The organism is Cupriavidus sp. GW821-FHT02F09 (assembly GCF_059421605.1).
The window spans coordinates 1-56,485 of the sequence record NZ_JBWKVH010000035.1 but is presented as its reverse complement, the minus strand read 5'-3'; the positions used below and the strand labels follow the sequence as shown (position 1 = coordinate 56,485).

Sequence of the window (56,485 nt, the reverse complement as noted above, 5' to 3'; positions counted from 1 at the left end):
TGACCCGTGCGTTCTTTGGAGTGAACCAGAAATCGAGGCCAGTCCTGATCTCGTATCGGTCGCCTTGCCGCAGCGATGACCGCATTCTCTCAATATGTTGGCGACGCACATCGGATTCCATCCAAGCGTTGAGGCTCCTGAAGTCGGCGAAGCGGACAATGGTCGCATACTCGCGGCTCGTGCCGACCGGACGGATCACATCGGTGCTTAGGTAGCCGGAAAACCTGGAGCATGCGGCTCGGATGTCCGCGAGCCACGCTTCATACTGCTCGGCGGCGTCGGGCTCGACCTCGTGAACAATGATGCTCGTCACGATTTCCTGCGGATTGAAGGTAGTCGGGTTCATCGCACTCCCGGTGGCGCCTGCATCGAGGACGTTCATGTCGGTTTGATCATGTCACGCGCATAGGCGAGGCCCGTGCCATACCCGCCACCATGCTCGACCACGATCGAGCGAGCCTTCTCATAGGTGTCATGACGGGTCCAATCCCTCTGGAATTCGAGAAGGACCTGGAGCCAGGAAGTCATGACTGCGCCAGCGCAAGCCATCCGTCGCAACGCAAGATCATGGCTTGTTGGTGTCAGCCCGCCGCAAGCATCGGCCGCAACGTATACCTGATATCCCTCGGACAGCGCTGACAGCACCGGGAAGCTCACGCAAGCCTCCGTCAGCATGCCCGCGATGATCAGCGTACGCTTTCCGGTAGCCGTAATCGCGCCGCGCACTGCATCGTCTTCCCAAAGATTCATGTTGCGGCGCTCAATCGGCGTGACGTTTGGCAGCACGTCTCTAAAAGCCGGCATCAATGGGCCGCTGTACACCTTCGAGGCTGAAGTGGAGACCACAACCGGCAAGTCAAAGGCGACCGCGGTCTTCGCGAGCGCAAGGCCATTACTGCGCAGAATCTGGGGGTCTTGAGAACCCGCGGCGAACGCAAGGCCCGCCTGTTCATCAACGAGGATCAATGCGCAATCGGCGGGGTCGAGCAACGGTAGTTTGGACATGGGAGTTCTCTTGTTCATTTGAGACCGCGATCTTGTTTCATGCCGCGGTCTGCGATCAATCCGCCCACAGCTAGCGTGCCAGCGAGGATGCCGAGAGAAGATGACGTATGGGCATGCTTCAGGAATCCGCTCGCAAACGCGAATGCGGCGAACTCCCATTTTCTAGCAATCTTCCTTACGCTCTTCATCGTCAGTCGGGATTGAAGTGGGCAGTCGGCCCGGTCTCTGAAATGACTGGACGCCCCTTGGAACGTCCAGCCCGCGAATGCAGTATTAGCGCTCGATCACCTGCGCATGGACCGGCGCCAGCGACTCGTGCTTCGTGGCGGTGCGCTGCTCGGCCTTGTGGACCATCGTGTAGGCGTAGTCCACGCCCATGCCGTAAGCACCCGAGTGTTCCTTGGCCACCTTCATTACCGCGTCGTACGTGTCACGGTTCTTCCAGTCGCGCTGCCATTCCAGCAGGACCTGCTGCCAGGTCACCGGCACCACGCCGGCCTGCACCATGCGCTGCATCGCGTAGTCGTGCGCTTCCTTGGTGGTGCCGCCCGAGGCGTCGGCCACCATGTAGATCTCGTAGTTGCCTTCGAGCATCGCGCACAGCGCGAACGTGGTGTTGCAGACCTCGGTCCACAGGCCGGCGACGATCACCTTCTTGCGGCCATTGGCGGCCAGTGCGTCGCGCACCTTCTGGTCGTCCCAAGAGTTCATCGAGGTGCGCTCGAGCGTCTGCTTGCCCGGGAACACGTCGAGCAGTTCGGGGTAGGTATAGCCCGAGAACGAGTCAGACTCGACCGTGGTGATGGTGGTCGGGATGTCGAAGATCTTGGCCGCCTTGGCCAGGCCAACCACGTTGTTCTTCATGGTCTGGCGGTCCATCGACTGCACGCCGAAGGCCATCTGGGGTTGATGGTCGATGAAGATGATCTGGCTGTTGTGCGGGGTCAGGACTTCGAGCTTGGCGTTGGACATGGCGTTCTCTCCATTCGATGTGATTCAATTTGGCTGATGTTTCTTCGCGGCGTAAATTTGTTGCTGTGCTGCCATGGACGGAACTATAGCGTCGATAGCTTTGCTCAAAGTGATCGATTCACGGATATATTATTCAAATATTTTGAATACATGAGCCCACCGAACGGACACTCCGGAGTACGGTGAGGGATACGACTGCACCTCTGCGCCTCTGCCAGGCCATAAGCATTCATACAGGCCCGGTTAGCACTCCGTCAGACGAACCGTGGGATGGGTCGTCGCTGCGGCGTCTGGTCCGGGAGCGCGATCTCTTCCCGATCGATGTAGCACCACCCCCATCCCTCAGGGGGGTCATATCCCTCAATGATTGGATGCCCGGTTTTCTCGAAATGCGCGCGGGCATGCTTGAGGGGAGAGTTATCACAGCAGCCAACGTGACCGCAGGTTCGGCACAGCCGAAGATGCACCCACGGGCTGCCCACCTTGAGGCACTCTTCGCAACCCAGGGCGCTTGGCACGACATCACGGATCGCATCCGTATGGTCACAGGTCTTCATGCCACTTCCTTTGACAGTCTGCTGAGGTAAGCGTGGATTTGAGAGATGGCAGCGGCGCCATCGCCGACTGCGGCGGCAACTCGCTTGGTCGAGCCAGCGCGGACGTCGCCGATCGCATAAACGCCAGGCACGCTGGTCTCGAGCGATGCGTCCGATGCGCCAGTAAGAATGAAGCCTTTGTCATCCGTCGCAATCGAGCCATTGAGCCAGCGGGTATGCGGCGTCGCGCCGATGAACAGGAACAGGTGGCAGATCTCATAGTGTGTCGAGGTGCCGCTGGCGCGATCGCGAACAGTAGCGCTGGCGAGCCTGTCGCCGCTGGAGGCAAGTTCGGTCAGATCCGTACCGACATGAATCTCCACGTTGGACAGGGCCGAGATGCGGTCGATGAGGTAGCGGGACATGGTCACCGACAGGTCTCGCCTGACGAACACGTGAAGTCGCTTCACGTGTGGCGCGAGAAACACGATTGCCTGGCCCGCCGAGTTACCGCCGCCGACAAGAGCGATTTCCTTGCCAGCACACAAGCGGGCTTCGATGGGGGACGCCCAATAGGAAACGCCGGAGCCCTCGAAATGCGCGAGACCGGCAATGTCGGGGTGTCGGTAGGCGGCGCCCGAGGCAATCACGACAGTACGCGCTGCCACCGTCGAGTCGTCCGACAGCTTGAGCGCCAGCCGATCCTCGTTGCGATCGAGCCGCACCACGCTCACAGGAATAGCCACCTCGGCACCGAACTTGAGGGCCTGGGTGAATGCCCGCCCAGCGAGCGCCTGCCCGGAGATGCCGGTAGGAAAGCCAAGATAGTTTTCGATTCGCGCCGACGCGCCGGCCTGGCCGCCCATGGCGCGCTCGTCCAGAACGACCACCGAGAGGCCTTCCGACGCGCCATAGACCGCTGCGGCCAACCCGGCCGGTCCCGCGCCGACGATGGCAACGTCGTAGGTCTTCTGCTGCCCGAGCTTGGGGATGATGCCGAGACAGGCCGCCAGCTCCCGCTCATCGGGCCGCTTCAGCACGCTGCCGCCAGGGCAGACCACCAGCGGCAGGTCGCTGGGAAGAAGCGCCATCCGTTCGATAAAGCTGCGCCCCCCACCATCGACTTTGGGATCCATGACGTGGTTGGGATAGCCGCTGCGGGTCAGGAAGCCTTGGAGGCGCAGAAGATGCGCATCGTCTGGCGCACCAATCAGGATCGTGCCCGAGCCGCCGTGTTCGATCAGCCTGACACGACGCAAGATCAGCGCGCGCATGACGATCTCACCGACCTCCGCCGATCCGATCATCAGCGCACGCAAATACGGCGGATCGAACGGAAGCAGGGTTGCCCCGTCACGGCCGGCTCGTGCCGAGGCGAGCGACGCACGGCCGTCAATCTGGCTGACTTCTCCCGTGAACTGCCCTGCGCGATGGGTGGTGATTGGCGCCTCCTCGTCAAGGCCATCCCGGCGCAGAACGTCGATCGAGCCATCCAGCACGAGCCAGACGGGCACATTCCTGTCCGCCGTGGCGAAGACAACCTCACCCGCCGCAAAATACCGCGGTGGAGCGCTTGCGAACCGGCGCGCCGCCTCAACCTGGCTCGGCGTCAGGACGGGGAATATCTGGTGCCTGCGCTCTCCGACACCGTCTGCGTGCTGCTCGATCATATGAACGTTCTCCTCTCGAGAGCGGCGTCCGGTGGGTTTATTGCCAAGCGCCATCGGCTTCGTGCGAACCAGATCAGCGTCACGCGAGGCGAGTTTCGATCGGCAACCCGGGGCTCAACGTTTTCGTTACGGGCGTGCGCTCGGCAATTTCCGCCAGACGCGCTTTCTGGCTGTCCTCCAGGCCTTTGATCACAAGCGTCCGCTCGATGCGCCACTCGTCCGTCCCGACTAGCCGCAGGGAGACATCGAGCGACTCAAGGGCCCAACCTTTGCGTTCGGCATACATTTTGAGCGTGATGGCGGTGCACGCTCCCAGGCTTGCAAGCAATAAATCGTAAGGGGCCGGTCCGGCGCCTTGCCCGCCGCGCGCGTGGGGTTCATCGGCCGTGATTGCGTGGCCGGATACGACGATGTTCGTGCGATAGGGCGTCGATCCAATCTGGGCGGTGCCGTGTGTCATGGTTCCTGCCTCCACTGCACGATGTGGGATGTTGGATGAACTGGCTTTGCTGGAGTATCTTCGCAAAGCGTCTGATATACCAATCATCCTTTGGTATGGTCGATCGGCTCGGCGGCATTTCGGGATACCCGAAGTCAACAGGTACGCAGAGACGGCGCAGCACAAGCGGCAAATCAATCCATGCGCGCGGGCAAGGCTTCGGCCAGCGTATCCACGGCCAGCCGCACCTTGCGTGACAGGTGTGGTGCCTGCGGCCACGTGGCGTAGAGACTGCCGGCCAGAACGCGCTCGCGGATCAGCCAATGTCGCCTCCTCTCGGCTGGCGCCTTCCTCAAGGGCGGTTGGGGCGATCTCGTCGGCGCGCCGTCCACATGGCCGAAAACGGATGTCGACGCGATCTGGCTCGATAGCTCACGGGCCGGAGATCATGTTGATCGGGAGATCGAACATGACCTGAGAGAGCTGAACCGGCAGGCTAATTGGTCAGCGAAGAATCAGTGCCGGCGCATATCCGAAATGGGGTGCGGGTTCAACCGGTCGATGCAACGAATTGATGGAATCGTTCATCCATTTAGAGCCGTTCACTTGAGCTTACGTAAGACGGTTGGCGCGGGTCGGGTAACACGCGTGCGACCGTCTTGAGCAAGCCAAGTCGCCGCCCGACTTCGTCGAGCCCTGGAAAGAACTCGCCGGAATTGGCCAGGGAGGGATTGGAGGTCGTCCAGTTGCCCACCGAAAGGCCCATCGAAGCCAGGCCATCCTGGCACATCTGCGCCACGGTTTCGGCCTTGAGCACGCGGCCGTTGGGCCCGGCCCCGTCATTGAGGATCATGCGGATGAACGTCATGTACTCGCCCACGGTGGCGTACAGGCCGTGGCCGCCCATATCCATCAGCGGCGGCTCCGGCAGCACGAGGTCTGGCAGCGGGCTCAGCTTGCCGTCGGCGGCGCGTTCGTGATTCGTCACGCGGCGGGCCTTCATGGATTCGGTCAGCCCGAACTTGATTTCCCCCATGCCCAGCGGGTCGAAGATGCGTGCTTTCATCACCTCGCCCAACCGTCTTCCGCGCTTATGGTTGTCGCTTGCATGGCCTTCCGCACAGGAGGAAGCGATCCAAGCGTCGTCAATTTAGGGGAGACGGGCCACATGGCGTGTACGATTCCGGCATCTGCCTGCTCGGATCAGGCAGATATCTGCAAGCTGCAATATGCCGCCGCCCGGTCCGCGCCACACATGGCCCTCCCGCGCGGTAAGCCATGCACCGTGACCACAATCACCTTGGCTCGCGGTGGCGGATCGAACGCGGCGTGCAATGGCGGGGGCGTTGTCCGCCTTCTCTGCAATTCGCAGGCGGACTGTGGCTTGCCGCCGCCGCGCTTGCCAGGTTGGTTAGTCAGAGTTTCGGAAACGCCTTGACCACGTGCCGCAACAGGCTGGTGGCGACTGGCGAGAGCGGCCGTCCGGCTCGCGTGACGACGTGGATCCGGCTGTTGTTCAGGATCGGATTGGCAAGCGGCAGCGATATCAGGTCGGTGAACTGTGCGCCCTTCAGCGGAATCGAGCGTGGCGTCATGATGTAGCCGAGCCCCATCGCCGCAAATTCCCACAGCACCTTGAACGAGTTGGTGACGAGCATCGGCTTCAGGGTGATGTGCTCGTCCAGTTCCGCTGCCTGCACGTGCTTGCGCACGCCGAACGACTCGACCAGCGCCGCGCCCTGGTGCTGCGCCAGTTCCACCAAGGTCAGCGCGCTGCGGTGGTGCGCCAGGGGGTGGCCCTTGCTAACGTGAACGCGGATCGGGGACAGCCGCGAATAATGCGAGCGCAGGCGCGCGTCGTTGGGCGGCTGGAACACCAGGCCAATGTGTGCCATGTCTTCCACGATGCAGCGGACCGTTTCCTCGGTCCCAGCCACCCGGACGTTGTAGGTCACGTCAGGATGCCCGATCAGGAAGTCGCGCAGCACCGGCTCGAGCACCATGTCGATGAAGCCCTCGCCAAATATCAGCTCGATGTGCCCGCGCTGGGCGTTCTTCAGGCTGTTGACCTCGGCGAGGAATGTGTCGTGCAGATCCTGCTGGCGGCGGGCGAACAGGGCGAGCATGCGCCCGGCGTCGGTGACGACGACGCCCCGCCCGCGCCGCTCCAGCAGCGTCAGGCCCGTGTCCTGCTCCAGTTTGGCCACGGCGCGACTCACCATCGACGGGTCCACCGAGAGCACATCCGCCGCGCCGCGCACCGACCCCGTCTCGATGATCTGGAGCAGGCACAGCGCCCGCTTCCGATCCAGCACGTCTCCCATCCGTTCTTCCATTGCGCCGACATCTCAAATGTTGTGGTTCGAATGTTGTCATTTATACAACAATTCGTCCCCTCAGCTGTCATGGATGCGACGGACACATCTGCAGATAATGGCGTGAATCACCTTGATCGACGACAACCATGACCGAATCCGCCCGCGCCCACCTGAGACGATCCATCGAGGCCATCGCGCCAGAATTCGTCGCGATTCGCCGCCAGATCCACGCGCATCCCGAGCTGGCGTTCGAAGAGCGGCGCACCGGTGACCTCGTCGCGGAGCTGTTGGCAGCCTGGGGCTACGAGGTCCATCGCGGCCTGGGCACGACCGGCGTGGTCGGCAGGCTAAGCAAGGGCCAGGGAACGCGGACGTTGGGCATTCGCGCCGATATGGATGCGCTGCCTATCCAGGAGAAGACGGGGCTGGACTATGCCAGCACCCTGCCCGGAAAAATGCACGCCTGCGGGCACGACGGACACACGGCCATCCTCCTGTGCGCCGCGCGGCATCTGGCCGAGTCCGTCGACTTCAACGGGACGCTGAACCTGATCTTCCAGCCCGCCGAGGAAAACGAAGGCGGCGCGCTGCGCATGCTGGAGGACGGTCTGTTCGAGCGCTTCCCCTGTGATGAGATCTACGCCCTGCACAACGCCCCGGGCCTGCCGGTCGGCCAGATCGGCCTCATCGCCGGTCCGGCCATGGCCTCGTTCGACCGTGCCACGGTGACGCTGACCGGCCGCTCGGCCCATGGTGCCATGCCACACCATGGCATCGACGTGATGCAGGGCGCGGCCAGCATGGTGCTCGGGCTGCAGTCCATCGTAAGCCGCGAGATCGACGCGCTGAAGTCGGCGGTCATCACCGTGGGCTCCATCCAGGCGGGCGCAACCTACAACGTGGTGCCTGAGAGCGCGACGATCAAGATCGGGGTGAGAGCGCTCGACCCCAAGGTGCGCACCCACATCGAAACGCGCCTGCGGGACTTCGTGGCGGCTCAGGCGCGCAGCTTCCAGCTTCAGGCCAAAGTCGTCTATGAGCGCAAGTATCCGGTGCTGGTCAATCACGACCGCCAGACGGAGCGCGCGCGGGAAGTTGCGGTCCGGCTGCTGGGTGAGGACAACGTCGTGTCCCGCGGACCCGTGATGGGCAGCGAGGATTTCGCCTGCATGCTGGAGCATCGCCCCGGCGCCTACATCCGGCTCGGCAACGGCCTCGGCCAGGATGGCGGCTGCATGGTCCACAACCCCTTGTACGACTTCAACGACAGGGCCCTGCCGGTAGGCGCAGCGTTCTGGGCCAGCTTGACGCAAAGCTACCTCGCCTGACAAATTCAATAACGGGAGACAACCATGACCACACAGACGCGCCGCCGCTTCCTCCAATACGCTGGCCTGACCGCAGGCTCGACGGTACTTGCCGGCCTGCCCGCCTTTGCGGAGCAGACCTTCCCGAGCCGGCCGCTGTCGCTGGTGGTTCCCTACCCCGCTGGCGGTGCCAGCGATACGTCCGCGCGCATCTTCGGGGAATCCATCGGCAAGAGCGTGAAGCAGCAGGTAGTCGTCGAAAACTACGGAGGCGGCACCGGGCTGATCGGTGCCAATAAGGTACTGGCCGCGCCGGCTGACGGGTACACCTTCTTTCACGGCTCGATCAACGAAGTGTTCCTTTCCCCGCTGCTGAATCCAGCGGCCCGCTACAAGCCCCAGGACTTCATGCTTGCCGCCCCGATTAGCGACGCCAGCATCGTGCTCCTCATCCGCAGCGGCATCCCGGCCGACTCGCTGGACAAGTTCCTGGACGTGGCGAAACAGAACAAGAGCAAGCCGCTGACCTACGCGACCGTCGGCATCGACTCGATCTATCACCTGATGGGCGACGCACTCGGCGCCCGCATCGGCGCGCCCTTCCTGCACGTGCCCTACAAGGGGGCAGCCCCCGCGCTGCAGGGCCTTGCCGGCGGGGAGGTGGATTTTGCCATCCTGCCCTATCAATCGAGCTTCGACAGCATGCAGGAACAGGGCCGGCTCAAGGTGCTGACAAGCTTCTCCAGGTCGCTGCCCGCGCCGCTCAAGCATATTCCGCTGATCTCGCAAAGCCGGCAGGTCCCCGACTTCGAATACGCGATCAGCGGGGGCTACTTCGTCAAGCAGGGCACACCTGCCGACCGGATCGCAGTGCTGCGCAAGGCGATCGGCGAAGCGCTGGCGAAGCCGGAGATCCGGGCCAAGCTGGAAGCCGAGGGCCGCGCCGTCGCGCAGCCCATCGACAATCAGGCGCAGGCGAACCAGCTCTTCGACCAGTACATGGGTCGTGTTTCGCAGCTCATCCGCAACGTGGGGCGCAAGACTGCCGCCTGACTTCCGGCCGAGCGGCACCGGGGCTCGTGCCGCACATAGGGCAGTCCATCGAGGGCGGCAACAACCGACTGATCGACGAAATCCCAAACGCGAAACTCATCGTGCCGAAGCGGATGCGTCGTGATCCTCTCGAAGGCAACCGATTCGGCCCAACCCACTTCCCAAAGATGACAACGGTTCGGAACAATTAACGCGCCAGGACACGCGCAAGAGCGATCATCCCTGACTCAATTGCGTCGCTGCCGACAGATGCAAAACCCAACACCAGCCCCGACGGCGCCGGACGGTCAATCGCGTAGAGCGACAATGGTCGTGTCTCGATGCCCTCGCGCGCCAAGCGGCGCGCCACGTCGGCATCATCGATGCCGGGCGGCAAGAAGGCCGGCGCGTCGAGTCCCGCAACGATTCGAGGAACATGCAGCAGTCCGGAAAGACGCCGATCGGCAGTGCTTTTCAGCGCTTCGGCACGCTCGCCGTACAGCATGCGCATGCGCCGGATGTGGCGCCCGAAATGGCCGTCCGCGATGAATTCATGCAGTACCGACTGCTGATCCAGTGGGACATGCCGCGCTGTCAACGACAACGCGGCCACGAACGGATCGACAAACCGGTCAGGCAAGATCGCATACGCGGTCCGTAACCCAGGAAACAGCAATTTGCTGAATGTGCCGCAGTAGATCACGCGTCCGTCGTGGTCGAGGCTCTTCATTGCGGCCAGCGGATTGCCTTCGAAGCGGTATTCGCTGTCGTAGTCGTCTTCGATGATGACGGCGTCTCGATCCCGTGCCCATTCGAGCAGCGACAATCGCCGCTCAAGCGCGAGCGGCGGTCCGAGCGGTGCTTGCCGCCCTGCCGTGACGTAGGCTAGACGCGCGTCGGGCGCGTGCTGTCGTGCCCATTCCACGTCGATGCCCCCCGCATCGACAGGCACACCGACAACCCGGGCGCCCGCGGCCTCGAGCACGAAGCGCGCGCCCGGATATCCCGGATCTTCGATCCACGCGGCGTCGCCCGGATCGAGCAGCAGACGCGCGCCCAAATCGATAGCCTGCTGGACGCTGCCGAGCACCACGACGCTATCTGCCGTGCACGTAATACCTCGCGACATGCCCACGTACTCGGCAATCGCCGCGCGCAGCGGCCGATATCCTTGCGCCTCACCGTCGCCAAGCAGATCTCGTCGAGTCCGGCGCGTGCGTTTCGCTGCCAGCCGCGCCCACAGGTCGAACGGAAACGCATCGAGATCGGGCTGGCTGGCACGAAAAGCCCGAGCGGGACTCGTGCGGCCGCCCACCTGAAAGGCGGTTCGCGCAAGCAGACGGCCGCGGGCCGAGAGCGCAATGGCACGTGGTCGCGCGTCGTCAACGTGATCGCCATGGCGGTCATGCGCGCCTGACCATCCGTCGCGCGTCTTGATCGACGGCCGATCGCTGCTGTCGATACGTCGATCCGGCAATTCGGACGTGACGAAACTGCCTCGTCCGACAGCCCCCGTCAGATACCCTTCGGCCGTGAGTTGTGAAAACACGCCTAGTACCGTGCCGCGAGATAACGCAAAACGTGCCGCGAGATCGCGCGACGAAGGTAGACGCGCCCCTGACGACAGCCGGCCCATCAGAATGGCAGTGCGCAGTTCGTCATATAGCCAGCGTTGCAATGACATCCCGTTCGGTCGCGGCGCAAGTGCAAGTTCGATCTGTTCGGCTCGGCGCATCGTTGCCTTTCCATAATGGCTCAATCAATTTCTCGATAATGGACCTTTTTTGCGACCATTAACAACCCTATCCTGCTCTTCATCAAAAAATGCGACATACCGTTGCATCGTTCGCAATCGCAAACAGGAGAAGAGAGATGAGGCACAGGGTTTTTGTGGCCGGAGCAAGCGGCGCCATTGGCACCGCACTGGTGCCCCTGCTAATCGCGGCGGGCTATACGGTGTTCGGCAGCACCCGGCGCCCCCACCGGGCGAAGAACCTCGAAGACGCTGGTGTCACGCCGGTCGTCGTGGACGTATTCGATGTGGACGCGCTACGCGACGCGTTGGGTCGCATCGCGCCGCATAGCGTGATTCATCAATTGACCGATTTGCCGTTCGGGCTGGATCCCGCCCGCATGGCTCAGGCGGTGACCGCCAACGCCCGGATTCGCGACGAAGGAACGCGTAACCTGGTTGCAGCGGCCATTTCAGCCGGTAGCAAGCGGATGATTGCGCAAAGCATCGCGTGGGCGTATCGACCAGGCGGGACGCCCTACGATGAAAGCTGCGCACTCGATATCGATGCGCATAGCCCGCGCGGTACTAGCGTGCGGGGCGTCGCGGCACTGGAGCGCCATGTGTTGGAAACGGCGCCACTGACTGGGACCGTACTCAGGTATGGACAGATTTACGGGCCCGGCACGGGTTGCGATGTACCCGCCGGCTCAAGCCCGCTGCACGTCGAAGCCGCTGCGTTTGCGGCTTTGCTAGCGCTCGAACGGGGCACATCGGGGATATACAACATTGCGCAGGACGACGCCGAGGTCACCAGTGCAAAGGCGAAGCGTGAGCTGGGTTGGTCGCAGGACCTGCGATCGGGGGCGCATGTATGAACCCGCGTGCTCTGCTGCTTCTCGCGCACTTGCCGCGGCTGCCGGGCAATCCCACGATGCTTTCGGCAATAGCAGTAGCATTGCTGCTGCCGGGTCCGGCGACGCCCCGTTCGGCGATCGACTGGTTCGCCGGCATTTGTGGCAGCGGTGGCGATCCGCTGCTGTCCAGTGCATCGCCGGATGCCACGGCGACGGGGCGTCCCGCTTCGACCGTAAAAATTCTGTCGTGCGAAGCTCTGCCTGACGCGCCGGGCAAGTCGGTGACGACGGCTATCGTCGACTTTCCGCCGCTCGGCTTTACGCCCGCGCATCGTCACCCGGGCTCGGTGACGGCGGTCGTGCTCGAGGGGACGATTCGCTCTCAACTGGCGGGAGGAGGACCCGTCGACTATGTCAGTGGACAAACATGGTTCGAGCCGCCACACGCACTTCACCTGTTCGCCGAGAATCCCGATCCGACGCACCCGGCGAGATTTCTTGCGACCTTCGTCGCCGATACCGGTTGCGGGGCATTGGTGCTACCGCCTGACTAGATTTCACGGCCAGACCGCAATGCGAACGTCTGCTTCGAAGAAAATTGAGTGGCTGTTGTGGGTTGGGAAGAGCCGAGGACGATCTGGTTCACGGAGGACGCGACCGCGAAGCCTGGCGGGCACGGGCGGAAGGGATATTTGACGTCGAAGGTCTCATTCTGGCATGCGTTCAGGATGCCGCCACTTGCGATCCAAGCGTTGTGGCCGACGCGATCCGGGAGTGGTTCGACGTCGCAAGAGCTATAGAAAGTCGGCACGGGGCTGCTAACTCTTTCTAGAGTAGGAAACCGAAATAGGCTGAACTACCGTGCACTATGGCTTCTCCGCATTGAGACCGAGCCCGCAGACCTTGGTCTTGCCCTGCCGCTGCCGCCCACCCGACTGGAGCCGCAACCCCTCATGCCTGGGGCGCGTCCTGCATCCGGCCAAGCCCGGCCATGGAGGCGCTTTGGGCGCCCGAGCCGGGATTCTGGCCGCTGCCAGAGCGGTACCCGGAATACGCCTTCCACTCGAAGGAACTCCTCCAGGAGGGGCTGCAGCGACCCGTCGATCCGAATGTGCCCTTTGTGGGCGGGCATCGACCGATCGTTGTCGGTGGCATGAGCATGCGCTGCGGCCACAAGGACTTTGCGTTGGACGTCTTCCATCGCGCGCGCAAATCCGCCTCGCGCATCAGCGTGCGGACCCGATTACAGCTGCGCCTCTTCAATCCCCGGAGTGTGCGAATCTACGCAATGCCGCCAAATCCAGTATCTGAATTGACCCATACTCAGCAACCACTAACCCTGCATCTTCCAGTTCGCGGATGGCCCGATTCGTGTTCTGCCTTGAAAGCCCGCAAAGCCTCCCAATTTCCTCCTGGGAGAAGCCCAACGTCTTGTCCGTGGCTGGATAGAGCTGCTGATTGAAAAGCTCTGCCAAACAGAATGCCACCCGCGCAGATGCTTCATGCAGCCGAAGGTTGTGCACCAGTCCAACGTAGTAGCCACATCGAGCGTTGAGTTGGTCGATCACGTATCTGCTGAACGAGTGGCTCTGCTCAAGGAGCCAAAGGAATGTCGACTTGGGTACGAATGCTAGGCGACTATCCCGGATCGCAACAACAGAATAGGGCCGTGGCTCGTCTTTCAGCACAACACCCTCACCGAACCACGAGCCGGCAGGAACGCCCGCAAATGTGATAACCCGCCCCTCTCTCGAGGCGGTATCGACCTTCACGATCCCTTCCATCACCGCAAGCCAGTGGTCGGCAGGATCCCCTCGATGGCACGCAACGGCACCAGCATCGTAGGATCGGTCAAAGCTATCACGCATAACTCGAGTCTTCTGCTCAGAGGTCAGATTCGAGCACCAGGGCGCCTGCAAAAGAAACGCCTCCAGACTTAGATGGCCAGGCTTGCAAAAACCAGCATTGCGATTCTGCAAGGTGGAGTCGACCAAGCTGCTGGATTTCGAGAGGGCGACGGGCGAAACTCGCATCGCTTCCGCTCGCTTGGCTTGCATGCCATTCACGTGGTTCATCATTTGGAGCCAGTATTGCGCAGTTGCATGATCACCTGTTTGCGCTGAGCACCCGCCGCCGACTTGATACCGCTGGCATGTGGCAAGCGCTGTGCAGAAGTCCAGTCTTCCAGATCCTTGGCAGACCTCCGACCTGGGAAGCTGTCGGGATCAAGTGGGATTCGACGTTCTGTTAAGTGAAATTTGGATTCGCTTTAGACTATGGCCCGAAAGGGATACTGTCAAGGGAAGCACGGCTAGGTGTTTGTACGGAGGGCGCTATAATGGCCACCATAAAGGTGAGCGGTGTACCGCACAATTTCTCGTCGAAAAGCAGGCATAACTGAAATGGAAATTCCACATAGCCCTCCGCGCATTCGGATTCGCCGGCGGGGTGCCGACAAACATCCGTTGATCCTCCAAGCCGCACGAGATTTGGTGGCGGAATCTGGGTTCCGAGAAGCCCAGATGTCGTTGATTGCCGAGGCTGCAGGCATCGCGATCGGCACGTTGTACCGCTACTTTCCGTCCAAGACCGAGTTGTTGGTCGAACTCGTGAAAACGACGGCGCAACGGGAAGTCGACGTCGTAGCTGGTATCGCCATGCGTGATGGGACCGCACTAGAACGTCTTGGTGCGGCCGCATGGACGTTCGCGAGTCGCGCTTTGCGAGGCCGACGCTTAGCCTACGCCCTAGTCGCTGAACCTGTTGAGCCAGATGTCGAGGCTGCCCGGCTCACTTATCACCGAGCACTGGCCAGGGTATTCAAGACGATCATTGAGCAGGGTATGGCGAATGGCGAGTTCCCTGCACAGGATGCCGCCGCATCGGCAGACTGCATAGTCGGCTGCCTTTTCGAAGGCCTGGTGGCACCGCTCACCAACAACGCTACAGCCGATGCTGTCCAGGCAGCCGCCCACGGCTCGGCCATCATCACCTTTTGTCTGCGAGGGGTTTCAGGCTTACAGGCGCCCGCCTATAGGATTCCGACTGTGTAGTCGCTTCCTTCAGGAATCGACCGTCTCTACCGGCTAGCGGAGGACGATCTCCCCCCCCCCGACCTCGCCTTCCGCAAGGATTTCTGTCGCGCCGACTACCTCTACAAGCCTCTTGCGCTTAGCGGATGTGCTGCCGGCCTCGTGTTTTCGGCCGGCAGCACAAGAGGACTGAAGTAGTGAAGTGACTTGATCCGCCTGTGACAATGTTGTCACAGGCAGTGGATCAATTGGTGCACGTATAGCTTGATGCGGCGTTCACGTCCCCGCTGACGTACTTTGGCCACTGGGGGTACTCGCACAGAGGCCGCGTGCGCCCCGCGGTGGGCGGGTTCAAGTCGGTAACGACGAGATTCTGCGGAGCCGTGCCTTTCGTGACCCAGTTATCCAAAGCAGTCAGCCCATCATATGCCGCCTCAAACTGCCCGCCCGTGCCATGTGCGGCACCGGGAACCAGATAGAACTTGAGGAATGACGACAACGCATTCTGCCCATAGCTCGCCAGCAATCGGTTGTAGTAGTCAATCGACATTTGAGCCGGAATGAACTGGTCGGATTGCCCGTGCTGAAGGATCACCTTCCCACCTCGGTTCTTGAAGTTGTCGAGGTTGACAGTCGTGGAGTCCATCATTTGACTTACCGTCTGCGTTCTAGCGGTAAGCGGCCCTGGATCCGTGAAGTTGAAGGACATCAAATCGAGCGAGGGATCCCTTGCAATAGCGTATCGCACGAGGCTATTCGGGAAGGCATAGAAGAACGACCATTGTGCGGTTGCATTTGTCCCCGGGTCCAGTACGGCGTCTGCTGGAGAGTCCCCCAACGGTAACAAGAAGCCACTCCAGAAATCGGTGCCTGCGAGGATGTTGTAACCAGGAATGCTGTGAATACCGTTTGCGAAATCAAAATTTGTCTTCAGCGGCGTGGCCATGGTATTGACAGTACTGATCTGAGCGTCAGACAGGCAGGTGTCGCCCGTGTCGGCGCCCCCTGGGCATCGCACAGTCGCCGGATCGAACGTACAAAGACCCGGATTGCTGATCAGGCCGTCTGTCGCGCCGTCCAGACTGTCACAGGCCGACATCACAGCCTTCTTGAGCATAGCGGCCTTGTTTGCGTTGATGAAGCCGCCTGGGGCAAGTAACGCCTGAGAGATGCGCCCCATTTGGTAGGCCAGCCCCATGATCCCGGACGCGGGATACGTCGAAATGATGCCATCGTAGTCTGACGCGTACTTCTGCGCAGCGATAAGCGCCTGGCGACCGCCGCCAGAGCCACCAATGTAGTAGCTATGCGCGAACGTCGCCCCGTAGCGCTGCTTGGTTAAAAACAGAGCGACATCATGCGTTTTCTTGATGTGGTCGCCGGCATAGTTCGCCAACGCCTCATCGTTCTGAGCGAACCGGCCATCCCCAAAGCTTCCTTCATGCCCGCTATCGCTGCCAAGCGTCACATATCCGCGCGCCAGCGGAGTCAGAACCCCCTTCGGTTCGCCATAGGATGTGAGGCCGGTGTTTGTGAAGCCTGTTGTGGCCGGGACAGACCCGTCAAGCCCACCGCCACCGAAGTGAACAGATTTCCCGTTCCAAGTGGACGGCAAATCAACTTCGAACTTGATGTCCGGCGCGGCCGGGTCCACGGGATGAATCCCCCCCAAGACCTTGCAGAACTCGCCATTTGTATTGCCCGACGCCGTCGCAGCAATGAGCGTCGCCGACGCGATCGTGGCGCCAGTCGTTGGCAAACCAATCGCGGAAGCTGGTACGGCTGAACCTTGAAGCGCCGCGCACTGCCGCGCTGGCGTCAACTGGGGCGTGGCATCGGCTACGACAGAGTCGCTGCCTCCTCCACAACCAACGACGAGCAAGGCCGATAGCGTTGCCACAGTGGGTGCAAGCCATTGCGGCCTGACTTTGGTGAACTTCATGACGTTGTCTCCTAGCAGACGCCGGGACTTCTAGTTGTCCACGAGTCGCTTTCGTTCAAGTAAATAGTCCTGCGAGGTGCGTCGTCACTGACGAGCATGGCGGCGAAGCACCCCGATGACGACCATACCGATCGGGCCTGCTCAGGATTGTCTTGCGCAAGACGATTGGAAATTTCGAGCCGTATTCAGTCGAAGATGCTGGAGTAGCCCTGCCATATTCAGGTTGGGCCACTCCTTGATGTACAGAAAACCTTGTTCAAGCTGGCGGTCGTTTTCGTTCTGGAATGCCACCCGCTCTGTGGTCTCGACACCTTAAGCATTTACCCGCTGTCAGCGGTGCTTGAACGCTGGTTGCCGTTTCGACAGGAAGGCGGACATCCCTTGCCGGTCAGGACGATGCATCCGATGTTGTCGTCCCGCTCGTACGCATCAACAGCGGCCCCGACTCCATTCATGACATCGTCATTGAGCGCATTCAGCGCTTCGGGGCTGTTGATCTGAATCAGACCGACGCGGTCGATCGCCTTTCGCAAAACCACTTCACTCACATTTGGCTCCGGCCAACAACTTCACGACGCCACCTGCCTCGCGTCGAATGCGAGGCAGGTGGCCTTTCCTTACAACAACTCGACCGCCACCGCGGTTGCCTCACCGCCACCGATGCAAAGGCTTGCCACGCCACGCTTCTTTTCCGCCTCCCTGAGGGCGCCAAGAAGTGTCACAAGGATCCGTGCGCCAGACGCACCGATGGGATGCCCAAGAGCGCACGCTCCACCATGAACGTTGACCGTCTCAGGGTCCAAGCGCAGGTCATGAATCGCCGCCATCGTGACTACAGCGAACGCCTCGTTGATTTCCCACAAATCGACATCTGCGGTCGACCAGCCGGTCTGACCAAGCAACTTCTGGATGGCCCCCACCGGAGCAGTGGTGAAGTCCGCGGGCGCTTGTGCATGCGTCGCGTGGCCAACGATTCGGGCGAGCGGCTGTACACCCAGCTTCCTGGCAGTCGATTCCCGCGCCAGCACCAACGCAGCAGCGCCGTCCGAAATCGAGCTTGAGTTCGCCGGCGTCACCGTCCCCCCTTTTTTGAAGGCCGGCTTCAACGAGCGGATCTTCTCAAGGTTGACCTTTGGCGGCTGCTCATCGCTCCGCAGCGTGACCTCCCCTGTCCGACCTTGGACCGTGATCGGCGTCGTTTCCCATGCGAAATCACCGCGTTCGATCGCCGCCTTCGCACGCTGGGTCGAGAGAATGGCCCATTCGTCCTGGGCTTCGCGCGAGAATCCATAGCGCTCAGCACAGTCCTCGGCGAACGTACCCATCAGCCGGCCGCGTGTGTCGTCTCGATAGTGATCTTCCAATCCATCGAAGAACATGTGGTCCAGCAACTGCCCGTGGCCGAGCCGATACCCTTTGCGCGCTTTGGGCAGCAGATAGGGGGCGTTCGTCATCGACTCCATGCCCCCAGCAACCATCACGTCGTTGGTAGCAGCGGCGATCGAATCATGCGCCAGCATCACGGCTTTCATGCCGGATCCGCACACCTTGCTGATCGTCGTACACGTCACTGATTCAGCAAGGCCGGCGTTCAGGCAGGCCTGCCGCGCAGGAGCCTGACCAACGCCGGCCGGGAGAACACAACCCATCAGCAGTTCCTGGATCGCGCCAGCATCGATACGCGCGCGCTCGACAGCTGCGCGAATAGCGAACCCGCCCAGTTCCGGGGCTGTCAGGCTTGCGAGATCTCCTTGGAAGCCACCGATCGGCGTGCGTGCGGCGGACAGAATGACGACTGGATCGTTTGTACTCATGTTCGGTCTCCGTTCTGGTGATTTACTTTGCCGCCATCCGGATGGCGCCATCGAGCCGGATGACCTCGCCATTCAAGTAGCCATTGCCAAGCACGTGCTCGACCAGACCAGCGAACTCCGTCGCCTTACCCAAGCGCGAAGGAAACGGAACGGACCGACCCAGCGCCTCTTGCACATCGGCTGGCATCTTGAGCAGCATCGGGGTTTCCATGATCCCTGGAGCAATCGTCACGACCCGAATTCCGGACCTGGCCAACTCCCGCGCGAGCGGCAAGGTCATCGCAACCACACCGCCCTTCGAGGCGGCGTAGGCGGCCTGCCCAATCTGGCCGTCGAACGCAGCAACCGACGCAGTGTTGATGATCACACCGCGCTCGCCATCGTCGTCGGGTGGCTCCTGTTGCATGATTTCGGCGGCCAGCCGAACCATATTGAACGTGCCGCCCAGGTTGATGTTGAGGGTGCGCAAGAACGAGCTCATTGCGTGCGGCCCCTGCTTGCCTACTACCTTCTCCGCGGGCGCGATACCGGCGCAGTTCACCAGGCCGCGCAATGTTCCCAGCGCGGTTGCTGCTTTGAATACGTCTTTTGCTCCCTCTTCGCTCGTCACGTCGGCACAGACAGACGCGCAGCGGAGTTCCTCAGCCAACGCTTCGACGGCCTCCAGATGGAGGTCGACGATCACCACCTTGCCCCCTTGTTCAGAGAGCAATCGGGCAGTTGCGGCTCCCAGTCCAGAGCCGCCACCGGTTACGACGAATACGTTGTTACTGATCTGCATCGGATGATTTCCTGAGGGTGATGGGTCAACTGCTTGCCGACCAAGGGATGTCGGAGTGTGAGGGAAGCGCTTGCGCGCCATGTGTGTTGGCCGCGCTGCGGCGATGGTCGATCATCATGACCGCGACGGTGCCCAATACGCCGGCAAGGCCGATCGCCAAGAAGTTCTGCTCCAGAGGCAGTCGCATCGCCACCAGCATGCCGATCAGCACGGGTGCGGCGATCGCTCCGAGGCGGCCGATACCGGAGGCAAAGCCCACACCGGTCGAGCGAATCGAAGCGGGGTAAAACTCACCGGCGTATGCGTACGCCAGGAGCTGTGTTCCAAGGGTGGAGGCACCGACGACGAACACGACAAGGAAGAGCAGCTCAGTCGATTTCGTGTAACCCATCAACGCCAGCGACACTGCACCGGTCGCGTAGAAGGCCACCAGTACATATTTGATGTTGTACTTGTCGCCCAGCCAACCACCACCCACGGCACCGACCATGGCACCAATGTTGAAAACCAACACAAAGGTAAGTGCGGACCCAAGGCTATAGCCCGACATGGCCATCAACTTTGTGAGCCACGAACTCAACGAGTACACCATGAACAGCCCCATGAAGAAGGCGACCCAGATCATGACTGTGCTGAATCCACGTCCGTCCCGAAACAGCTTGGCCACCGGGGCTTTGGTCACCATCGCCTCTTGGGGCATGACGAACCGGTCTTGGCTACTGACTTGAACCTCCGGCGCGATCTTCCTGATCAGTTGTACGAGCTTCTCGGCACGGTTTCGCTGCACCAGAAACGCCAGCGAATCAGGCATGGTCAGCAAGACGAAGGGAATGATCAGGATGGGCGTGCCGGCGATGAAGAACACGGACTGCCAGCCATAGGCTTCAATCAGTTGCTTGCCGGTGAGCGCCACAAGGATGCCGCCGATGGAGTACCCAGCGAACACCAGGGTGACGAGACGGGCTCGGATCTTGCGCGGAGCATATTCACCCATCTGAGCAGTCACGATGGGAAGCACGCCGCCAATCCCGAGACCTGCGAAGAACCGGGTAATGCTGAAGCTCAACGGATCGTGCGTCAGTCCGGCCGCGGCTGTGAAGAAACTGAACAGCGCGATGCATACGCAAATCGACACAGGCCGGCCGATCTTGTCGGCCAGCGTGCCGAGGTAAATCGCCCCAAACATCATGCCGAACAGGGCCGAGCTCGCCATGAATCCGGCCTTTGCTGCATCCACCCCCATCTGTTTCATGATGGACGGTAATGCCGCGCCCACAACGGCCAAGTCGTATCCGTCGAGCACGAGAATCAGAACACACCAGAACAGGATCAAGCCATGGAAGCGCGAGAATCTCGCGTTCTGTGTGATCCTTTGAATATCAACTTCGTTACTCATGGTCTCCTCCATTTGAGAATGGATATCGTTGGTGGTGCTATTGGTCCATCTGCGGGTAAAGCTAGGTGACGTGATAAACCGTAAAGGTGGAAGAAGGCGCCCTTTCAGAGACGAGCGAGTTCTCAATGCGACTCTCGTCGGCGTAGCCCAGGCTCATGCCCACCAGGAACATGTCTTCTGGCGGCAAGCCAAGCTCTTGCTCGATGAGCTTGTGGTACTTCATGAAGGCGGCCTGAGGGCAGGTGCTCAGACCGTAGGCACGCGCGACAACCATGATGTTCTGCAGGAACATCCCGTAGTCGAGGAGACTGCCGCGCTGCATCACGCGGTCGATCGTGAAGAACAGCCCGACTGGTGCATCGAAGAACTGGTAGTTCCTGCCGTGCTGCGCGTGCATCCTCTGCTTGTCACCCTTCTCGATGCCAAGAAGGCCATAGAGCTTCCATCCGATGTCACGACGCCTGTCGATATAGGGCGACACCCACTCTTCTGGGTAGTAGTCCCATTCATCGGCATGCGCATCCGCCAACTCGGGATCGTTGTCGACTTTGGCGATTGCGGCGCAGACCCGGTCTCGGGCGTCGCCCATGACCACGTGTACCTTCCAGGGTTGAATGTTCACTCCCGTCGCCGCATAGCGCGACACATCAAGAATTGCCTTGATGGTCTCGTGTGGGACAGGCTTCGGAAGATAGGCGCGAACGCTACGTCGCGTAGCAATTGCCCATTCCACAGCCGAACGGATCGATGAAAGTTCATCCGGTGGCGGTCCAGCTCGTTCCATCTACTACCTCGCTCAACTGTCATGCGGACCTCGCGTCCACTTAGAATTCAGATTAGCGAGCGTTTCTCAGCTCCAATGTCTTGCAGCCGACAATCGTTTCCCTCTTTGAAGGTCGGAACTCGATGCATGGAAATGTCTCAGGGGTGACATTCACCCCGTTGGACCAACGCTAGATTGGGATGTGGCTTGAGGAACGGGGAACCCCTCAGGGCCGTGCATTCATAACCCGACGTGGAGACATCGCTATGACCGGAAACATTTATCAGAGCGGGCTTGGCCGTACCCCTGCAAATCACCTCCCGCTGACACCGCTCCACTTCCTTGATCGGTGCGCCGACCAATATCCCGATCACATCGCGATCATTCACGGCTCGATGCGGCAAACGTGGAAGCAAACACGAGAACGCTGCCTGCGCCTGGCGAGCGCGCTCGTCAAGCGGGGCATCAAGCGTGGAGATACGGTTTCGATTCTCGCGCCCAACACTCCCGCCATGGTCGAGGCACATCACGGCATCCCGTTATCGGGCGCAGTGCTCAATGCGATCAACTGCCGGCTGGATGCCGAAGGCGTCCGCTTTATCCTGCGCCACGGCGAATGCAAGGTTCTCTTTGTCGACAGGGAGTTCTCTTCGCTCGCTGCAAAAGCGCTCGAACGGATTGAGAACAAGCCACTGGTCATCGACATCGCTGACATCGAAGCACCCACCGGCGATCTGGTCGGCGAAATGGAGTACGAAACCTTCCTCGCTGAAGGTGACGCTGACTTTCCGGGCGTATGGCCGGAGGAGGAATGGGACGCGATCGCCTTGAACTACACATCCGGCACCACATCGGACCCGAAGGGCGTCGTACCAAGCCATCGGGGCGCTTACCTTATGAGCATGCTCCAACTCACGGATTGGGGCATGCCCCGTCGGCCGGTGTATCTGTGGACGCTTCCCCTGTTCCACGCAAATGGCTGGTGCTTCGCGTGGGCGATCACCGCCGCTGCCGGCACGCACGTCTGCCTGCGAAAGGTGACCGCAGCGAATATCTTTGGCGCCATCAAGCAGCATGACGTGGATCACTTTTGCGCAGCACCGATCGTATTGGCATCGCTCGCCAACTCTTCTGATGCTGAGCGTTGTCAACTGAAGCGTACTGTCCGAGTTAGAACGGCCGGCTCGCCGCCGCCTGCAGCAGTGCTGAAGTCAGTGATTGAGATGGGGTTCGAAGTTGAACACGTCTACGGCATTACGGAAGCATCCGGCACCCCGGTGAGCAGCTTCATCAACCCGGCATGGAGCGATAAGCAGATGGATGAGAAAGCGCGCCTCATGGCTCGCCAGGGCAATCGGGCCTCCGGCTTGGAAGACCTTTGTGTTGCTGACCCAGTCACTTGCGAGCCTGTGCCCCGGGATGGCAAAACTCAAGGTGAGCTCTTGCTCCGCGGCAACATCGTGATGAAGGGCTACCTCAAGAATCCCGAGGCCACTGCCAGCGCATTCAATGGGGGCTGGTTCCACACAGGCGACGTCGCTGTGATGCATCCGGACGGCTATATCCAGATTACGGACCGCTCGAAGGACGTCATCATCTCTGGTGGTGAGAACATTTCTTCGGTGGAAGTCGAAGACGTTCTCCATCGGCATCCGGCTGTCCTGATCGCTGCTGTAGTCGCTCAACCAGACGCAAAGTGGGGAGAGTCACCTTGCGCGTTCATTGAGCTGAAGCCCGGCGTCGCTGCCCCAGACCAAGCTGACATCATCCGCTTCTGTCGTGAGCACCTGGCCCACTACAAGTGCCCGGTGAGGGTCATATACGGGGTACTTCCAAAGACGGGAACGGGCAAGATTCAGAAATTCAGATTGCGGGAACTGGCGGGAAGCCGCGAAGCCATTACGGACCTTTCGAACGTTTAGGTCCTTGGCAGAATCTCCATCCCGAGCCGCATAGGGCAAGCTTGGTCGCCCGAGTCGGGCATGTGGGGAAACCATATTTCGGACCCATATCCAAACTGAGGGCGGCTATCTTCGCCGCCTTGCAGTCGCCGCAGCCGCCGCCGAGGTCGTCGTGAGGTTCTGTCGCCGTCGAATCGATCGGACGTTGAAAAAGATCAACCTTTCCCGCACCAAAAGTGTCGGCGAGCTAATTGCGGAGTACAGCGCTCAGACCGCAAGCCTGGATGTCGCAGGCCTCGCCGCGGGAGCAACTCAAAAGATTCAGGACGCACTGGCATGTGGGGACTTGCGTAGCCTACTGACCATCTATGAAAACAAGGGGTTGCTTGCCCTTGCAGCTCAACACCTGAAGCAAGCGAGATTGACTACCTTTGAGGCATGGCTGACAAGGATCCTGAGAGATGAAGCAAGGGCACCTGAATTGGCCACAGCGCTGAAGGCAGTCCTGCCGGCAGTGCAAGCCACCAACGACCGGCCAGTAGCGGACGTTGAAAAAGCCATGCCGAGCAACTCCTTACGCTCCGAGAAATTCCACTTTGAGCCCGGCGCACCACTTCGATCCTAAACCGTCCCGCGCGGTCTGGGGTCCATGGGAAGGCTCGCCGATCCAGCCAACCGTACCTGTATCAATTCCAGCAGCGCCCGAACACGCGCAGTCACGGAATGGCGATGGCTGTATGCCCCCAACAATTGCAGGGGGGCGGGACACAGATCCAGTGGTACCTCCTGCAATCGGCCCGTAGCAAGGTCTTCCTGGCAGGGATAGGCCGCCACAATCGCGAAGCCGATGCCTTGGCGTGCGCCTGCCACGGCCAATTCCCCGCTGTTGACGCGGTAGCGGCTGCGTACCGGCACTTTGACGATTTCGCCTGCTGCGTCCTGAAACTGCCAGGGCTGGCCCTTCAGCGCACTGAGGGTGGTGATACAGGGCAGAGACTTCAGCTCGCGCACGTGGCGTGGCATGCCGGTCCTGGCCAGCAAGGAGGGTGCAGCAACCACGATACTGGGCAGTGTGGCGAGTTCGCGGGTGATGAAGGCACTGTCCTCCTGATGGCCCCGGTGGAAGACGATGGAAAGGTCAACGTCCTCTCGAAGCACTTCCAGTCCGGTCATCCGGGTATCGCATTCCAGCTCGATGCCTGGATGGAGGCTACAGAATTCGGCGAGGATGGGAGCCAGCAGCCTTGGCGCTTCGCCGGGCATGCACATTTTCAGAGGACCACGCAGTTCGCGCTGTACCGCACCAAGCTCTTCCTGCGTAGAGAGCAGAGTATCGAGCAAGGGCTTGGCGCGTTCGTAGAGCAGTCGACCGGCTTCCGTCATACGCAGGTGGCGGGTGCTTCGCTCCAGCAGGCGCACGCCGAGTCTGCGCTCCAGCGCAGCGACATGGCGGCTGACGTTGGACGAGGGGATGGCCAACAGACGCGATGCGCCAGCAAAGCTCTGCTCATCAACAACTGCCGTGTAGACACGGACCGTATTCAGATCGAGTCCATCGCGCATTGATTATCCCGTTTTAGGTATGAAAGCCTTCCATTTTTACACGCTAGTTCTCTTTAATGACGAAATCTAAGATGCCATTTTGCACGATGCGAAACGGTGAGCCGTGCACCGGGCACCGTATGGACAGGAGAGATTCAACGTGGAAATTGGAATACTTGGCGGCGGCATCGCGGGCCTGAGCGTGGCATTGGCTTTGCGCAAGCAGGGTTACAACCCTCGGGTCTATGAGCGCCGAGCGGAGCCGGCAACCCTGGGGGCCGGCGTGACGCTTTGGCCCAATGCCAGCTTTGTGCTGGAAGAACTGGGGCTATTGCAAGACATCGACGCCATTGGTGGTCGACCGCTAACAATGCACCGCCAGGATGCCGTGGGCAATGCATTGGGAGGCCTCGATATTGCCTTGCTGGACCGGACGATGGGATACCCGACCTACACGGTGCTACGCCGGCACTTGCAGGAGGTGTTACTAGATCATGTAACCCGGGCCAGGATACCGGTGGAGTTCGGACACCGGGCGGTGCGGATTGAGCTGGATGCCAATGGCAGGGCTGTGGCCCATTTCGAGAACGGTGCGAGCATCCGCCCGGATCTGCTCATTGGCGCCGACGGCCGCATGGATTCTGTGGCGCGCAAGTTTGTCGCGGGTGACAACACACCTGTTTATCAGGGCTTCGTGAACTGGATTGGCGTAGCTCAGGGGCAGCATGCGCTAGTGGACGATATTTCGATTCAGGATTACTGGGGGGCGGGCGAGCGCTTTGGTTGCGTCGCGATTCGACCCCAACTGGTGTATTGGGCTGCGGCCCAGGCTCGGCCCCTATCTGAAGCCATACCGACCGCAGATATACGCAAGGAGGTCGAAGATCTGTTCGCGGGATGGCCCGAACCGGTCTCGCATATCATCCGTGCCACGCCCGCAAATGCCATCCGGCTGATTGCGGTGCATGACCTGGAGCCGCTGCATACATGGAGTCGGGCAAATGTACTGCTGGTTGGGGATGCCGCACACGCGCCATTGCCGACGTCGGGGCAGGGGGCCTGCCAGGCGTTGGAGGATGCGTGGCATTTGGCCCGGTGCCTGAATGGCGCAAGCGGCTGCCTGGATGAGGCCTTTCGGGCATTCACGAAGATCCGCAGCCCCAAAACTGCAAAGCTAGCGGAGCAAGGTCGGGTCTTTGCACGCGGGCTGTTCGCCACCGATCCTGAAACCTGCCGCATGCGCAACGAGCGGGCCAAGGCGTCAGATCCTGTGCGTGACGTGCAGGTCTTGGCCGCCGCATGGGGACAGGGCCTGCCAATGCCAAGCTGCACCGACAGCACGCCAGCGCAGGGGGGGCGCTTCGGCAGCCTGTACCGTATTGAATGACGTGCGCTAGATGTCCTTCATCGGGTTTTATGCAAACATTTCTTTCCATCCATCCATCCAGTCAGCTCGCATGCGGGCGTCTGCCGGTAAGCGCTGCATAGCAAACATTGGTCATTGAAACTCGAACGGCGGCAACGGGTCGGGAAGAGCCAGCTGGCGCCCTCCCCTCGGTCTACCGGAGTCAGCCACGAGCCGACATGCCGTGGTAGGGCAGAATTTGCTTTGACCGCTCGACAACAACCGTCCGATGCGGATGTCGGGCGTTGCAACGTCGACACTTGCGAGAATCCACCATGATTCAACTGAGTCAACCCGAAGACGTGCTCCACGCGTTTCAGACCGCTTGGAACAGCCACGACATGCAGTCCCTCGGCACATTGTTTCATGAGGATGCGACATTTGTGAACCGGTTTCGGGCACTACGTGCGGGGCGTCGAGGCGATTATCAAGCTGCATGCGCCCATCCACGCAACTATCTACAGCGATTCCACGCTGGATAACGAACTGATCGACGTGATCCCCATTGGCAACGATGCGGCAGTCATTCACTTCTGGAGCCGCCTCACGGTCGGTGCTGCTCATCCGGCGGGCCCGCACGCTGTCGACACGCTGATCCTTGCCGTGCTGACGCGACAGGTTGGCGAGTGGCGAATCAAGGCGCTCGAGAATGTCACCCTGACGAATCCCCGCACGGGAGAAGCTGTCTTAAGAGACGGCCGGAGTCCTTGATCGAGCAGCAAAGTTGCTTCCACGACGTACGGTGTTGCCTGCTTGCTGGCGGATCGCGCGTCCGACGTGGGTTGGAAGCGGCATATCAAGCAGCTATGACGTTCAGCCGCTTCCTGACTCATTGGCTCACGCGGCTTGGCGCCTGGCCGTCGAGAAATCGGCCCAGCTCTGCGCCCTGCTCTTCCTGTCCTGTGACAATGCGGAATCCGGCGTCTTCGGCGACCTGAACCCGGAGATCCAGAAACGGGTGCTGTCGCTGGCCGCAGGGCTGGCGCATGAGACGCTGGTGTTGAGCGAACTGGCTGTGCAATGCGAGGCTAACGCGCAAGTAGCGTAGTGCGATGTAGTGCGATGTAGTGCGATGAGGGCTGGCCTGCGGGCCGGCCCCAGACCTCGACGAGCGCGATAGAACACATCCGCCCGCACGGATTCCGCCGTGCAGCAGCTAGCGCTATCGGGCGGCGGCCGCGCCGCATGCGCGCGGGCATATACAATAGCGGTCTTCGCCGCCGCTGCGGCTCGCATCCCGCATTTATCGCCATCGGCCGCCCGGCCCGGCCCTGCATTCGCGCCATGTCCCTGATTCTGCAAAGTCCCGCCCCGCTGTCCGCCAACGATATCGACGCCATCCGCGCCATCGCCCAGGCCCCCACGCTCGCGCTGCGCGCGCAGACCGTGGCTGCCGCCGATGCCAGCGCCGCGCTGACACCCGCCCTGCGCGAAGCGCTGGACGCCTACTGCGGCCCGCGCAGCATCGACTGGGCCATCGTGCCCGCCGGCCGCAAGCTGTCGGACTTCAAGCTGGTGGCGATGGATATGGACTCCACGCTGATCACCATCGAGTGCATCGACGAGATCGCAGACTTCTGCGGCCTCAAGGCGGAGGTCTCGGCGATTACCGAGGCGGCCATGCGCGGCGAGATCACTGATTTCAACGAAAGCCTGCGCCGCCGTGTGGCCCTGCTCAAGGGGCTGGACGCCAGTGTGCTGGACCGCGTGTATGAAGAGCGCCTGCGCCTGTCGCCCGGCGCGGAGAACATGCTGCAGACCGTGCAGGCCCTGGGCATGCGCACCCTGCTGGTTTCAGGCGGTTTCGTGCATTTCACCGAAAAACTCAAGCCCCGCCTGAAGCTCGACGTGACCCGCGCCAATACGCTGGAGATCGTCGATGGCAAGCTCACCGGCCAGGTGCTGGGCGAGATCGTCAATGCCGACGTCAAGGCCCGCACGGTGCAGGAAGTGTGTGCGCAGATCGGCGCGGACCCGTCCCAGGCCATCGTCATGGGCGATGGCTCCAACGACCTGAAGATGATGGCCGTGGCCGGCCTGTCGGTGGCCTTCCGTGCCAAGCCGGTGGTGCGCGCGCAGGCCAGCGTAGCGTTCAACCACGTTGGGCTGGACGGCTTGCTGCAGCTTTTCCCGCATTAACTGCCGCTGCCTGCGCCCGGCACCGGCAGACCATATGCGGCGCGCTTGCGAATTGAAATAAGAATTATTATCATCCGGCTTTGTAAGAAATTACTGAGCCCGCCATGCAAGTGTTTGCCGTGCTGCTGGGGTTGGGTGGCGCATGCTGCCTGTACCTGGCATCGCCCAACCAGCGCCTGTTGCTGCTGCCACTATCCGTGCCAGCCACGGCACGAAGCCGCCGCACGCGCCTGTGCTGGCTAGCCACCCTTTCGATCGCCGCCTCGGCGTGGGCATGGAGCCTGACGCAGGGCTGGCCGGCCGCGATCGCGGCCACGCTGGCCACGGTTGGCACCGGCCTGTCCTTATGGCCTTTTGCCGGTGCTTACCGCGATGCGCGGCGCCAGCGCCTCGCCCAGGCCGGCTAATGAAAGCCGCCCCCAGTCCCCAAAACGTCCGCAGCAAACCCAAGCCCGGCATGGGCACCAAGTGGCTGGCCGGCACCCTGCTGGGGCTGCCGCTAGCGGTCGCGCTATCCGCCCTAGGCGTCATCTGGCTGCCCGGCGGCTGGCAAAGCGGAGCCATCGGCGTGATCCTCGCCTGCCTGCCGATCTGGGTGGCGATCCTCTGCGCCAGCCTGCTATTCGCCACCAGCCGCGCGGCCTGGCTTTGGCTCGCAGCGGGCAACCTGATCGCTTACGGCGGACTGTGGGCATGGCGCCTGCTGCTCGCCCCCGGCGCGGCATGAACCGGCGCACCAGGAACCCCGCATGAAAGCCACAACCCTGCGCTTGTACCAAACCCTGCACACCTGGGTCGGCCTGATGGCCGGCTGGGCCCTTTTCATCGCTTTCTTCGCTGGCGCGATCACGGTCTTCCACGAGGAACTGCACGCCTGGCAATCGCCGCAGCGCACGGCCGCGCATAGCCCGGCCGCCCAGCCGGCCAACCCGGCCGCGCTCGACCACTTCATGCAGGCCCTGGTGGCGGCGCATCCCAAGAGCGCAGCCAGCGCCTACGTCACGTTGCCGACGGAGCACGAGCCTGGCTTCACGGCCTACTGGCAAGACCAGGCCGGCGAGTGGCACACCACAACCTCTGCCAAGCTTGACGGGGGCAAGACCACGCCCAAGGACACCGCGCTCGACACGGCGCCCGAAGAATTGGCAGCATTCATCAACAGCCTGCACTACACGCTCGGCGTGCCGGTGGCCGGCAGCTACTTCATGGGCGTTATCGCGGTGCTGTATGGGCTGGCGCTGGTGTCGGGCGTGCTGCTGCACCTGCCGCGGCTCAAGCCGGACCTGTTTGCCATCCGGCCGGGGCGCAACCTCAAGCGCTTCTGGATGGATGCGCACAACGTCGTCGGACTGTTCAGCCTACCCTTCCACCTGGTGTTCGCCATCACCGGCGCGGTGCTATGCCTTGGCTTGGTGCTGGCGATGGTGTTCAACGTCATGGCCTTCGATGGCAAGCTGTCCGAGGCGTTGCCGCGCCTGACCACCGCCTCGCCAGAACTGAAGGCATCAGGCCGCGCGGCGCGGCCCCTGCCGGCCGCTACGTTGCTGGCGGCGGCGCGCGCCAGCGCGGGTGAGCGGTTCACGCCGCTGTCGGTGCGCTATCAGCACTACGGCGACGCCAACGCGCTGATCGAGATTCGCGGCGACAGCGCACGCGTCCTTGGCAACTACGGGTCGGTGTCGGTGCACGCTGCCGCCGGCCAGCCGGACAGTGGCAGCGTGCTGGCGGACCAGACCGCCGCCGGGCGCGACAGCAACCACGCCATCTTCAGCATGATCTACGCGCTGCACTTTGGCACCTATGGCGACTTGGCCCTGCGCCTGGTCTACCTGCTGGCGGGACTGGCGGGGGCCTTCCTGTTCTATTCCGGCAACCTGCTGTGGATCGAATCGCGCCGCAAGACCCGGCAGCAGGCGCAGCCGCGCGTGCACCGCCTGCTGGCGCAGGCGACGGTCGGCGTGTGCATCGGTTGCTGCATCGGCGTGGCGGCAGCCTTCTGCGGCGCCCTGCTCTGGCCCGCGCGGGCTTCCAGCTACACCTACTTCCCGGTCTTTTTCGCGGCGCTTGGATGGGCCCTGATGCGTGCGCCGGCACGCGCCGCGATCGAGTTGCTGTGGGCCGCGGCCGTTGCCGCATTGCTGGTGCCGCTGGTCAATGCGCTGGTAACGGGGGACTTCCTGTGGCGCGCCGCGCTGGCCGGGCACTGGGCCGTGGCGGGCTTCGATATCGGTGCGCTGGCGCTGGCCTGTGGCTTTGCCGCGCTGGCCCGGTTGACGCAGCGCCGTGCGCGCAACGGCCCGCCAAACTCGGTGTGGGCCATGCAAGGGAAGCCTCGCTCTAATGTGGCGGACGCTGCCGCGGCGGGATCGACGGCTGGCTAGGGCGGCAACAAGGCAAAAAAAGGGCCGCCTCGGACAGTGTCCGGGGCGGCCCTTTTTATTTCATGCCACCAGTTGCGATTCCATCGCGCCGCGCAGGTCGGCGATCAGGTCGCGGGTATCTTCCAACCCAATATAGAGGCGCACCAGCTCGCCGGCGTTCTCCCAGCCAACGGGCGGCCAGCTGCCTTGGGGCCGCATGGTCTGGACGTGGTACGGCACCGCCAGGCTATGCGCGCCGCCCCAGGACCAGCCGATCGCGAACAGGCGCAAGGCCTCGACAAAGGCATCGACCTGGGCACGCGTGTAGCGCGCATGCAGCACGATCGAGAACAGGCCTGTGGCGCCGCTGAAATCGCGCAGCCAGAAGTCGTGGCCGGGGCAGTCCGGCAGCGCCGGGTGCAAGACCTTGACCACTTCCGGGCGTTGGTTCAGCCACTCGGCCACTTCGCGCGCGGCGCGGTCGTGCGCCGCCAGCCTGACCGGCATGCTCGGCAGCGAGCGCAGCACCAGGTAGCAATCGTCTGCCGACACGCCCCAGCCCATCAGCATGCGGGCGCGCTTGATGCGGTCATGGAGTTTGTCGTCGGTGGTCAGCACAGCGCCCATCAGCACATCGCTGCCGCCCGACTGGTATTTGGTGAGCGCCTGCACCGAGATGTCGATGCCCTTGTCGAACGGTCGGAAATATACGCCGGCGGACCAGGTGTTATCGATGGCGGTGAGCACCCCGCGCGCCTTTGCCGCGGCCACGATGGCCTCGGTGTCAGGGATCTCCATCGTCACCGAGCCCGGCGACTCCATCCAGATCAGGCGGGTGTTGGGACGGATCAGCCCGGCAATGCCCGCCCCGATCATGGGGTCGTAATAACGGACGGAGACGCCGAAGTCCCGTGCCAGCCATTCGCCGTGCTCGCGATTGGGGCCGTAGACGTTATCCGGGACGAGCACGTCGTCGCCCGACTTGACCAAGGCGAAGTAGACCTGCGAGATCGCGGCCAGCCCCGACGGCAGCAGCAGCGTATGGCGCGCGCCTTCGATCAGCGCGAGGTGCTGGCACAGCGCCTCGCTGGTGGGCGTGGCATGCAGGCCATAGCGCCAGTAGGTCGTGGCACCGTCGCCATGCGCGCGCAGCTCCGCCAGGTTGCGGAACACCACGGTGGAGCCACGATGGGTAGCTTGGGAAAACGAGGCGAAGCCCGGCGCGATATCCAACTCTGGCTGGACGGCCACGGTCGCCAGGTAGGCGGGTTGGGAAGCGGGCTGCTCGGGTGGCTGGCGGTCGGACACGGCGATTCCTTGTCTGGCGATAACTCGATGAACGTTCGAGCTTACCAGCATTCGGGTGCGCGTTGGCCTACCTGGCGAGCCTGCCCCTGTCCACCCCGGCTTGACGCTACCGGCCGGAAATCGAGGACTTCGGTGCGGGCGGGGCGTAGGTAATGCCGCTGTTGGGGGTCATGTCAAAGGGCGGGATCACCAGCACGCCCAGTGGCCGGATCATGAAGGGAAGCACGATGGCCGGGTTGACCGGGTCGGTCCAGTTGCCGTGCACGATACCGGCACCGTCGATGGTGCCTTCCCAGTTGCCCGTGACGTGCGTGCCGTCATTGGACTCCTCCATCAGGAAAGCGCCGTTCTCGAATTCGCCGGCCAGCAACCGCACGCCGCCAGCACGGCCAACGCTGTACTCACCGCGCACGCTGTCGCGCTCGTCGGGCTTGGGGCCCAGGCGCAGGCGCACCGGCTGGTCGCCGAGCGTGCCCACGTAGACCGGCAGCGCAGCGTACTCCGGTCGCGGCGCGAGCGCCTTGGGCGCGGGCCCGGTTGAAAGCTGCGCACCGCGCCGCGCCTCGCCCTCGCGGATGGCCTGGTTGATCCCGAAACCCTGTACCTGGCTGGCATCGCTGGCGGCATTGGCGGTGCCGGGCGTGCCGGTGGACAGCTCGGTGGCGCCGGCGGCCAGCGCGGCGCCGGCCAGCGTTGCCGCGGCCAGCCCGGCTGCCAGAGACAGGGAAACGGGAAGTGACAAGGACATGGACAAAGGCAAAGGCAGAGTCGCTACGCGCCGCAAGGCAGCCTCAGGTTCAGAGTCGTTCGAAAATCGCCGCAATGCCCTGGCCACCGCCAATGCACATGGTCACCAGTGCATAGCGGCCTTGCACGCGTTGCAGCTCGTACAGGGCCTTGACGGTGATCAGCGCGCCGGTGGCGCCGATCGGGTGCCCCAGGGAGATGCCCGAGCCGTTCGGGTTGACCTTGGCCGGATCGAGACCGAGTGCCTTGGTGACCGCGCAGGCTTGCGCGGCAAAGGCTTCATTGGCTTCGATCACGTCGAGATCGGCCACGGTCAGGCCAGCACGTTCCAGCGCCTTCTTGGTGGCCGGCACGGGGCCGATGCCCATGGTCTTGGGATCGACGCCGGCATGCGCATAGGAGACCAGGCGCGCCATCGGCTTGAGGCCGCGCTTCTCGGCCTCGGCGCGCTCCATCAGCACCACCGCGGCAGCGGCATCGTTCAAGCCCGAGGCGTTGCCCGCGGTTACCGTGCCGTTCTCTTTGACGAAGACCGGCTTGAGCTTGGTCATGTCTTCCATGACCGCGTCGTGGCGCACGTGCTCGTCGGTGTCGAAGGTCACGTCGCCCTTGCGGCCCTTCAGCGTGACCGGCAGGATCTGGTCCTTGAAGTGGCCGGCGCGGATCGCCGCCGATGCGCGCCGGTGCGATTCCAGCGCGGCTTCGTCCTGCTGGTTGCGGGAGATGTCGTATTCCTTGGCCACGTTCTCGGCAGTGACGCCCATGTGGATGCCGTGGAACGGGTCATGCAGCGCACCTAGCATCATGTCGAGCATCTTGGCGTCGCCCATGCGTGCGCCCCAGCGGGCCGACTGCGCCAGGTACGGTGCGCGGCTCATGCTCTCCGCGCCGCCGCCGATGGCCACATCGGCATCGCCCAGCAGGATGGTCTGCGCGGCGCTGACGATGGCCTGCAAGCCCGAGCCGCACAGGCGGTTGACGGTCAGGGCCGGCGCGTCGATGGTGACGCCGCCCTCCACTGCCGCCACCCGGCCAAGGTACATGTCCCGAGGCTCGGTCTGGATGACGTTGCCGAACACCACATGGCCGACGTCGTCTCCGCTGACCTGCGCGCGGGCCAGCGCTTCGCGCACGACCATGGCGCCCATCTGGGTCGGGGAAAGATCCTTCAGGCTGCCGCCGAAGGTACCGATTGCGGTCCGAACGCCGCTCACCACCACCACTTCACGTGTCATTTTGTGTCTCCTGGGCTGATGTTGCAGCGCACAGTATAGCGGCGCGCACGCCAAAACGAACGATCGTACTTTTACCTATCCGGACCGATGGCTGCTACCAGCCTCAGACTTCGCCCCACAAGTCGTGGCCATCCGCGCCGGTGATCTTCACCGAGACGAATTCGCCGACCTTGTAGCGCGGCGCGCCCTGCGCCGGCGGGTCGATATAGACTAGGCCGTCGATCTCCGGCGCGTCGGCCGACGAGCGGCCAATGCCACCGTCCTGGTTGATCTCGTCGACCAGCACGCGCAGGGTCTGGCCGACCTTGCGCTGCAGGCGTCGGGCGGACACTTCCTCGGCCACTTCCATGAAGCGGGCGCGGCGCTCTTCGCGGACTTCGTCGGGCAAGGCGCCCGGCAGGTCGTTGGCCGTGGCGCCGTCCACCGGCGAATAGGCGAAGCAGCCCACGCGGTCCAGTTCCGCTTCGGCGATGAAGTCCAGCAGCGTCTGGAACTCTTCCTCGGTCTCGCCGGGGAAGCCCGCGATAAAGGTACTGCGGATGGTCAGCTCGGGGCAGATCTTGCGCCAGGCCCGGATGCGGTCCATGGTCTTCTCGGCGTTGGCCGGGCGCTTCATGCGCTTGAGCACATCCGGGTGGGCGTGCTGCAGCGGCACGTCCAGGTAAGGCAGCACGTGCCCTTGCGACATCAGCGGAATGATCTCGTCGACGTGCGGGTACGGGTACACGTAGTGCAGGCGCACCCAGGCGCCGTACTTGGCAGCCAGCTCACCCAGCGCGCCGACCAGCTCGGTCATGCGCGTCTTGAGCGGGCGGCCGTCCCAGAAACCGGTGCGGTACTTCACGTCCACGCCATAGGCGCTGGTGTCTTGCGAGATCACCAGCAGTTCCTTGACGCCTGACTTGAACAGGTTCTCGGCCTCCAGCATGACTTCCGCCACTGGGCGCGAGACCAGGTCGCCGCGCATCGACGGGATGATGCAGAACGAGCAGCGATGGTTGCAGCCCTCGGAGATCTTCAGGTAGGCGTAATGCTTGGGCGTGAGCTTGATGCCGGCGGCCGGCACCAGGTCCATGAACGGGTCATGCGGCTTGGGCAGGTGCGTGTGCACGGCCTGCATCACCTCGCCCAGCGCGTGCGGGCCGGTCACGGCCAGCACCTTCGGGTGCACCGACGTGATGATGTCCTCACCCGCGGCGTTCTTCTTGGCGCCCAGGCAGCCGGTGACGATCACCTTGCCGTTCTCGGCCAGTGCCTCGCCGATCGCATCCAGGCTTTCCTGCACGGCTTCGTCGATAAAACCGCAGGTATTGACGACCACCAGGTCGGCGCCGTCATAGGTGCCGCTGATGGCATAGCCCTCGGCGCGCAGCTGGGTAATGATCTGCTCGGAATCCACAAGTGCCTTTGGACATCCAAGGCTTACGAATCCCACATTTGGAATATGGTCTTTCTTGATCGTTGATTCTGAAGGGTTTTTCACGGTTACTTCCAAATGTGGAGCGAGCGGGGCGGGACATGGCCACCCGGCGGTTCAAAGCCAATCGCGCATTTTAACCGCTCGCGGGAGTTTGCCGGGGCCTCATGGCAGACATGAACATGGCCGGCCGTTTGCGGCTGCAGGCTATCGCGCGGGCCAATGCCGCCTACGACGTCCGGTCAAGACCCAACGCTTCGCTGGCATTCGAGCGGTGTGGGCCTGGCGTTTCGCAACGCCTATGACCTGATCCGCAATGCCGAGCTGTCACGGTGGGCGTCTTCCTCCAGCATGGCAAGCGCGCCGACGATAAGCGCGTGCATGCCCTGAACAAGCTCCGCCTCCATCTCGGCTTCTTCCGCCGCGCGGTCCGCCTCCACAAGGGGTTCTCGGCCGGCTACCGAATACACCGTGTCGGCCACGGCAATGCAGTGGAATGCGACCGTCGCAAGCAGCCAGCGTGCCTGTTCCTTCGAGATGCCGTAGGCATGCGCGATATGGCTCTGGTGCCCGTCGATTTTGGCGAGCATGGGCTGTGTCGCAGCCAACCTGCGGATCACGTACGGCGTCAGCCCAGGGTGTGCCTTGACGAACTCCCGTACCGATGTGGTGAACGCGATCAGGTAATCCTTTAATCCGCCACGTCCCTTGCCGCAAGCCTGCGGAATCTGCCAGCGGCTGAAGATCTCCTCAGCGACCAGGCGCTTGAGTTCCTCAAGACTCGGCACATGCTTGTAGAGCGCCATATGGCTGACCCCGAGTGCGGCAGCGACGCCGACGAAGGTGATGTTCGGCAAGCCGATCTCGATGCCCGTGTCGGCGATCCGTTCGCGCGTGATGGTACGAGGGCGCCCGCGCGCCGAAGGTTGTTGTGGCGATTTCATCTTTGTTCCTTGATCGCTGGTGACAGCCATGTAGCCGCCTTGCCAGCCTTTCGTCAATTAGTTTATAGTCATGCAACTAATTATCATTTCGATTCACGGGACTCCTCCATGACCGCCCCATCCCACCTTTCTGAATCTCTGGACGTCTCTTTTTCATGAACACTCGTGACGCGGCTGCGGCCAAACCCAAGGGACCCGGACCGCTCAGCCAAGTATTGAACCCCATCCGTGGGCAACTGATCGCCGCCGCGGCACTGGCCGGCGTGGGTGCCATGTTCACGCTGGTGCCGCTGGCCGGCATCGCGCATATCGCGAAGATCGTCCTCGGCGGCGCTGACATCGCGGCAGCGGCACGCACGCAAGTGCAGGGCGAAGTCTGGTGGACCGTCATTGCCAGCGTGGTGAGCCTGTTCATCGGCATGGCGCTGGTGTCCGCCGGGGAACTGACCGCCCATCTGGCCGACAACCGCATCACCCATCACCTGCGCCTGGCGGCCACGCAGCGGCTGGCCCGCGTGCCGCTGGGCTGGTTCACCAGCCGCGCATCGGGCGAGGTCAAGCAGGCGATGCAGGACGACATCGGCACGCTGCACAGCCTGACCGCGCACTTTTACACGACGCTAGGGCGCACCGTCGGCGCCATCCTGATCTCGGTCATCTACCTGTTCGCGATGGACTGGCGCATGGCCATCGTCTCGATCCTGCCGTTCCCGGGCTTCTTCCTGTTCTTCGGCAGGGCCATGAAGGCCAGCGGGGCGAACATGAAGGCATTCGTCGACGGGCTGGGGCGGATCAACAACGCGGTAGTCGAGTTCGTCAACGGCATTCCCGTGGTCAAGTCCTTCGGGGCCAGCGGCAAGGCGCACGGCGGCTACCGCGAGGCAGTCGATGCTTTCGCCCAAGCCTTTGTCGGTTTCACCCGTCCCCTCGTGGGCTCGATGGCCAACGCCAACGCGATGATCGCGCCGGTGGCGGTGCTGGGCGTGGTGCTGGTCTTCGGCACGCTGTTCGTTAGCCTGGGCTGGATTACCCCAGTGGACGTGCTGCCGTTCGCTCTGGTGGCACCGGGCCTCTGCGCGCCGTTGCTGCTGCTGCACTACATCATCCATGACCTGAACCATGCCACCGGTGCCGCCCAGCGCGTGCAGGCGCTGCTGGAGACGCCTGTGCTGGAGCAGCCGGCGCCCGATAGGCGGCAGTTGCCCACGGGTACCGAAATCCGCGTTGAGCACGTCGGCTACGCCTACGACGCGCAGAACAAGGTGCTGTCGGACGTCAGCTTCACCCTCAAGCCCGGCACGGTGACCGCCATCGTCGGGGCGTCCGGTGCTGGCAAATCGACCCTGGCCCGGCTGCTGCTGCGCTTCTTCGACCCGACCGATGGGCGCATCACGCTCGGCGGCGTGGATTTGAGGCATATCGAGACCTCGGATCTGTACCAGCGCATCGGTTTCGTGCTGCAGGAGGTGCGCCTCATCCACGCCAGCGTACGCGAGAACATCGCGCTGGGCCGGCCCTCGGCCAGCCAGCGGGAGGTCGAGGACGCCGCGCGCGCCGCGAACATTCATGAGCGCATCCTGGGCCTGCCGCGCGGCTACGACTCGATGATAGGCGAGGACGCGCTGCTCTCCGGTGGCGAGCAGCAGCGCGTGAGCATCGCCCGTGCCGTGCTGCTCGATCCGTCCGTGCTCGTGCTCGACGAAGCCACCGCGGCCGCCGATGCCGAGAACGAGGTGGCGATCCAGGACGCGCTATCGCGCTTCGCGCAAGGCCGCACGCTGCTGATCATTGCACACCGGCTCGACACGGTGATGCACGCCGACCACATCATCGTGATCGAGAACGGCACGATCCACGAGCAAGGCCGCCACGCCGAGCTGATCGCGCGCAAAGGCCGCTATGCACGGCTATGGACGCTGGGCGGCTACGAAGAACCCCAGGAGCTGGCGGTGCCGTCATGCTGAAAACCTTCATTCGATTGCTGGGCGACGATGCGCACGTCTTCCGCCGCTACGCCTGGATGGCCGTGTTCCATGGCCTGCTCAGCGGGCTGACCATCACCACGCTGGTGCCCATTCTCAGCCGCCTTCTGGCCGGCGATACGCGCGGCGCGGCGCTGTGGCTCATCGTGCTGCTGGCCGGCATGACGGCCTGCTGGGGCTGGCGGCGCAAGGTGGAGAAGGCCGGCGTGCGCGTGGGGGTTGCCGTCCTGCAGGGCGCGCGCCAGCGGATCGGCGACCACGTTGCGCGCTTGCCCGTCGGCTGGTTCACGCCGGAGAACAGCGCCCGGCTTGGCCATGTCATCACGAACGGCATGATGGCAGTGGCCCAGCTTCCCGCACACGTGCTCACGCCGGTGATCAGCGGCGCCGTGACACCGGTGGTGATCGTGGCCGCGCTGTTTGCGCGGCACTGGCCGATGGGCCTGATCGCGCTGGCGGCGCTGCCGATCCTGATCGGCACGTTCCTGATCGCCGCGCGCCTGGGCCGGCGCGCCGACCACACCTTCCATCGCCACTTCGCCCACACCAGCCAGCGCATGGTCGAGTTCGCCCAGGCCCAGTCGGCACTGCGCGCATTCAGCGGTGGAGGCGGCAGCACGCGCTTGCTTGAACAGGCCATCGACCAGCAACGCCATTCCGGCACGCGGCTGATCTATCTGTCGGCGGCGTCCACGGCGCTCAACGCCTGGGTCGTGCAGGCCGTCTTCGCCGCGTTGCTGATCGCCGCAGCATTGTGGCTCAACGCCTGCCTGGGCGGCGCGCTGGAAGCGGACTCGGTCGTCGCCGTCATCGTGGCCCTGCTGCTGGCCAACCGCTACATCGATCCGCTGCTGGACGTGGCCGGCTATGGCGATGTCCTGCGCGGTGCGCGCGGCCAGCTCGACGCGGTGCGCGAGATCCTTGCGGTCAAGCCCTTGCCGGAACCGGACCAGCCGCAGGCACCGCGTGATGCGTCGATCGAGCTGTGCGAGGTGAGCTTGCGCTACACACCGGATCAACCCGATGTGCTGAAGGGCGTGAACCTGCGCATCGAGCCGGGCAGCATGACCGCGCTGATTGGCGCCTCCGGGTCGGGCAAGACCACACTGGTGCGGCTGATCGCACGCTTCTTCGATGTGAGCCAGGGCAGCGTACTTGTCGGTGGCGTGGACGTGCGGCAGATGTCCAACGCGCAGTTGGCCAGCCAGATCAGTCAGATCTTCCAGGACAACTACCTGTTTGCGGGCAGCATTGCCGACAACATCCGCATCGGCAAACCCAATGCCAACGATGTCGAGATCATGCAAGCTGCGCGGCAGGCCGGCGTGGCCGAGATCATCGAGCGCCTGCCGCAGGGCATCGACACCCCGGTCGGCGAAGGCGGCGCACGCCTGTCGGGCGGTGAGCGCCAACGCATCGCCATCGCCCGCGCGCTGATCAAGGACGCGCCCATCCTGCTGGTGGACGAAGCCACCGCCGCGCTGGACGCGGAGAACCAGGCCGCCATCGCCGAGGCGCTGGCGCGTCTGCGCGGCAAGCGCACGCTGATCGTCATCGCGCACCAACTCTCGACGGTGGCAATGGCCGACCAGATCGTGGTGCTCGATGGCGGCAAGGTCGTCGAGCAGGGTTCGCCCGCGCCATTGCGCGCGAGCCAGGGGCGCTACGCGCATTTCCTGGCCCAGCGCCGGGCCGCCAGAGGCTGGCGTATCGCGGCGGCGTCGAACGGAGAGCGCTGCTGATGCGCGCACGTTGGCTTGGGTTGTTCGCCATCCTCTGCGGCGCCTCGCTGCTGGTCGGCGCCCGGCAGCTGGCATGGTCGCAGGTGTTCTCGCTGTCGGGCGATGCCTGGCTGACGGTGACAGCCAGCCGCCTGCCCCGCTTGGCGGCGCTTGTTCTGACCGGCGTAGGCCTGTCCGTCTGCGGCGTGATCCTTCAGCAGATCGTCCGCAACAAGTTCGTCGAACCGGCCACCTCGGGCGGACTGGATGCGGCCAAGCTCGGCATCCTGGTGTCGATGACGCTGGCGCCCGCCGCCGGCACGATGGGCCGGATGCTGTTTGCGCTGGTCTTCTGCTTCGCCGCGAGCCTGGTCTATGTGGCGATCATCCGCCGCATCAAGTTCAAGAACACCGTTCTCGTGCCGGTCATCGGCCTCATGTACGGCAGCGTGCTGAGTGCCGTGGCCGAGTTCTACGCCTACCGCTACAACATCCTGCAGAGCATGCAGGGCTGGCTGCTCGGCGATTTCTCCAAGGTCGTCCAGGGCAACTACGAGATCATCTACCTGATCCTGCCGATCGTCGCGCTCACCTACCTGTATGCGCACCGCTTCACCGTGCTAGGCATGGGCGAAGGCATGGCCACCAGCCTGGGGCTGAGCTATTCGGCAACAGCGGCGCTGGGCCTGATGCTGGTGGCGGTCACCGTGTCCGCCACGGTCATCACCGTCGGCGCGATCCCCTTCGTCGGGCTGGTCATCCCCAACCTGGTCGCGCTGCATCAGGGCGACAACCTGGGCCGGACGCTGCCCATCGTCGCTCTGGGCGGCGCGTCGCTGCTGCTGGCCTGCGACATTCTCGGCCGCCTGCTCATCTACCCGTTCGAGGTGCCCATCGGCCTGACCGCAGGCAGCGTGGGCGGCGTGCTGTTCCTCGTGCTCATCATCTGGAAGAAGCAATGAGGCACGCGGCCCCCCGATATGCCCTCTGGATGGTGGTCCTCGCCTTGGCCGCGGCTTTCGTCCTCGTGCGATCCGGCTTCGACCTCGACTACGTCATTCCCAAACGGCTCGCCCGGCTGGCCGCCATCGTCATCGGCGGAATCTGCGTCGCCTTCTCCTCGATCACGTTCCAGACCATCGCGGGCAACCGGATTCTGACGCCGGCGATCATGGGATACGAGGCGGTTTATCTGCTGTTGCAGTCGCTGCTGATCCTGGCCATGGGCACGCATGGCCAGGTGGTACTCGGCCAGAGCGGCAACTTCTTCCTCTCCATCCTGTTGATGCTCGCCTATTCGTGGGCCATCCATCGGTGGCTTTTGCGCAACGGCAGGTACAACGTGTATTTCCTCCTCCTGCTGGGACTCGTGCTGACCATGGTGATCGGCACTGTCACACAGTTCGTCCAGCTCAGGATCAGCCCGGGCGAGTTCGCCGTTCTCCAGGGCTTTGGCTACGCATCCTTCAACAGGGCACAACCCGAGCCGTTGCTCTATTCGGCCCTTCTGGTCGCGGCCGTGTGCCTGCCAGGGCTGAAGACCCTGCCGATCCTCGACGTGCTCTCGCTGGGCCGCGACCAGGCCATTTCCCTAGGGGTCGATTACCAGCGGTACGTGAGGCTCTACTTCGCGCTGATCGCGGCTCTCGTGGCGGTCTCGACCAGCCTGCTCGGGCCCACGGCCTTCATGGGGATCTTCGTGGCGAACATCGCCTATGCGATGGCCCGGACTTCCAGGCATCGGGTCACGCTGCCCATCGGCTGCGCGATCGCCATCGGCATCTTCATCGTGGCCCAGCTCCTGGTCGAACACGTTTTCAACTACAAGACCACCGTCAGCATTCTCGTCAACCTGGTGTGTGGCGCGTATTTCCTCGCGCTGATGGTTCGCACCCGAGGCACCGCATGATCACCGTTCACAACCTTCACAAGGCCTACGGCGCCAAGACCGTACTTTCCGGCGTCAGCGCGCAATTCCCGGCGCAGCGCGTGACGTCTCTCATCGGCCCCAACGGCGCAGGCAAAACGACGCTGCTGCTGATGATCGCGCGCCTGCTGGAGCCGACCCAGGGCGACATCCTGATCGGGGATCGCAGGGTTTCAAGCATCGGCATCAGCGAATACGCCAAGCACGTCGCCACCTTGCGCCAGGCGCCCGACTTCAACCTGCGCCTGACGGTCGAGGAACTCGTCGCTTTCGGGCGCTTCCCCTACAGCCGCGGCGCGCTCACCCCCGAAGACCACGACGTGATCGACGAAGCCATCGCGTTCCTGTCGCTGCAAGCGCTGCGCGGGGCCTACATCGACGAACTCAGCGGAGGGCAGCGCCAGATGGCCTTCCTGGCGATGACCATTGCCCAGCAGACGAACGTTCTGCTGCTGGACGAGCCACTCAACAACCTCGACATGAAGCATGCCGTCCAGATCATGCGCGCGCTTCGCCGCTTGTGTGACGAGCACGGGCGCACCGTGATCCTGGTGATCCATGACATCAATTTCGCGGCCAACTACTCCGATCACATCGTCGCATTGAAGGGCGGCATGGTTCGCTTCTGCGGCCCCGTCGTGGAGGCTGTGACCGAGACACGGCTGCAGGAACTGTATGGACTGGACTTCGAAATCGTGCGCAGCGATCGAGGATGCGTATGCAACTACTTCAATCCATCAGGAAAACTGAAATGACCCGGAATCACAGAAACAGGCGTTGGGCGTTAGCCCTGCTGATAGCCGCAACCGTCGCGGTACAGGGGTGCGGCCAGAAACCAGCCGAACCGCCAAAGGCAACCGCACAGCCGGATTCTGCCAGCCGGCCCCCGCAGGAAGCGTTCGCGCCCGTCACGGTTCAGCACAAGCTGGGAACGACCGTCGTCGAGCACCTTCCGCAACGCGCGGCGGCCCTCGACATGAATGAAGTCGATTTCCTCGACCAACTGGGTGTCCCTGTCGTTGGCATGCCGAAGGATTTCGTCCCGCACTTCCTCGCCAGGTACAAGGACGCCCCGGACGTTCAGGATCTGGGCTCGATCGTTCAGCCCAATCTGGAGCGGGTTCATGCCGCCAGGCCTGAACTGATCCTGATCACCTCGCTCCAGGCGAACCACTACAAGGAATTGAGCGAGATCGCTCCGACGATTCATTTCGATGTGGACTACCGGGATAGCGAGGTCAAGCACATCGAGGTCATCAAGGACCACCTCATGACCCTGGGGCGAATCTTTGGCAAGGAAGGCCTCGCCCGCCAGAAAGCGGCTGAACTGGACGCCAAGGTCGAGGAGGCCAGGCGCATGACCCGGGGCCGTCTCGAGAAGGCGCTTGTCGTTCTGCACAACAACGGCGCCTTCAGTTCCTTTGGCGTGCATTCCCGTTACGGGTTCGTCTTCAATGCCCTGGGCGTGAAACCGGCCAGCCCGACTGTCGAGACCGGCCTGCATGGCCAGCCGATTTCCAGCGAATTCATCCAACAAGCCAACCCCGACATCATCTTCGTGGTGGACCGGACGGCCGTCATGGAGCGCCGTCCGGTCATGGACGCCGGGAGCATGGGCAACCCGCTGCTGCGCCAGACCAACGCCTGGAAGAACGGCCGTGTGGTCTTCGTTGATGCTGAAGCTTGGTACGTCACCGCCGCCAGCCCGACCTCTTTGAAACTCGTGATCGACGACGTCATCAAGGGCTATCAGCACTGATTTGTTCCAGGGCCTGTCCCTGGCCCTAAGCCAAAAACGTAATGATTCGTATTCGCCATAGCTTTCTCACTCGCAAGACGTGCTGAGAACCAACCCGATCTCAACTGAAAAGAGCTTGTAATGACCAAACGTCACCATCGCATCGCGCGATCTGCACAGCAGGCGGTGCGCCCCCAACCCGCCTTTGCCCTGAAGCGCGCCGCTGCCGTGCCGACGGTGCTGCTGGGTCTGCTGGGGCTGACCGTGGGCGCCCTGGCCTTGGCCGCCCCGCCGGCACTCGCACAAAGCACCGGCCAGGCGGTGGACGCCCGGAGCCGCTTCAACGTGCCGACCGGCCCGCTGGGCGAGGCGCTCAAAGCCTATGCCGCTGCGGCCGGTGTCGAACTGACCGTGGATGCGAGCCTGCTCCAAGGCAGGAACAGCCAGGGGCTGTCCGGCAGCTACAGCGTGCGCGAGGGTTTCACCGAACTGCTACGCGGGCACGGTCTGCAGGCAGTGCGCGAGGCCAACGGCCGCTACACGCTAAGCCGGACGGCCCAACAGACGCAAAGCCCAGCCGCAGAAAGTGGGGTTACGTTGCCGGCGGTGACGGTACAGGCGAGCTCAGCGATCGACGCCTACGCCGGCGGGCAGGTGGCGTCCGGCAGCCGCGTGGGGCTGCTGGGCGACAAGGACTTCATGGAAACGCCGTTTTCCACCATCAGCTACACGGACAAGTTCATCGAAGACCGGCAGGCCAAGGACATCACCGACGTGATCGCCGCCACCGATCCCACGGTGTTCAGCAACGGCGTCACCGGCGCCTGGAGCGAGAACTACTCCATCCGCGGCTTCGCCTCCAACACCAGCGATATCACCATCGGCGGCCTGTTCGGCATGGCGCCGTACTACCGCACCACCCCCGAAATGTTCGAGCGTATCGAGGTATTGAAAGGCCCATCGGCCCTGCTCAATGGCATGCCTCCGGGCGGCTCGGTGGGCGGCACCGTCAATCTGGTGCCCAAGCGCGCGGGCGATGAGCCGCTGACGCGACTGACGGCGACCTACATGTCCAATGCGCAGTTCGGCGGACATGTGGACCTTGGGCGGCGCTTTGGTGAGAACAAGCAGTTCGGCATCCGCTTCAACGGGGTCTATCGGGATGGAGAGGGGGCCGTCAACCGGCAGGAGAAGAAAACCCAGTTCGCGTCCCTCGGGCTGGACTGGCGGGGCGAGCGCGCTCGCGTCTCTGCCGACCTCTACAGCAGCGATGACCGCGTGGACGGCGTGACCCGAGGCATCAATCTAGCCCCCGGCGTGGCAGTGCCCAAGCCACCCAGGCCCGAGACCCTGCTGAACCCGGATTGGTCCTTCGTCAACACCAGGGACAAGGGTGCGATCGTCCGCGGCGAATTCGACGTGAGCGAAAACCTGATGGCCTATGCAGCCTTCGGCACCAGCAGGACCAACTACAAGTACAACGGTACGATGTCGGCCCAGGTGCTCAACGCGGCGGGCGATGTTCGGCACAGCATGGGCCAACTGGCCTTCGATATTGAAAAGACATCGGGGGAAGCTGGATTGAAGGGCAAGTTCCAAACCGGCAGCGTCAAGCATCAATGGGCTTTAAACATCACGCACTACTCGGACACCGAAAGGGACTATGGCCGCAGATCGGTCCCGGGCGCGGACTGGACCACCAACATCTACAACCCGGTCTGGGGCCCAGCCGCCGGAATGCGTTGGCCGCCGACCCTCCACACGGAAACGCGCCTGACCAGCTACGGCGTAGCGGATACCCTGTCCTTTGCACAGGACAGGGTGCAACTGACGCTGGGCGTGCGTCACCAGGAAGTACTCACCGATACCTTCAGCCTCACGACCGGGGCGCGCAGTGCCCGCTATGACGCAAGCGCCATGACACCCGCGGCCGCGCTGCTGGTCAAAGCCACGAACCATATTTCCGTGTACGGCAATTACATTGAAGGGTTGAGCAAGGGTCAGACCGCGCCGGCAACTGCCGCCAATGCGGGAGAGCTGTTTCCGCCGTCCAAGACCAAGCAGAAGGAAATCGGCCTCAAGCTCGATCTCGGCGAATTCGCCCACACGCTCAGCTTGTATCAAATCGAGCGGCCAAGCAGCTATACCGACATTTCCACCAACGTCTTTTCCTTTGGCGGAGAGCAGCGCAACCGGGGTGTCGAGTGGGGCTTCTTTGGCTCGCCGCTGCGCGGCGTGCGCTTGATGGGTGGCATCGCCTATGTGGACCCCAAGCTCACCAAGACCGCCGGTGGCGTCAACCAGGGCAAGCAGGCGACCGGGGTGCCCAAGCTGCAAGGCAAGCTGGGCGTGGAGTGGGACACCTCCGCCGTGCCGGGCTTGACGCTGACCGCCAATGCGACCGCCGTATCCAAGCAATACATCAGTGCCGACAACTCGCTGTCGGTGCCGGGCCACACGGTGTATGACCTGGGCGCACGCTATGCTACCCAGGTCTCCAGCCATCCGCTGACCGTGCGGGCCAGCGTCAATAACGTGACAAACAAGGCCTATTGGGGCATGCCGCTGTTGTCCAGTTTGGCCCTGGGCGCCCCGCGCACCTTCATGCTCTCGGCCACGATGGACTTCTGAACGATGCGCGCGCATACGCGTCTGATGGCCGCGCCTGCTCGCGAGCCTATTGCAACGAGGGTGATGTCCCCGGCATGCCCTCCAGGGCGCTCTCGATCACCGCCTGAACCTCCAGCGCCCCTTGCAGGCGCCGGATAGCTGCATGCAGCTCTGCGGCCTGCGGCCAGGTCCGTTTCAGGTAGCTGAGCCACAGCTTGACGCGTCCGTGCTCGTGAGCGCATTCGTCATTGGCCTGCAGCTTCTTCAGGTAGCCGGCGATATGGCGGAGCACCGACGGCCATTCCTCGGCGCAGGGCGTTCTGTCCATCAGTCCGCGTATGCGCAAGGCCAGGAATGGATCCGACACGGCGCCCCGCCCGATCATCACGTCGGCACAGCCGCTGACGGCCCGGCATCGCTCCCAGTCCGCAACCGTCCAGACTTCGCCGTTGGCAACAACGGGCACGTCCACGGCGGCATCGATCCGAGCGATCCACTCCCAGTGTGCGGGAGGCCGGTAGCCATGATCGCGCGTCCTGGCATGCACGACGAGCGAGGCTGCGCCGCCTTCCGCCAGCGCCGTGGCGCAGTCGATCGCCAGCGCGGTATCGGACACGCCAAGCCGCATTTTGGCTGTCACGGCGATGTTCGCGGGCACTGCGGCGCGAACGGACAACACGATCCGGTTCAGCAGTTCCGGGTCCGCCAGCAGCATGGCCCCGCCACCGTGCCGGTTGACGACTTTGGCGGGACAGCCGAAATTCAGGTCGATGCCATGCGGCGACACGGTAGCTGCCTGGGCCGCATTGACCGCCAGCCACTCAGGATCGCTCCCGAGCAGCTGGATCACCATCGGCGTGCCGCTTGGAGTATGGCCGCCGTGAAGGATTTCGGGTGTGTCCCTCTCGTAGACACGCTCGGGAAGCAAAGAGCCCGTCACCCTGACGAACTCGGATACACATCCATCGTATCCTCCCGAGCCGGTCAGTACGTCGCGCAGCACGTAATCAGCAAGCCCCTCCATGGGGGCAAGAAACAGCCGGCTCATAGCAAAGCTGGCGGCGATGCCGGAAAACGAGAAAACGCCAAACCCACCGTCGGAACGGGCGTGGCCTCGGCGGCGAGCGCCTGGCGAAGGTCTTGGATTGCGGAGGGCATTGGGATTCGCGCTGTGCAGGCGAGTCCGCAGTATGAATCGCCACATTTGACAGGGGTAGCAGCCGCGGTGATTCCGCGCGTTACCCGAATATGCGTGATTTTAACCGATCGCCCCGATCAGCGAAGGAAGGTCATGCGTGCGCTGGGAATTCGCCTCCACGCCAGCCCGGCCTGAAGCCACTTTGCAGGAAAGGAGGCTGCCGGCGCCGCGAGGGTTCCATGCGTTCCCGGGGGATTGGGAACGCGCAACAGGCCGGCGAGGCGTGCGCCGGCTTATTTCTTGTCCGGCTGATTGAACGGGAACGTGCCAAACATGTTCTTGGCCTGGCTTTGCATCTGCTCCTGCATCTGCACGAACAGGTTCTTGCTCTGCTCGATGTAGTTGCTCATCATCCCTTGCATCATCGGGCCCTGCATGTTCATGAACTGGGACCACATATCGGGGCTGAACGGCTCGCCCGAGTACAGGCCCTTGGAGTTCTCGGCCAGCTTGCTCTGGATGTCGATGAAGGCCTGGATGTTCTTTTCCAGGTAGGTGCCCATCATGCCCTGCATCGCATGGCCGTAGTAGCGGATGATCTGCGACAGCATGGAGCTTGAGAACATCGGCACGCCGCCCGTCTCTTCTTCGAGAATGATCTGCAGGAGGATGCTGCGCGTGAGCTCGTCGCCGGACTTGGCGTCGATCACCTTGAAGTCTTCGGTATCCATCACGAGCTGCTTGACGTCGGCTAGCGTGATGTAGGTGCTGGTCTGCGTGTCGTAGAGCCGGCGGTTTGGATACTTCTTGATCAGTCGCTCTGCGCCTTTCTTGGTGGTAGCCATCGTGCTCTATCCTTTTATCGTCGCTGTTGCATGCTGCTGCACCGCATGCTGTGCGGTGCGCAAATCGGGACCGCCAGCGGGGGATACAACGTGTTGACCTGCAACGCATGATCTATTTTGGTGCGGGCTAGCCGCTGCCCTGATTCTATGCCCAACAAGGCACTATTGAAAGCCGGACCCGTTAAGGAAAACCCGCACGGGGCAAAGGATTGCGGGTGTTTGGGGCCCGCAATGCCGCGCCACGCCCGCGCGTTGGTGCGGTGCGGGGTGTGCGATGCAATATTGCTGCGGGGTGAGAGGCCTCCCGAGCGGCCGCGGAAATAAAAAAGGCCCTCGGCAGAGGACCTTCCCAAGACAAGAAACCATCCAGGAAAACCAGGGATGGCTTGCCGTTCATCACCCCATGTGCAGGCCGCCGTTCAGCGAGAAGTCCGCGCCCGTCGAGAAGCCCGACTCTTCGGACGCCAGCCACGCGCAGATCGAGGCAATTTCTTCCGGCGCGCCCAGGCGCTTGACCGGAATCGTGCCGACGATCTTGTCCAGCACGTCCTGGCGGATCGACTTGACCATATCGGTGGCGATATAGCCCGGCGACACCGTGTTCACGGTCACGCCCTTGGTCGCCACTTCCTGCGCCAACGCCATGGTGAAGCCGTGCAGGCCAGCCTTGGCGGTGGAGTAGTTGGTCTGGCCGAACTGGCCCTTCTGGCCGTTGACCGACGAGATGTTGACGATGCGGCCAAAGCCACGATCCGCCATGCCGTCGATGACCTGTTTGGTCACGTTGAACAGCGAGGTCAGGTTGGTGTCGATCACGGCATCCCAGTCGGCGCGCGTCATCTTGCGGAACACCACGTCGCGCGTGATGCCGGCGTTGTTGATCAGGATGTCGACCTCGCCCACTTCGGCCTTGACCTTGTCGAACGCGGCTTTGGTCGAATCCCAGTCGGCAACATTGCCTTCCGAGGCGACAAAATCGAAGCCCAGGGCCTTCTGCTGCTCGAGCCATTTTTCGCGGCGCGGCGAGTTGGGGCCGCAACCGGCCACGACCTTGTAGCCATCCTTGGCCAGACGCTGGCAGATGGCCGTTCCAATGCCACCCATGCCACCGGTTACGTATGCAATGCGCTGAGTCATATCTACTCCTTGATGGCTAGTTTTTATTGACGCCGGCAAGCGGGAAGCCCCCCGCGCCGGCACACCCCTCAGACCGGCCTGCGCGCTTGTTCGCTGCGGCAAGCCCGGCAAATCGTCACTTGCGTTCCACAGCCAGCGCCACACCCATGCCGCCGCCGATGCACAGCGAGGCCAGGCCCTTGTGGGCGTCGCGGCGCTTCATTTCGTGCAGCAGCGTGACCAGGATGCGGCAGCCCGACGCACCGATCGGGTGGCCAATCGCAATGGCGCCGCCATTGACGTTGACCTTGGACGTATCCCAGCCCATCTGCTTGTGCACGGCCAGGGCCTGGGCGGCGAAGGCTTCGTTGATTTCCATCAGGTCGAGCTCTTCCACGCTCCATCCGGCGCGCGACAGGCAGCGCTTGGACGCAGGCACCGGACCCATGCCCATCACCTTGGGATCGACACCGGCGGTGCCGTAGGCGCGGATCGTGGCCAGCGGGGTCAGGCCGAGTTCCTTGGCCTTGGCCGCCGACATGACCACCACCGCGGCGGCGCCGTCGTTCAGGCCCGAGGCGTTGGCAGCGGTCACGGAACCAGCCTTGTCGAAGGCCGGCTTGAGACCAGCGAGCGCATCTTGCGTGACGCCGTGGCGCACGAACTCATCGGTGGCGAACATCACCGGGTCGCCCTTGCGCTGGGGAATCGGCACCGGCACGATTTCTTCATCGAACTTGCCGGCCTTCTGCGCGGCTTCCGCCTTGTTCTGCGAACCGGCCGCGAACGCGTCCTGGGCTTCGCGCGTGATGCCGTATTCCTTGGCCACGTTCTCGGCGGTGACGCCCATGTGGTACTGGTTGTAGACGTCCCACAGGCCGTCCACGATCATGCTGTCGATCAGCTTGGCGTCGCCCATGCGGAAGCCATCGCGCGAGCCCGGCAGCACGTGTGGCGCGGCGCTCATGTTTTCCTGGCCACCGGCCACCACGATCTCGGCATCGCCCGCGGCAATCGCGTTGGCGGCCAGCATCACGGCCTTCAGGCCGGAGCCGCAGACCTTGTTGATGGTCATGGCCGGCACCATCACGGGCAGGCCAGCCTTCAGCGCTGCCTGGCGCGCCGGGTTCTGGCCGGAGCCGGCCGTCAGTACCTGGCCCATGATCACTTCGCTGACCTGCTCGGGCTTGACGCCGGCACGCTCAAGCGCAGCCTTGATGACGATGGCGCCCAGCTCAGGCGCGGGAATCTTGGCGAGCGAGCCGCCGAACTTGCCCACCGCGGTACGGGCAGCGGATACGATGACAATGTCAGTCATTGGGAGGTCCTCTCGAGTTGGATGCAAATAAGGGGTGAAAGAGGCCGGCCCCGCAGGGCGCCGGCCCGGACAAATCCTATGCCTTCGCCTTGACGTAGCGGCCCGGTGCCGGCTCGATCGCGCGGTAATCCTTGTTGCCGTAGTCGGTGGGGGCCGCCTTGCGCGCGCCGGCGTGCTTGGCCAGCCAGGCCGCCCAGTCCGGCCACCAGCTGCCGGCGTGCTCGGCGGCGCCGTCGAACCACTCCTGCGCCGAAGCCGGGAGCTTGTCGTTGGTCCAGTGGCTGCGCTTCTTCTTGGCCGGCGGGTTGATCACGCCGGCGATATGGCCCGACGCGCCCAGCACGAAACGCAGTTTGTTCTTGAGCAACGCGGTGGAAGCATAGGCCGACATCCAGGGTACGATGTGGTCTTCACGCGAGCCATAGATGTAAGTTGGCACGTCGATGCTGCCCAGGTCCACCGGCGCGTTGCACACGGTCAGCTTGCCCGGCACCTTGAGCTCGTTCTGCAAGTAGGTATGGCGCAGGTACCAGCAATACCAGGGGCCCGGCAGGTTGGTGGCGTCGCCGTTCCAGAACAGCAGGTCGAACGGGACCGGCGTATTGCCCTTCAGGTAGTTGTCGACGACATAGTTCCAGACCAGGTCGTTGGGACGCAGGAACGAGAACGTGTTGGCCAGTTCCACGCCACGCAGCAACGCGCAGGGCGTGCCCGCCGCGCCACCCAGCGTGTTTTCACGCAGCTTGACGTGGGCTTCGTCGACGAACACATCGAGCACGCCGGTATCGGCAAAATCGAGCAGCGTGGTCAGCAGCGTCAGGCTGGCGGCGGGATGCTCGCCGCGCTTGGCCAGCACCGCCAGCGCAGTGGAGACGATGGTGCCGCCCACGCAGAAGCCCAGCACGTTGATCTGGTCCTGGCCGCTGATCTCGCGCGTGACTTCGATGGCGCGGATGGCGGCATGTTCGATGTAGTCATCCCAGCTGAGCTCGGCCATCGAGGCATCCGGATTGCGCCAGGAAACCATGTAGACGGTATGGCCCTGCTCCACCATGTAGTGCACCAGCGAGGTCTGCGGCTGCAGGTCGAGGATGTAGTACTTGTTGATGCAAGGCGGCACAAGCAGCAGCGGGCGCGCAAACACCTTGTCGGTGACGGGCTTGTACTGAAGCAGCTGGAAATAGGCGTTCTCGTAGACCACCGCGCCCTCGGTCACGGCCACGTTGCGGCCCACTTCGAAGGCGGATTCGTCGGTCTGCGAGATCTTGCCGCGGCCAAGGTCGTCGAGCATGTTGCGCACGCCGGCCCGCAGCGATTCGCCGCCGGAGTCGATCAGCTTTTTCTGCGCCTCCGGATTGGTGGCGAGGAAATTGGCCGGCGACATGGCGTCGACCCATTGCGAGATCGCGAAACGGATACGCTGGCGGGTCTTGGCATCGGCTTCGACCGCGCCCGCCAGCTCATTCATGGCACGCGCATTGATCAGGTAGAAAGCGGCAGCGTAGTGAAACGCCGCGCTGCTGCGCCAGGCATCGCCGGAAAAGCGGCGATCAGCCAGGGCCGTGGCGGGATTGGCGCCGCCCTCGGCCATGCTTCGCCAGAGCGCGGTGAAGTCCTTCATGTAGCGTTGCTGGATGTCGGCCAGTTGATCGGGCGCGATTTTCACGCCCGCCATGGCGGAACCCTTCAATGCCTCGAAACCGGGGATAAATGGCATGCCAGGCATGCCCTGCTGGGTCGTCGCACCGTTAGCCTGTGCCTGACGGGACCATTCCAGCCATGTCGCTGGATCAAATGGCCCCGAAGCAAATGAAAACGGTTGGGACTTGTCTTCCTTGGTGGAAGCTGCCGCACCTTTGCCGGTTGCCATGATGTTTCGTCTCTCTGCCGTCACTTATTTGAAAGCTGGCTGGGCGGCGTACCACCACCGCGGGGCTCTCCCCCGCCGCCAGCCTCGGAACCGGCCCGCGCTGACGCCCTCGGCTGGTGACGTCATGCGGTATGCTTGCCGGACACGCCGCGCCGCGGACCTGAACGTCCCGGCGGAGCCTGCGAATGCCTGCCAGCACACTGCCTTGCAGTGCATTCGAGGCCATTGTTGCCTTGCAATGTTATGCCTGTCAATGCGGAAAAATGCGCGGACCGGCGCTAACGGCAAAATGCGCTCAGCGCGAACCTGCGAGCCTCCCTTTGGCGCCACTCCGGCCACGGGGCTAGCTTGCCCGAGAAGGATGACTTCCTGATGTACATCGTTGCAATCGGTTGGCTGTATGTGGTCCTGATGATGGCCATTACCGAGCATACCGTGGTCGCGGGACTGGCCACGTTCGTCTTTTACGGCCTGTTCCCCGTGGCGATCCTCGTGTACATCATGGGCACCCCGGGGCGCCTGCGCCGGCGCAAGGCAGAGGAAGCGAGGCAGGCGAAGAGCGCGCAAGCGCCCTCCGGCTCCGTGGAACCTGCAGAATCCGCGGGACAGGAACAGCCGCCTGCCCGGGATTGACGCTGGGAAAGTTTCAGGCGGCCAGCCAGACCAGGCTGGCCATGCGCCCTGTGACGCCGTCGCGCCGGTAGGAGTAGAAGCGCTGCGCATCGCCAACGGTGCAGGCGTTGCCGCCGTACACCGCGGTGCAGCCGGCGCGGGCCAGGCGGATGCGGGCCAGCGTGTAGATATCGGCGAAGTACTTGCCGCCTGCGCCGGCGCGGAAGGCAAGATCCACCTGCGCCATCTCGTCAGGCCGCGCCTGGGCCAGGAACGCCTGCCGGACTTCGGCGCCAACCTCGAAGGCATCCGGGCCGATCGCCGGCCCGAGCCAGGCCAGCCACTGCGCCTGCGCGCCAACCTGCTTGCCCATACGCGCCAGGGTTGCCTCGATCACGCCGCCACACAGCCCTCGCCAGCCGGCGTGCGCGGCGCCAACCACGGTGCCGGCACGGTCGCACAGCAGCACGGGCAGGCAATCGGCGGTCATCACGGCGCAGACCCGGCCAGCGGTCGTGGCAATGCTGGCGTCCGCCTGCGGAGCCACGCCATCGGCGGCAAACTGGTCCTCGGTGGCGATCGCGCAGCCGTGCACCTGCTCTAGCCAGCCGGGCACGGCCGGCAGCCGCGCGGCCAGCCGTGCGCGGTTGGCCGCGACCGCGGCGGCTTCGTCGCCCACATGGGTGCCAAGGTTCAGCCCGCCCGGGCTGCCGTCAGCCAGGCCGTAGGGGGCCTCGCTGACGCCGCCCTGGCGGGTGGTGGACAACGCGCGCACCCGCGCCGGAGCCGGCCAGTCCGGGACTAGCCAAGGCGCCTCAGTCGTCATCGCCGTATTCCCATGCGCCGTCCTCGCCTTCGGTCCAGCCGTCGTCCTCCTCTTCGTCGTCGGCACGGTCAAAGTCGAGCGCCTCGATCAGCGCCTGCAAGTCATCGGGCGGCTGCGCTTCCCAAGATACGAGCTTGCCGGTGGCCGGGTGCACCAGCCCAAGCCGGAAGGCGTGGAGCGCCTGGCGCGCCAGCGGCACCGGCAGCGGTGCCTTGATGGCCGGACGCTGGCCGCGCTGGGTGGCGGCGCGGTGATAGACCGGGTCGCCCACCATCGGATGGCCGATCGACTCGAAGTGGACGCGAATCTGGTGGGTGCGGCCGGTTTCGAGCTGGCACATCACCATGGAAACATGGCCGCGCCCGAGCGGCACCGTGCCAAGGGTACGGAAATGGGTGCGCGAGGGCTTGCCGCTGTTGGTGAGCACGATCGCCATGCGGATCCGCTCGCGCGGATCACGGCCGATCGGCGCGTCGATCGTGCCGGACTCGGGCGTCACGCCCCACACCAGCGCCAGGTAGCTGCGCTTGACAGTACGCGCCTGCAGCTGGCGCACCAGGTCGGTCTGGGCGGTCAGCGTGCGGGCCACCACCATCAGCCCCGACGTTTCCTTGTCGAGCCGGTGGACGATGCCCGCGCGCGGCAGGCTTGCAGCCTCCGGGTAGCGGTGCAGCAGGCCGTTTAGCACCGTGCCGCCCCAGTTGCCGGCGGCAGGATGCACCACCAGGCCGGCGGGCTTGTCGATGACCAGCAGCGTGGCGTCCTCGTACACGACGTTGAGCGGCACGTCTTCGGCCACGAAGGCGCGCGATTCTGCCGCCGCCTGCGGACGGACCACGACGCGTTCGCCCATCTGCACGGAGGACTTGGAGCGGCGCACCTCGCCGTCGACCAGCACCGCCCCGTTCTCGATCCATTGCTGCAGGCGGCTGCGCGAGAAGCCGCTGAGGTGGCGTGCCAACAACTTGTCGAGGCGCTCGCCGTGTGATGCACCATCGACTTCGATCTCTACCGGCTGCATTTCCAATTCGATTGGAGATGCCTCCGCTCCTGCCTCCAGGCCGCCTAGCGCGGCCACATCGGTCAGGTCTTCCAGGTCCTCCACCTCGTTCAAGATGTCGGTTGAATCGGCAGCTTGCTGCTCGATGCCCTTGGCGGCGGTTTCCGACAAGGGGCTTGGGCTATAATGCTTGACGCTATTTTTCATCCGGGATACGTTGCCCATGCAATTGATGAGCATGAAGCGCGCCAGCTGGCGCGCAAGAATTGGAGCGATTCTGCTCGCAGGCGGCTGCGTCATGCTATCGGCGTGCGGCCTGCTGTCGGATCAACCAGACGAAACTGCCGGCTGGTCGGCTAACAAATTATATTCGGAAGCCAAGGACGCACTAGATTCCGGCGACTTTACCCGAGCTGTGAAGCTGTACGAGAAGCTTGAGGGACGTTATCCCTTCGGCCGTTTCGCCCAGCAGGCACAGATCGATACCGCCTACGCCAACTACAAGGACGGCGAAACCGCCGCCGCGCTTGCCTCGGTCGACCGCTTCATCCAGTTGCATCCGAATCACCCGAACGTGGATTATGCCTATTACCTGAAGGGCCTGATCAACTTCAATGACAATTTGGGCTGGCTCGGCCGTTTTTCCGGTCAGGACCTGAGCGAGCGTGACCCCAAGGCCGCGCGCGCTGCTTATGACGCCTTCAACACGCTGGTCACGCGCTTCCCGGACAGCAAGTACACGACGGACGCTGCCGCGCGCATGCAATACATCGTGAACTCGCTGGCCCAGCACGAGGTCCATGCGGCACGTTACTACTACCGCCGTGGCGCCTACCTGGCTGCGGCAAACCGGGCCCAGCAGGCGCTCAAGGACTATGACGGCGCACCGGCCAACGAGGAAGCGCTGTACATCATGATCCGCTCGTACGATTCGCTGGGCATGAAGGACTTGCGCGACGATACCGCCCGCGTGATGGAAAAGAACTTCCCCAACAGCGATTACATCAAGTACGGGGAACGCCGCAAGGACAAGTCCTGGTGGGAAGTGTTCTGAACGTCAGGCACCGCGCTTGAGTGCGCTGGCAACAAAAAACCCGATCGGAAGATCGGGTCAGATTGCTGACAAAGCCTCCCCAACGCGGGAGGCTTTGTTCATAATGGAGCGATGCTAAGAGCACCCGCCCCTTA

54 protein-coding genes (1 of these 54 cut by a window edge) are annotated in these 56,485 nt (G+C 63.2%); 24 read left to right on the top strand and 30 right to left on the bottom strand.

Annotated elements, in window-relative coordinates; genetic code table 11:
• The 7 genes from AC07XB_RS29010 to AC07XB_RS28980 form a co-directional block, all read right to left on the bottom strand.
• Window positions 1–382, bottom strand: the 5' portion of a protein-coding gene (locus AC07XB_RS29010) for an antibiotic biosynthesis monooxygenase (RefSeq protein WP_492372828.1). 221 nt of this gene lie to the left of the window's left edge; the window shows 382 of its 603 coding nt (coding positions 1–382); its start codon is at window positions 380–382; its stop codon lies beyond the left edge, outside the window.
• A complete protein-coding gene (locus AC07XB_RS29005; RefSeq protein WP_150987658.1) occupies window positions 379–1,005 on the bottom strand; it encodes a hydrolase in 627 nt (208 codons plus the stop codon). Before AC07XB_RS29005 ends, AC07XB_RS29010 begins: the two co-directional genes overlap by 4 nt.
• 273 nt (window positions 1,006–1,278) lie before the next feature.
• Complete coding sequence (locus AC07XB_RS29000) at window positions 1,279–1,977, bottom strand: hydrolase (RefSeq protein ID WP_013953087.1); 699 nt, start codon at window positions 1,975–1,977, stop codon at window positions 1,279–1,281.
• 254 nt (window positions 1,978–2,231) lie between these two features.
• The gene (locus tag AC07XB_RS28995; protein ID WP_492830856.1) at window positions 2,232–2,534 is read right to left on the bottom strand and encodes a UBP-type zinc finger domain-containing protein; all 303 of its coding nucleotides are present in this window, start codon (window positions 2,532–2,534) and stop codon (window positions 2,232–2,234) included.
• Window positions 2,531–4,183 (bottom strand): FAD-dependent oxidoreductase, encoded by a 1,653-nt coding sequence (locus AC07XB_RS28990; RefSeq protein WP_492830855.1) that lies wholly within the window; start codon window positions 4,181–4,183, stop codon window positions 2,531–2,533. Before AC07XB_RS28990 ends, AC07XB_RS28995 begins: the two co-directional genes overlap by 4 nt.
• A gap of 79 nt (window positions 4,184–4,262) precedes the next feature.
• Window positions 4,263–4,643, bottom strand: coding sequence for an OsmC family protein (locus AC07XB_RS28985; protein WP_492830854.1), 381 nt, complete (start codon window positions 4,641–4,643; stop codon window positions 4,263–4,265).
• A 173-nt stretch (window positions 4,644–4,816) separates the two neighbouring features.
• Window positions 4,817–4,978 carry a hypothetical protein gene (locus AC07XB_RS28980; protein ID WP_492830853.1) on the bottom strand — a complete coding sequence of 54 codons (162 nt, stop codon included), beginning with the start codon at window positions 4,976–4,978 and terminating at the stop codon, window positions 4,817–4,819.
• On the opposite strand from AC07XB_RS28980, the gene AC07XB_RS28975 reads away from it, so the two are divergent.
• On the top strand, window positions 4,914–5,285 hold the full coding sequence (locus AC07XB_RS28975) for a nucleotidyltransferase family protein (protein WP_492372844.1): 372 nt from the start codon (window positions 4,914–4,916) through the stop codon (window positions 5,283–5,285). The genes AC07XB_RS28980 and AC07XB_RS28975 overlap by 65 nt on opposite strands.
• On the opposite strand, the gene AC07XB_RS28970 is transcribed toward AC07XB_RS28975, so the two are convergent.
• Window positions 5,215–5,688 (bottom strand): serine hydrolase, encoded by a 474-nt coding sequence (locus tag AC07XB_RS28970; RefSeq protein ID WP_492830852.1) that lies wholly within the window; start codon window positions 5,686–5,688, stop codon window positions 5,215–5,217. The genes AC07XB_RS28975 and AC07XB_RS28970 overlap by 71 nt on opposite strands.
• Window positions 5,689–6,037: 349 nt before the next feature.
• The gene (locus tag AC07XB_RS28965) at window positions 6,038–6,946 is read right to left on the bottom strand and encodes a LysR family transcriptional regulator (RefSeq protein WP_492372823.1); all 909 of its coding nucleotides are present in this window, start codon (window positions 6,944–6,946) and stop codon (window positions 6,038–6,040) included.
• A 140-nt stretch (window positions 6,947–7,086) separates the two neighbouring features.
• Here AC07XB_RS28965 and AC07XB_RS28960 point away from each other — a divergent pair, with 140 nt between their 5' ends.
• Both AC07XB_RS28960 and AC07XB_RS28955 read left to right on the top strand, forming a co-directional pair.
• Entirely contained in the window at window positions 7,087–8,268 is a 1,182-nt protein-coding gene (locus AC07XB_RS28960) for a M20 aminoacylase family protein (RefSeq protein ID WP_492830851.1), read from the top strand.
• Window positions 8,269–8,292: 24 nt separating this feature from the next.
• Window positions 8,293–9,300: a Bug family tripartite tricarboxylate transporter substrate binding protein gene (locus AC07XB_RS28955; RefSeq protein WP_492372821.1), complete on the top strand. Its 1,008-nt coding sequence runs from the start codon at window positions 8,293–8,295 to the stop codon at window positions 9,298–9,300.
• A gap of 187 nt (window positions 9,301–9,487) precedes the next feature.
• On the opposite strand, the gene pdxR is transcribed toward AC07XB_RS28955, so the two are convergent.
• Window positions 9,488–11,014 (bottom strand): MocR-like pyridoxine biosynthesis transcription factor PdxR, encoded by a 1,527-nt coding sequence (gene pdxR, locus AC07XB_RS28950; RefSeq protein ID WP_492830850.1) that lies wholly within the window; start codon window positions 11,012–11,014, stop codon window positions 9,488–9,490.
• Between the two features lie 137 nt (window positions 11,015–11,151).
• Between pdxR and AC07XB_RS28945 the strand changes: the two genes are divergently transcribed.
• Both AC07XB_RS28945 and AC07XB_RS28940 read left to right on the top strand, forming a co-directional pair.
• Entirely contained in the window at window positions 11,152–11,889 is a 738-nt protein-coding gene (locus tag AC07XB_RS28945; RefSeq protein ID WP_492830849.1) for an NAD-dependent epimerase/dehydratase family protein, read from the top strand.
• Complete coding sequence (locus AC07XB_RS28940) at window positions 11,886–12,422, top strand: cupin domain-containing protein (RefSeq protein WP_492372818.1); 537 nt, start codon at window positions 11,886–11,888, stop codon at window positions 12,420–12,422. Before AC07XB_RS28945 ends, AC07XB_RS28940 begins: the two co-directional genes overlap by 4 nt.
• Window positions 12,423–13,127: 705 nt before the next feature.
• On the opposite strand, the gene AC07XB_RS28935 is transcribed toward AC07XB_RS28940, so the two are convergent.
• Window positions 13,128–13,925 carry a Crp/Fnr family transcriptional regulator gene (locus AC07XB_RS28935; protein ID WP_492807611.1) on the bottom strand — a complete coding sequence of 266 codons (798 nt, stop codon included), beginning with the start codon at window positions 13,923–13,925 and terminating at the stop codon, window positions 13,128–13,130.
• A gap of 345 nt (window positions 13,926–14,270) precedes the next feature.
• Between AC07XB_RS28935 and AC07XB_RS28930 the strand changes: the two genes are divergently transcribed.
• Window positions 14,271–14,921: a TetR/AcrR family transcriptional regulator gene (locus AC07XB_RS28930; RefSeq protein ID WP_400102049.1), complete on the top strand. Its 651-nt coding sequence runs from the start codon at window positions 14,271–14,273 to the stop codon at window positions 14,919–14,921.
• A gap of 223 nt (window positions 14,922–15,144) precedes the next feature.
• Here the strand turns inward: AC07XB_RS28930 and AC07XB_RS28925 are convergent, their stop codons facing one another.
• The 6 genes from AC07XB_RS28925 to AC07XB_RS28900 all read right to left on the bottom strand — a co-directional run bounded on the left by AC07XB_RS28925 (window position 15,145) and on the right by AC07XB_RS28900 (window position 21,617).
• Window positions 15,145–16,842 carry a tannase/feruloyl esterase family alpha/beta hydrolase gene (locus AC07XB_RS28925; protein ID WP_492830848.1) on the bottom strand — a complete coding sequence of 566 codons (1,698 nt, stop codon included), beginning with the start codon at window positions 16,840–16,842 and terminating at the stop codon, window positions 15,145–15,147.
• A gap of 320 nt (window positions 16,843–17,162) precedes the next feature.
• Window positions 17,163–17,390, bottom strand: a complete 228-nt coding sequence (locus AC07XB_RS28920; protein WP_492372815.1) for an enoyl-CoA hydratase/isomerase family protein — start codon at window positions 17,388–17,390, stop codon at window positions 17,163–17,165.
• A gap of 69 nt (window positions 17,391–17,459) precedes the next feature.
• Entirely contained in the window at window positions 17,460–18,656 is a 1,197-nt protein-coding gene (locus AC07XB_RS28915) for an acetyl-CoA C-acyltransferase (RefSeq protein WP_492372814.1), read from the bottom strand.
• 22 nt (window positions 18,657–18,678) lie between these two features.
• A complete protein-coding gene (locus AC07XB_RS28910) occupies window positions 18,679–19,437 on the bottom strand; it encodes an SDR family NAD(P)-dependent oxidoreductase (RefSeq protein WP_492807616.1) in 759 nt (252 codons plus the stop codon).
• A 25-nt stretch (window positions 19,438–19,462) separates the two neighbouring features.
• Window positions 19,463–20,833 (bottom strand): MFS transporter, encoded by a 1,371-nt coding sequence (locus tag AC07XB_RS28905; protein WP_492830847.1) that lies wholly within the window; start codon window positions 20,831–20,833, stop codon window positions 19,463–19,465.
• A gap of 61 nt (window positions 20,834–20,894) precedes the next feature.
• Window positions 20,895–21,617, bottom strand: a complete 723-nt coding sequence (locus tag AC07XB_RS28900) for a nitroreductase (protein WP_492830846.1) — start codon at window positions 21,615–21,617, stop codon at window positions 20,895–20,897.
• Window positions 21,618–21,862: 245 nt separating this feature from the next.
• Here AC07XB_RS28900 and AC07XB_RS28895 point away from each other — a divergent pair, with 245 nt between their 5' ends.
• Window positions 21,863–23,518, top strand: a complete 1,656-nt coding sequence (locus AC07XB_RS28895) for an AMP-binding protein (RefSeq protein WP_492830845.1) — start codon at window positions 21,863–21,865, stop codon at window positions 23,516–23,518.
• A 184-nt stretch (window positions 23,519–23,702) separates the two neighbouring features.
• The gene (locus AC07XB_RS28890) at window positions 23,703–24,122 is read left to right on the top strand and encodes a hypothetical protein (protein WP_492807623.1); all 420 of its coding nucleotides are present in this window, start codon (window positions 23,703–23,705) and stop codon (window positions 24,120–24,122) included.
• On the opposite strand, the gene AC07XB_RS28885 is transcribed toward AC07XB_RS28890, so the two are convergent.
• Window positions 24,119–25,060 carry a LysR family transcriptional regulator gene (locus AC07XB_RS28885; RefSeq protein WP_492807625.1) on the bottom strand — a complete coding sequence of 314 codons (942 nt, stop codon included), beginning with the start codon at window positions 25,058–25,060 and terminating at the stop codon, window positions 24,119–24,121. The two genes, AC07XB_RS28890 and AC07XB_RS28885, sit on opposite strands and share 4 nt — an antisense overlap.
• 139 nt (window positions 25,061–25,199) lie before the next feature.
• Here AC07XB_RS28885 and AC07XB_RS28880 point away from each other — a divergent pair, with 139 nt between their 5' ends.
• The 7 genes from AC07XB_RS28880 (at window position 25,200) to AC07XB_RS28850 (ending at window position 30,964) form a co-directional block, all read left to right on the top strand.
• The gene (locus AC07XB_RS28880) at window positions 25,200–26,426 is read left to right on the top strand and encodes an FAD-dependent monooxygenase (RefSeq protein WP_492807626.1); all 1,227 of its coding nucleotides are present in this window, start codon (window positions 25,200–25,202) and stop codon (window positions 26,424–26,426) included.
• Window positions 26,427–26,849: 423 nt separating this feature from the next.
• Window positions 26,850–27,155, top strand: coding sequence for a nuclear transport factor 2 family protein (locus AC07XB_RS28875; protein WP_492830844.1), 306 nt, complete (start codon window positions 26,850–26,852; stop codon window positions 27,153–27,155).
• Window positions 27,156–27,276: 121 nt separating this feature from the next.
• Window positions 27,277–27,492 (top strand): hypothetical protein, encoded by a 216-nt coding sequence (locus AC07XB_RS28870; RefSeq protein WP_492830843.1) that lies wholly within the window; start codon window positions 27,277–27,279, stop codon window positions 27,490–27,492.
• Window positions 27,493–27,728: 236 nt separating this feature from the next.
• Window positions 27,729–28,583 carry a phosphoserine phosphatase SerB gene (gene serB, locus AC07XB_RS28865; protein WP_492372807.1) on the top strand — a complete coding sequence of 285 codons (855 nt, stop codon included), beginning with the start codon at window positions 27,729–27,731 and terminating at the stop codon, window positions 28,581–28,583.
• A gap of 104 nt (window positions 28,584–28,687) precedes the next feature.
• Entirely contained in the window at window positions 28,688–28,990 is a 303-nt protein-coding gene (locus AC07XB_RS28860; RefSeq protein WP_492372806.1) for a hypothetical protein, read from the top strand.
• The gene (locus AC07XB_RS28855; RefSeq protein ID WP_492830842.1) at window positions 28,990–29,310 is read left to right on the top strand and encodes a hypothetical protein; all 321 of its coding nucleotides are present in this window, start codon (window positions 28,990–28,992) and stop codon (window positions 29,308–29,310) included. The genes AC07XB_RS28860 and AC07XB_RS28855 overlap by 1 nt, the downstream gene beginning before the upstream one ends.
• Before the next feature lie 22 nt (window positions 29,311–29,332).
• Window positions 29,333–30,964 (top strand): PepSY-associated TM helix domain-containing protein, encoded by a 1,632-nt coding sequence (locus tag AC07XB_RS28850; RefSeq protein WP_492807631.1) that lies wholly within the window; start codon window positions 29,333–29,335, stop codon window positions 30,962–30,964.
• Window positions 30,965–31,024: 60 nt separating this feature from the next.
• Here the strand turns inward: AC07XB_RS28850 and AC07XB_RS28845 are convergent, their stop codons facing one another.
• From AC07XB_RS28845 to AC07XB_RS28825, 5 genes are all read right to left on the bottom strand, one after another.
• On the bottom strand, window positions 31,025–32,251 hold the full coding sequence (locus AC07XB_RS28845) for a cystathionine beta-lyase (protein ID WP_492830841.1): 1,227 nt from the start codon (window positions 32,249–32,251) through the stop codon (window positions 31,025–31,027).
• Window positions 32,252–32,357: 106 nt separating this feature from the next.
• The gene (locus tag AC07XB_RS28840; RefSeq protein WP_492807633.1) at window positions 32,358–32,999 is read right to left on the bottom strand and encodes a hypothetical protein; all 642 of its coding nucleotides are present in this window, start codon (window positions 32,997–32,999) and stop codon (window positions 32,358–32,360) included.
• A 49-nt stretch (window positions 33,000–33,048) separates the two neighbouring features.
• Entirely contained in the window at window positions 33,049–34,233 is a 1,185-nt protein-coding gene (gene bktB / locus AC07XB_RS28835) for a beta-ketothiolase BktB (RefSeq protein ID WP_492372801.1), read from the bottom strand.
• 103 nt (window positions 34,234–34,336) lie between these two features.
• Entirely contained in the window at window positions 34,337–35,716 is a 1,380-nt protein-coding gene (gene rimO / locus AC07XB_RS28830) for a 30S ribosomal protein S12 methylthiotransferase RimO (protein ID WP_052494509.1), read from the bottom strand.
• A 233-nt stretch (window positions 35,717–35,949) separates the two neighbouring features.
• Window positions 35,950–36,624 (bottom strand): TetR/AcrR family transcriptional regulator, encoded by a 675-nt coding sequence (locus AC07XB_RS28825; protein WP_492830840.1) that lies wholly within the window; start codon window positions 36,622–36,624, stop codon window positions 35,950–35,952.
• 125 nt (window positions 36,625–36,749) lie between these two features.
• Between AC07XB_RS28825 and AC07XB_RS28820 the strand changes: the two genes are divergently transcribed.
• The 7 genes from AC07XB_RS28820 (at window position 36,750) to AC07XB_RS28790 (ending at window position 46,593) form a co-directional block, all read left to right on the top strand.
• Window positions 36,750–38,558: an ABC transporter ATP-binding protein gene (locus tag AC07XB_RS28820; protein ID WP_492830839.1), complete on the top strand. Its 1,809-nt coding sequence runs from the start codon at window positions 36,750–36,752 to the stop codon at window positions 38,556–38,558.
• The gene (locus AC07XB_RS28815; RefSeq protein WP_492830838.1) at window positions 38,552–40,318 is read left to right on the top strand and encodes an ABC transporter ATP-binding protein; all 1,767 of its coding nucleotides are present in this window, start codon (window positions 38,552–38,554) and stop codon (window positions 40,316–40,318) included. The genes AC07XB_RS28820 and AC07XB_RS28815 overlap by 7 nt, the downstream gene beginning before the upstream one ends.
• Window positions 40,318–41,259, top strand: coding sequence for an ABC transporter permease (locus AC07XB_RS28810; RefSeq protein WP_492830837.1), 942 nt, complete (start codon window positions 40,318–40,320; stop codon window positions 41,257–41,259). The genes AC07XB_RS28815 and AC07XB_RS28810 overlap by 1 nt, the downstream gene beginning before the upstream one ends.
• Window positions 41,256–42,206, top strand: a complete 951-nt coding sequence (locus AC07XB_RS28805) for an iron chelate uptake ABC transporter family permease subunit (protein ID WP_492830836.1) — start codon at window positions 41,256–41,258, stop codon at window positions 42,204–42,206. Before AC07XB_RS28810 ends, AC07XB_RS28805 begins: the two co-directional genes overlap by 4 nt.
• Window positions 42,203–42,979 carry an iron ABC transporter ATP-binding protein gene (locus AC07XB_RS28800; RefSeq protein ID WP_492807645.1) on the top strand — a complete coding sequence of 259 codons (777 nt, stop codon included), beginning with the start codon at window positions 42,203–42,205 and terminating at the stop codon, window positions 42,977–42,979. The genes AC07XB_RS28805 and AC07XB_RS28800 overlap by 4 nt, the downstream gene beginning before the upstream one ends.
• Window positions 42,976–43,983, top strand: coding sequence for a siderophore ABC transporter substrate-binding protein (locus AC07XB_RS28795; RefSeq protein WP_492830835.1), 1,008 nt, complete (start codon window positions 42,976–42,978; stop codon window positions 43,981–43,983). The genes AC07XB_RS28800 and AC07XB_RS28795 overlap by 4 nt, the downstream gene beginning before the upstream one ends.
• 120 nt (window positions 43,984–44,103) lie before the next feature.
• A complete protein-coding gene (locus AC07XB_RS28790; RefSeq protein WP_492830834.1) occupies window positions 44,104–46,593 on the top strand; it encodes a TonB-dependent siderophore receptor in 2,490 nt (829 codons plus the stop codon).
• Window positions 46,594–46,639: 46 nt separating this feature from the next.
• Here AC07XB_RS28790 and AC07XB_RS28785 read toward each other — a convergent pair whose 3' ends face one another.
• From AC07XB_RS28785 to phaC, 5 genes are all read right to left on the bottom strand, one after another.
• A complete protein-coding gene (locus tag AC07XB_RS28785) occupies window positions 46,640–47,620 on the bottom strand; it encodes a tRNA dihydrouridine synthase (RefSeq protein WP_492372792.1) in 981 nt (326 codons plus the stop codon).
• A gap of 383 nt (window positions 47,621–48,003) precedes the next feature.
• Window positions 48,004–48,555: a polyhydroxyalkanoate synthesis repressor PhaR gene (gene phaR, locus AC07XB_RS28780; RefSeq protein WP_006155938.1), complete on the bottom strand. Its 552-nt coding sequence runs from the start codon at window positions 48,553–48,555 to the stop codon at window positions 48,004–48,006.
• A gap of 396 nt (window positions 48,556–48,951) precedes the next feature.
• The gene (locus AC07XB_RS28775; RefSeq protein WP_043345337.1) at window positions 48,952–49,692 is read right to left on the bottom strand and encodes a 3-ketoacyl-ACP reductase; all 741 of its coding nucleotides are present in this window, start codon (window positions 49,690–49,692) and stop codon (window positions 48,952–48,954) included.
• A 115-nt stretch (window positions 49,693–49,807) separates the two neighbouring features.
• Complete coding sequence (locus AC07XB_RS28770) at window positions 49,808–50,989, bottom strand: acetyl-CoA C-acetyltransferase (RefSeq protein WP_043345333.1); 1,182 nt, start codon at window positions 50,987–50,989, stop codon at window positions 49,808–49,810.
• Between the two features lie 76 nt (window positions 50,990–51,065).
• Complete coding sequence (gene phaC / locus AC07XB_RS28765) at window positions 51,066–52,859, bottom strand: class I poly(R)-hydroxyalkanoic acid synthase (protein ID WP_492830833.1); 1,794 nt, start codon at window positions 52,857–52,859, stop codon at window positions 51,066–51,068.
• 372 nt (window positions 52,860–53,231) lie between these two features.
• Here phaC and AC07XB_RS28760 point away from each other — a divergent pair, with 372 nt between their 5' ends.
• Complete coding sequence (locus AC07XB_RS28760) at window positions 53,232–53,492, top strand: hypothetical protein (RefSeq protein ID WP_492372790.1); 261 nt, start codon at window positions 53,232–53,234, stop codon at window positions 53,490–53,492.
• Window positions 53,493–53,505: 13 nt separating this feature from the next.
• Here the strand turns inward: AC07XB_RS28760 and pgeF are convergent, their stop codons facing one another.
• Both pgeF and AC07XB_RS28750 read right to left on the bottom strand, forming a co-directional pair.
• Window positions 53,506–54,297, bottom strand: a complete 792-nt coding sequence (pgeF, locus tag AC07XB_RS28755) for a peptidoglycan editing factor PgeF (RefSeq protein ID WP_492372789.1) — start codon at window positions 54,295–54,297, stop codon at window positions 53,506–53,508.
• Window positions 54,287–55,597 (bottom strand): RluA family pseudouridine synthase, encoded by a 1,311-nt coding sequence (locus AC07XB_RS28750; RefSeq protein WP_492372788.1) that lies wholly within the window; start codon window positions 55,595–55,597, stop codon window positions 54,287–54,289. The genes pgeF and AC07XB_RS28750 overlap by 11 nt, the downstream gene beginning before the upstream one ends.
• Here AC07XB_RS28750 and AC07XB_RS28745 point away from each other — a divergent pair.
• Window positions 55,521–56,351, top strand: a complete 831-nt coding sequence (locus tag AC07XB_RS28745; protein WP_183031633.1) for an outer membrane protein assembly factor BamD — start codon at window positions 55,521–55,523, stop codon at window positions 56,349–56,351. The genes AC07XB_RS28750 and AC07XB_RS28745 overlap by 77 nt on opposite strands.
• The last annotated feature ends 134 nt before the right edge of the window (window positions 56,352–56,485 follow it).

Coding starts and splice junctions, on each gene's coding strand:
- AC07XB_RS29005 (WP_150987658.1), bottom strand. CDS start 1,005: ATGTCCAAACTACCGTTGCTCGACCCCGCCGATTGCGCATTGATCCTC.
- AC07XB_RS29000 (WP_013953087.1), bottom strand. CDS start 1,977: ATGTCCAACGCCAAGCTCGAAGTCCTGACCCCGCACAACAGCCAGATC.
- AC07XB_RS28995 (WP_492830856.1), bottom strand. CDS start 2,534: ATGAAGACCTGTGACCATACGGATGCGATCCGTGATGTCGTGCCAAGC.
- AC07XB_RS28990 (WP_492830855.1), bottom strand. CDS start 4,183: ATGATCGAGCAGCACGCAGACGGTGTCGGAGAGCGCAGGCACCAGATA.
- AC07XB_RS28985 (WP_492830854.1), bottom strand. CDS start 4,643: ATGACACACGGCACCGCCCAGATTGGATCGACGCCCTATCGCACGAAC.
- AC07XB_RS28970 (WP_492830852.1), bottom strand. CDS start 5,688: ATGAAAGCACGCATCTTCGACCCGCTGGGCATGGGGGAAATCAAGTTC.
- AC07XB_RS28965 (WP_492372823.1), bottom strand. CDS start 6,946: ATGGGAGACGTGCTGGATCGGAAGCGGGCGCTGTGCCTGCTCCAGATC.
- AC07XB_RS28960 (WP_492830851.1), top strand. CDS start 7,087: ATGACCGAATCCGCCCGCGCCCACCTGAGACGATCCATCGAGGCCATC.
- AC07XB_RS28955 (WP_492372821.1), top strand. CDS start 8,293: ATGACCACACAGACGCGCCGCCGCTTCCTCCAATACGCTGGCCTGACC.
- pdxR (WP_492830850.1), bottom strand. CDS start 11,014: ATGCGCCGAGCCGAACAGATCGAACTTGCACTTGCGCCGCGACCGAAC.
- AC07XB_RS28945 (WP_492830849.1), top strand. CDS start 11,152: ATGAGGCACAGGGTTTTTGTGGCCGGAGCAAGCGGCGCCATTGGCACC.
- AC07XB_RS28940 (WP_492372818.1), top strand. CDS start 11,886: ATGAACCCGCGTGCTCTGCTGCTTCTCGCGCACTTGCCGCGGCTGCCG.
- AC07XB_RS28935 (WP_492807611.1), bottom strand. CDS start 13,925: ATGCAAGCCAAGCGAGCGGAAGCGATGCGAGTTTCGCCCGTCGCCCTC.
- AC07XB_RS28930 (WP_400102049.1), top strand. CDS start 14,271: ATGGAAATTCCACATAGCCCTCCGCGCATTCGGATTCGCCGGCGGGGT.
- AC07XB_RS28925 (WP_492830848.1), bottom strand. CDS start 16,842: ATGAAGTTCACCAAAGTCAGGCCGCAATGGCTTGCACCCACTGTGGCA.
- AC07XB_RS28915 (WP_492372814.1), bottom strand. CDS start 18,656: ATGAGTACAAACGATCCAGTCGTCATTCTGTCCGCCGCACGCACGCCG.
- AC07XB_RS28910 (WP_492807616.1), bottom strand. CDS start 19,437: ATGCAGATCAGTAACAACGTATTCGTCGTAACCGGTGGCGGCTCTGGA.
- AC07XB_RS28905 (WP_492830847.1), bottom strand. CDS start 20,833: ATGAGTAACGAAGTTGATATTCAAAGGATCACACAGAACGCGAGATTC.
- AC07XB_RS28900 (WP_492830846.1), bottom strand. CDS start 21,617: ATGGAACGAGCTGGACCGCCACCGGATGAACTTTCATCGATCCGTTCG.
- AC07XB_RS28895 (WP_492830845.1), top strand. CDS start 21,863: ATGACCGGAAACATTTATCAGAGCGGGCTTGGCCGTACCCCTGCAAAT.
- AC07XB_RS28885 (WP_492807625.1), bottom strand. CDS start 25,060: ATGCGCGATGGACTCGATCTGAATACGGTCCGTGTCTACACGGCAGTT.
- serB (WP_492372807.1), top strand. CDS start 27,729: ATGTCCCTGATTCTGCAAAGTCCCGCCCCGCTGTCCGCCAACGATATC.
- AC07XB_RS28860 (WP_492372806.1), top strand. CDS start 28,688: ATGCAAGTGTTTGCCGTGCTGCTGGGGTTGGGTGGCGCATGCTGCCTG.
- AC07XB_RS28855 (WP_492830842.1), top strand. CDS start 28,990: ATGAAAGCCGCCCCCAGTCCCCAAAACGTCCGCAGCAAACCCAAGCCC.
- AC07XB_RS28850 (WP_492807631.1), top strand. CDS start 29,333: ATGAAAGCCACAACCCTGCGCTTGTACCAAACCCTGCACACCTGGGTC.
- AC07XB_RS28840 (WP_492807633.1), bottom strand. CDS start 32,999: ATGTCCTTGTCACTTCCCGTTTCCCTGTCTCTGGCAGCCGGGCTGGCC.
- bktB (WP_492372801.1), bottom strand. CDS start 34,233: ATGACACGTGAAGTGGTGGTGGTGAGCGGCGTTCGGACCGCAATCGGT.
- AC07XB_RS28825 (WP_492830840.1), bottom strand. CDS start 36,624: ATGGCTGTCACCAGCGATCAAGGAACAAAGATGAAATCGCCACAACAA.
- AC07XB_RS28820 (WP_492830839.1), top strand. CDS start 36,750: ATGAACACTCGTGACGCGGCTGCGGCCAAACCCAAGGGACCCGGACCG.
- AC07XB_RS28815 (WP_492830838.1), top strand. CDS start 38,552: ATGCTGAAAACCTTCATTCGATTGCTGGGCGACGATGCGCACGTCTTC.
- AC07XB_RS28810 (WP_492830837.1), top strand. CDS start 40,318: ATGCGCGCACGTTGGCTTGGGTTGTTCGCCATCCTCTGCGGCGCCTCG.
- AC07XB_RS28805 (WP_492830836.1), top strand. CDS start 41,256: ATGAGGCACGCGGCCCCCCGATATGCCCTCTGGATGGTGGTCCTCGCC.
- AC07XB_RS28800 (WP_492807645.1), top strand. CDS start 42,203: ATGATCACCGTTCACAACCTTCACAAGGCCTACGGCGCCAAGACCGTA.
- AC07XB_RS28795 (WP_492830835.1), top strand. CDS start 42,976: ATGACCCGGAATCACAGAAACAGGCGTTGGGCGTTAGCCCTGCTGATA.
- AC07XB_RS28790 (WP_492830834.1), top strand. CDS start 44,104: ATGACCAAACGTCACCATCGCATCGCGCGATCTGCACAGCAGGCGGTG.
- AC07XB_RS28785 (WP_492372792.1), bottom strand. CDS start 47,620: ATGAGCCGGCTGTTTCTTGCCCCCATGGAGGGGCTTGCTGATTACGTG.
- phaR (WP_006155938.1), bottom strand. CDS start 48,555: ATGGCTACCACCAAGAAAGGCGCAGAGCGACTGATCAAGAAGTATCCA.
- AC07XB_RS28775 (WP_043345337.1), bottom strand. CDS start 49,692: ATGACTCAGCGCATTGCATACGTAACCGGTGGCATGGGTGGCATTGGA.
- AC07XB_RS28770 (WP_043345333.1), bottom strand. CDS start 50,989: ATGACTGACATTGTCATCGTATCCGCTGCCCGTACCGCGGTGGGCAAG.
- phaC (WP_492830833.1), bottom strand. CDS start 52,859: ATGGCAACCGGCAAAGGTGCGGCAGCTTCCACCAAGGAAGACAAGTCC.
- AC07XB_RS28760 (WP_492372790.1), top strand. CDS start 53,232: ATGTACATCGTTGCAATCGGTTGGCTGTATGTGGTCCTGATGATGGCC.
- pgeF (WP_492372789.1), bottom strand. CDS start 54,297: ATGACGACTGAGGCGCCTTGGCTAGTCCCGGACTGGCCGGCTCCGGCG.
- AC07XB_RS28745 (WP_183031633.1), top strand. CDS start 55,521: ATGCAATTGATGAGCATGAAGCGCGCCAGCTGGCGCGCAAGAATTGGA.
- AC07XB_RS28750 (WP_492372788.1), bottom strand. CDS start 55,597: ATGACGCAGCCGCCTGCGAGCAGAATCGCTCCAATTCTTGCGCGCCAG.